The organism is Pseudomonas sp. BF-R-01 (genome assembly GCF_019946615.1).
Taxonomy (GTDB): domain Bacteria; phylum Pseudomonadota; class Gammaproteobacteria; order Pseudomonadales; family Pseudomonadaceae; genus Aquipseudomonas; species Aquipseudomonas migulae.
The window spans coordinates 168,704-225,899 of sequence record NZ_JAGYFX010000001.1 but is presented as its reverse complement, the minus strand read 5'-3'; the positions used below and the strand labels follow the sequence as shown (position 1 = coordinate 225,899).

Here is a 57,196-nt window from a genome sequence, read left to right as displayed (position 1 = left end):
TTCATCCGCCGGGCTGCGGGGCACCCGGCCCTGGCTCGGGCGCATGCCGTACACGTTGCAGAATGCGGCCGGGTTGCGCAACGATCCGCCGAAGTCACTGCCATCGGCCACCGGCAGCATGCGCAGCGCCAGCGCCGTGGCCGCGCCACCGCTGCTGCCGCCGCTGGTTTTCTGCCGGTTGTAGGGGTTGCGAGTGGGGCCGTACACCGGGTTGTACGTCTGGGAACCGAGGCCGAATTCCGGCGTGTTGGTTTTGCCGATCATTAACGCACCCGCCGCCCGTGCCCGGGCGACGTGAATTGAATCTACCTTGGGTTGATTTTTTTGCAGCAACGGCGAGCCAAAGGTGGTGACGATATCCTTGGTCAACGCCAGGTCCTTGGGCGCTTGCGGGATACCATGCAGCCAACCCAGGGACTCACCGGCCTTGAGTTTGGCGTCAAAGGCCGACGCCTCTTTAAGCAGGCTGTCGGGGTCGCGCAGGGCGACGATGGCGTTATAGGTGGGATTGAGCTGCTCGATACGCGCCAGGTAGGCCACCATCACGTCGCGGCAAGACACCTGCCGCCCATGGATGGCCAGGCTCAGTTGAGCTGCACTCCAGTCGACAATCTCTCCCGTCGCTTTCGCCGGTTTTTGGGCGCCGGCCAACGCGGGTTGAGCGGCAGCCGACCAGGCAACCCCGGGAAGGGAGCCGGCGATCACCCCGCCGACAATCCCTTTTAAAACCTGGCGGCGGCCTGCATCGGTACAGGCGGAGTCGAGAAGCGTGTTTACATCGTTTTCGGTAATGGACATCTGTATTCCTGTCAGCGGCAGTTTGAGGGCTTATGGAATTTTTCTTGTTGTGGTTTGCCGGGTTTCGCCGGCAAAAGGCCTAAACGTGTAACGCAAGAAAAAGCTGTCATCTCATTGGTTGGGGAGCGTCCTCGGGTGGGTTGTCCAGGCGTGCCTACAAGCAGGCAACGAACCATTCGTTGGTTTCACGAAACAGGCTTGCGGTTCGCTCGATCACCGCTTTTTCTGAAAGGCCAAGGCATCGCTGTCGGGTTGTTGCGCCTGGAGCAGCTCCAGCATCGGGCGACCACCGCGGTGTGCCAGCCACTCAGGTCTTCCAGGGTGGCCAGGCCACAGAACGGCACGTAGGCCTCCGCATACCACGTTGACCCGGTCCAGGAAGGCGACCACGTACAACACAAACAGCAAGGGAAGAAGGCGCCAGGCAATGCAGCTGTACAGCGCGCAGTCCTGGCCATTGTCGAAGGTGCGACGTGAGATGAGGTGCATGGTAGCTCTCTGTACTTATGCGGCAGGCGACCAAGGCCGCAGCAGAATGTTGTTGGCAGGGAGCGAAAACATACGGCTTTGTGTTTCTCTAATGGAAACATCATTTCTTTTGGTGTTTCGATGTTAGTAAGGCCCTATCCGGAGTGTCAAGCACCGAATTCAGGCTTTAAAACCAGGCTTTTCAAGGACGTGCGCCAGTCCACGGGCGTGGCCCGTGAGTGACGTGAGGGCACGGCCTGTGCGGTAGGCCCCAGGGTTACGAGCGTCGGCTCAAAGAGCGTGACAACAGCAACAGCAGGGTGGCAAACAGCACCATGATGGTGGCCGCGGAAAGCAGGACTGGACTCAATGCTTCTCGGGCCGTCGTGAACATTTCGCGAGGCAGCGTCCGCTGATCGGGGCCGGCGAGAAACAGGGTTACGACCACTTCATCCAGGGAAGTGGCAAAGGCGAAGAGTCCTCCGGACAACAGGCCCGGCGAGATGAGCGGCAATGTCACTTTGCGCAAGGTTGTCCAGGGCGTCGCGCCCATGCTCGCAGCTGCCCATAACAGGCGTTGATTGAGACCACCCAGTGCCGAGCCGACATTGACCACCACGAACGGCACCGCCAAGGTGGTATGCGCCAGAATCAACCCCAGGTAGGTTCGCGTCAGCCCCGCATTGGAAAACACAAAATACATGCCCACGCCGACGATGACCGCCGGCACGATCATGGGTGCGATCAACAGGACTTCGATGAATCGTTTGCCAGGCATGGCCGGGTGCCGAAGTCCTAACGCCGCCAGCCCACCCAGGGTCACGGCAAGCGCGGTGCTCGCCAGGGCCACCGCAAAACTGTTGAACAGCGCACTCAGCCATTGCGAGGAGGAGAAGAAGTCCTCGTACCAGCGCAAAGTAAAGTGTCCCAGTGGCAGTGACATGTAGCGACTGTCACTGAATGAGAGTGGCAGCACGATGAGAATGGGCAACAACAGGAAGGCCAGTACCAGGTAGCCACTCAATGACACGCCGAAATTGCCGAACCAGGCCATCGGCCCACTATTGGGATTACGGATCATCACTTAGCTCCTGTGCTGCGGCGGGCCAGATGCGCCTGAATGAGGTAGAGCAGGGTGGTCGCTACCAGCAACACCAACCCCAATGCCGAAGCCAGGCCCCAGTTCAGGGTGCCGGTAGTGAATTGGGCGATATAGAAACTGATCATTTGATCAGCCGGTCCACCGAGCAATGCGGGCGTGATGTAGAAGCCGAGAGTGACAATGAAGACCATCAAGGCACCGGCCGCCAGTCCAGGAAGTACCTGTGGAAGGTAGACCTGGAAAAACACCCGCGGCGGGCGAGCCCCCATCGAGTAGGCCGCCTGTACCAGCAAGCGATTGCAACTGGACATGGCGGCAAGAAGCGGGAACACCATGAACGGCAGCATCACGTGAACCAATGCCAGAATCACGCCGAAGCGGTTATATAGCAGGTGCAACGGACTGTTGACCCATCCGAGCTTCAACAGCATCGCGTTGACGATGCCCTGGTCCTGTAACAGCACCATCCAGGCGGTCGTGCGAACCAGAATCGATGTCCAGAACGGCAGCAGGATCAGGAGCAACAGCGCGTTGCGGGCCTTGGGCGTTCGGCGGTCCAGAAACACGCACAACGGGAATGCCAACAGTACACAAACCAGCGTTGTGATGGCGGCGATGCCAAAGGTGCGCCCAAGGATCGAGCGATACAGACCGGCTTCATCCTTGGCGACCAGGCCCTGTTGGTAGTCGTGTTTCATGTCCACGGCGGACAGCAGGTGGTAAGTCCCGACAGGGCCAGAGGCCCGTTTGAAAGTTTGCCAGGTGGCATTGTCCAGCCAGCGTGGATCGAGCGTTTGCATGCTCGCGCTGCTGCCGTCGAGATCGCCGGCCTTGCGTTTGGCTGCCATCAGTAAACCACGCAGTTCCGGCGCCTCGTAAGCCAAACGGCGGGCAGCCGCCGCGAGGTCGCGGGACGATACCGCCTTGAGGTCTTGTACCAACGGTTTGAACAAGCGCTCATCCGGGGCGGAAGTGCCGTCCCAGTCCGAGACGGCACGGGCCGTTGCGGGCATCGCTTGGGGCAGTTCGCTGTCAGCGACTGCGCGCCACAGCAATGTGCCGATCGGACCGACGAAGGTCAGGGCAAGAAACACCACCAGAGGCGCCAGCAGGCCGTAGGCGCGCCAGAGGGCGCCGCGATCCTTGCGGGCGACCACCGGTGATGAGGCATTGATTACGATTGCACTCATGTCTTTTAACTCGATTCGGATCACTGGGCCGACCAGGCGGTCCATTTGGCGTTCAGCTCGTCGATACGATCGACCCAGAACTTGTCGTTGAGCACCAGCACGTTGGCGCTGTTCTGAGGTGCGCTCGGGGAGTCGGCGAGCGCTGCCGGGTCGGTTTCGGCGATGCCTTTGACGGAGGTGATCCCGGTCGGCTGCAGGCTTGGCCATTTCTTCTGGTTTTCAGCTTTTCCCATGACATTCAGCAGACCATAGGCTTTGTCGACGTTCGGCGAGTTGGCGAGGATCACCCAGCTGTCCATGGTTTGCAGGGACTGATTCCATACCAGTCCGAAAGGCTTGTGGTCCTGGCGGATAGCGTTGGTCACCCGGCCGTTATAGGACGTGGTCATGTTCACTTCACCCGACGCGAGTAGTTGCATCGGTTGACCACCCGCTTTCCAGAACAGCAGCTGGCTCTTGATCGTGTCGAGTTTCTTGAAGGCGCGTTCTACGCCACCCGCCGAGTTGAGGACTTTGTAGACGTCGGCCGGTGCAACACCGTCGGCCATGAGGGCGATTTCCAGGTTGCCCTTGGGACCTTGGCGCAGTGCGCGTTTGCCGGGGAAGGTTTTGGTGTCGAAAAAGTCGCTCCAGTCTTTTGGAGTACGACTGGCTTTGCTGGTGTCGTAGCTCAGTACGAAGTTGTAGACCGCACTACCCACACCGCATTCGCTGACCGCGCTGGGAATGTAGTTGTCTTTGCCGCCGATACGCTTGAAGTCCATCGCAACGAAAAGCCCTTCACCGCAACCCAATTGCAGGTCTTCGGCCTCGACCTGAACCACATCCCAGCCACTGTCTGCACCTTCAGCGTGAGTTCTCAGCAGGCCGATACCACCATCCCAGCTGTCATCGATGACTTTATTGCCGCTGGCCTGGCTGTAGGGTTCGAAGAAGATTTTGCGTTGCACATCCTGATATGCACCGCCCCATGAGGCCACGGTGAGGTCTCTGGCCTGAGCGGTTCCCTGAAGCAAGGCAAGCCCGCACAAAACGAAGGTGAGACTGCGAACGGAACATGGATTGAACATGATGTGACTCCCAGACTGTTGATTTAGTTGTGGTCGGCAGAAGTGACGTAACAGATCGACGCGTTCTTGTTGTTTTGGGCTTTCAGCGCAAAATCATTGCCTGTGCGGCAGGCAGCGCCAGCCTCACGCTTTCGCCAGGCAGGGGTGGTGCCTGGCCCAGGGTGCCCGGGTTATAAGTCATCGAAAGCTCGCAGCCATCGGTCATCACCAGGCGCAACTTGCAGTGGGCGCCATGAAAGATGCTGTCGACGACGCGGGCCTGAATCGCGGCCTCTCCCGGCGTTGCCAGCCTCAGGTTTTCGGGGCGAATAGCCAGCGCAACCGGGAGACCTGCGACCAGCTCGGGATCAGAGCAAAACGCCTCGTGAACCGTGTCGCCTTCGGTCAGGCGGATTCGTGCGAGATTGCCGCTGACACTGACCAGGACACCTTCCAGCACATTGGTTTCACCCAGAAAATTCGCCACGAAGCGTGTGGCGGGGCGGTTGTAAATGGTTTCCGGTCGGTCGATCTGGGCGATCTTGCCTTCGTTGAACACCGCCACGCGATCCGACATGGTCATGGCTTCGTCTTGATCGTGAGTAACGTAGACAAACGTGATGCCCAGCTGTTTATGGATGGCTTTGAGTTCCAGTTGCATGTGTTCGCGCAAACCCTTGTCGAGGGCACCCAGCGGTTCGTCCATCAGCAGGATGCGTGGGCGATACACCAGCGCCCGGGCTAGCGCGACACGTTGCTGCTGGCCTCCGGACAACTGTGCGGGGTTGCGATCTTCAAACCCTTCCAGACGAGCCAGGGCCAACGCTTCCTTGACGCGAACCTTTGCTTCGGCGGCCGGTATTTTGCGCAAGTTGAGGGGGAAGGCGACGTTCTCGGCCACGCTCATGTGCGGGAACAAGGCGTAACTCTGAAAGACCACGCCCATGTCGCGTTTATAAGCCGGCAGTTTACTGATGTCAGTGCCGTCCATGAGGATACGGCCACGGTCTGGCGCGTCGAAACCGGCAAGCATCATCAGTGTGGTGGTCTTTCCCGATCCGCTGGGGCCCAGCAGGGACAGAAATTCGCCCTGGCGGATGTTCAAGTCCAGGTTGTCTACGACCCAGCTGCGCTCGTCATATGTTTTGTGTACACCTTCGAACCGGACCAGTACCGGACTTTCCGCTACGGATGCTTCGATGTTGTCGGGTAGTGGCATAGGGACCCTGGTCAGCGCGCGACTGGATTGTGCGGTCATGGCCGGATACCCGCGAGGACTTCATCGAGTGCCTGAGCCACAGCCTTGAGAATAGTCTGGATCTGATCGGCATCGACGATCAGCGGCGGCGCCATCACCAGGGTGTCGCCCAGTGCGCGCAGCAGGATGCCGTTGCGTTGCAGGACATCGCTGACCTTGCTGGCCACTTTGAATTCGGCGGGGAAGGGTTCACGGGTCTGTTTGTCAGCGACGAACTCCAGTGCCGCCATCAGACCGATGCCGCGTGCATCGCCCACCAGTGGATGATCGGCAAAGGCTTTGATGCCAGCCTGGAAGGCCGGGGCAACCTCGGCAACGTGTTCGACGATAGCCAACTCGTCGTACATGCGCAGGGTTTCCAGTGCAACGGCTGCGGCCACCGGGTGCCCTCCGTAGGTGTAGCCGTGCCCAAGGCCACCCAGGGTATTGCTCTGATCGGCGATGACCTGATAGACCTGGTCGCTGAGCAGCAAAGCCGAGATCGGCTGAAACGCTGCGGACAAACCTTTGGCACAGGTCAGCATGTCGGGCTGAATGCCCATTGCCTGGCAGCCCCAGTAATAGCCGGTGCGCCCGAAGCCACAGATCACTTCGTCGGCCACCATAAGAATGTCGTACTTGCGCAGTACCGCCTGAACCTTGGCGAAATACCCGGCTGGCGGCAGGATCACGCCACCGGTGCCCATCACAGGCTCAGCGAAGAAGGCGCCAATGGTTTCAGGGCCAGCGTCGAGAATGGTCTGCTCCAACTCTTCGGCGAGGCGGGTGGAGAACGCTTCTTCGGTTTCCCCGGGAAGGCCTTGGCGATAGAGGTGTGGGCAACGCACATGGATGACGTCGGCCAGGGGCTCGCCCCAACCTTTATGCATGTTGGGCAAACCGGTGAGGCTGGCGGCGGCCAGTGTGGTGCCATGGTAACTGCGGTGACGTGCAATCAGGCGTGTCTTGCCCGGTTTTCCCAGCGCAATGTGGTAGTAGCGAACGAATTTGATCGCGGTATCGATCGCTTCCGATCCTGAACTCTGGAACACCACTTTTTCCAGGCCCGCCGGCGCGTGGGCAATCAATTCGGCGGCCAAGTCTGCGGCCGGTCCATGACTGCGGTGCGCGAAGGTCTGCTGATAGGGCAGCTTCAACATTTGCGCATACGCCGCTTCAGCCAGACGCGGTTGGCTGAAGCCCAGCGTTGCACACCACAGGCCTGACATGCCCTCGATGTAGCGCCGGCCTTGGTCATCAAATACATAAATGCCCTCGCCACGCTCGATCAGCAATGGACCCAGTTGTTCGTGCAGTCGCAGATTGGTCTGCGAGTGGAGATGGTGGGCGATGTCTCGCTTGGCCAGGGCCGAATCACGAGCGGTCATGACGTCATCCTCTTAAATCATTAATCAGTCGTATGCGTATGCGGTACGTAGTTTCATTTTTACGACTATTGGCGGTGATCGTCAAATGTTTTGTGTGTCGCTGTAAGCAATAGCGTTTCGATGAAAGAAAAATTCTTCGACGGATTTTTGTAAGGGGAAAGACTTTTGTCGAGAAATCATCCGCTTATGCTGCGGTTGGTGAGATGTCGAGATGAGGAGTTCAGTCAGGCGAAAATGCAGAGTCACAGACTTGTTTATCGGTGATATACAGTTGTATCGTTTCGCCTACGCGAACACGGTGCTTTTAAGATCTACAGCACAAAGCTTGCCAGCTCGACGCGGGCTTCGATGAATCGCATGAACGGGATCAAACATGAGCGACGATGCAGGGAAAGGTGGAGTCAGATCGGTGCAACTGGCCCTCGATGTGCTCGAACGAGTGGCAAGCGCGGGGGATGAGATTGGGGTCAGTGAGTTGGCCGTACAACTGGGGACTACTAAAGGCTCAGTGTTCAGGCACCTGAAGACTCTGGTCGAGCGCGGTTACTTGAGTCAAAACCCGCAGACCTCAAAGTATCGACTGGGCATCCAGGCCTATGTGCTCGGGCAGGTAGCCGCCAGCGGCATCGACCTGCTAAGCGCTTCCGCTGACGCCATTCGAGATCTGCGAGACGAACTGGGATTGACGGTGGTTCTGTCGGTGCTTCAAGCGCGCCGGTTGATAGTGGTCGAAACGCTGCTGGGCAAATCCACGCTTGAAATTGGTGTGCGTATCGGCACTGAACTGCAGCTGCATTGCAACGCTCAGGGCAAGGTCGCGTTGGCCTTTGCCAAGCAGTTGAGCATGGATCAACTCCCAGGCGAGTTGCCCGCCATCACGATGAATACGGTGACCGACCGTGCCGATTTGGTGCGCCAGGTCAGCGAAGCCAGGTCTCAAGGTTGGGCGTCAGCCATCGAGGAAGAAACACTGGGAATTTCTGCTATCGCTGCTCCGATATTAGGCATCAACGAGGAGTTTATCGGCACTGTAGCGCTGGTGGCGACCGTGCAGAATATTTCCCGTGAACTGAATCCTGAACAGGTCAGGGCATTGAAAAAAGCAGCGTTGCGCGCGTCTTGGAACCTTGGGTTCAAAGGAGACTTTTGACGGGGGTGGTCATTACTGGCTAGCCGCATCCAAATCGACATGCTCCATACACGACTTCACGGACGAGCCGGTGCAGGGGTCACCTTGGACGGGTATAGGCCGATCTTCTACTGCTTCCTACTATGGGGTCATGTTCAATGCCCCATTGGGGTAACAGGAAGCCTGAGTCATGGCGATCGACAGTAATGATTATTCACGCCTGAGCCCTGCAGCTCGTGTATTTCTCGAGCACACACACGGTCACTTTATTGATGGGCAGTGGCAGGCGCCCACCGCCAGCATTGCTGTGCTCGACCCCTCCAGTGGTCATCAGATCAGTGCTATCGGGGCAGGCAATGCCGCGGATATCGACGCCGCTGTGCAGGCTGCTCATCGTGCCTTCAATCAGCCATCCTGGCGCGGATTGTCGCCGCTTGATCGTGAACGCCTGATCCTGCGCCTGGCCGATTTGATCGAAGCCAATATGGCACTTCTGGCTCAAGTCGAAAGCGTCGATAACGGCATGCCGTTGGGCTTTGCCGAAATCAACGTGGGCGGCGCCGCTGGCGTTCTGCGCTATATGGCCGGCTGGCCGTCGAAGATCGCCGGCGAGACGGTTGATGTGAAGATGCCGTTTCCCGGTAGTCAGTTTTTTGCCTACACCACCCGTGAAGCGGTGGGCGTGGTCGGGGCAATCGTGCCGTGGAACGTGCCGCTGATGATGGCGATCTGGAAGCTTGCGCCGGCGTTGGCAGCCGGTTGTACGGTCGTGCTGAAACCGGCTGAAGATGCCTCGCTGACGGCCCTGATCCTGGCTGATCTGATTCAGCAGGCCGGTTTTCCGAATGGTGTGGTCAACATCGTGACGGGCTACGGTGCTGAAGCAGGTGAAGCCTTGGTGCGCCATCCCCAGGTGGCGAAGATTTCCTTTACCGGTTCCACTGAGACTGGCAAATACATCAACCGTCTGGCCACTGACCACTTGAAGAAAGTCACCCTCGAGTTGGGCGGAAAATCTCCAACCATCGTGTTTGATGACGCCGATCTGCAGCAGGCCATCAGCGGTGCGGCCAATGCGATTTTCACCAACTCAGGGCAGATCTGCGTCGCCGGTGCGCGTTTGTATGTGCAGCGCCGGGTGTATGAGCAGGTCCTGGAAGGGGTCGCCCGGCAGGCTGACAGTCTGCAGCTCGGGGCCGGGCTCAATGCGGGTAGCCAGATGGGGCCATTGATCAACGCTCGTCAGCTCGAAAGAGTGCAGGGTTATGTGCAACGAGCAGTGCAGGGGGGCGCAAGCCTGGTTACCCAAGGGCGCTCACCTCAAGGCGAGGGCTTCTTTGCAGCGCCGGCAGTCCTGGCCGGCATCAAGCAGGAGGACGAGCTGGTGCAGCAAGAAATTTTCGGCCCGGTCCTCGCCGTCATGCCATTCGATGATCTCGAAGAGGCAGCGATGCTTGCCAATGACACAGTGTACGGTTTGGCGGCCAGTGTCTGGAGTCGTGACTTGAGCCGCGTGCATCAGCTTATTCCTTTGCTCAAGTGCGGCAAAGTTTCGGTTAATACCGAGGGCTTCCCTTATCCGGCGTTGCCAGAAGGTGGTACGAAGCAATCCGGATTCGGCCGTGATCTTGGTCGTGAAGGTTTGGACGGCTATCTGGAAAGCAAAACCGTATTGGTTCGGGTTTCCTGATCGGTCTGAGCTCTGCCTGAGGTCTTCAAATGCCGCATTTCATTGTTGAGTACACCGCCAATCTTGAAAACGAACTGGAGCTGGACACTTTGTTCGCCAAAGTGCATCGGCAACTGATCGCCAAGCAGTTGTTCCCCACTGGTGGCATCCGCAGTCGGGCACGGCGCATTGAGCACTATTGTTTTGCGGATGGCTTGGGCGACTACGCGGGCGTTCATGTCGAGCTCAAGCTCAGTGCCACTCGTCCGCAGACGCTGCGTGAGGAAATAGGGCAAAACATTTTCGCCACTCTTCAGGCGCATTTTGCTGATCTACAGGCACGTCGTTTTCTGGCGTTGTCGATGGAGGTGGGGCTGTTCCATCCGGGTGTGTTCTTCAACTCAAACAATTTGCACGCGCTGTTCGAGCATTCCTGAGGCGAGAGCGCGCCGTTGAGCTCACCCTGCCTCGAACTCATCGGGCAGGGCTGCCCATTTAATGTCTGGAGTTAGAATCATGAAGCTTGCGTCACTGAAATCTGGGCGTGATGGCCAACTGTTAGTGGTCAGTCGCGATCTGAGGCTGGCAGTCAAAGTGGGTGAGCGTGCGCCCTCCTTGCAGTTCGCACTGGACAACTGGGACTCGCTTGAAGCCCCACTGCGCGAGTTGTATGACGCGTTGAATCAGGGTCAGATCGAAGGGGCTTTTGCCCTTGATATGACGGTGCTGGGGTCGCCGCTGCCACGCAGCTATCAGTACCTGGATGGGGCCTGCTACCTCAGCCATATTCAGCGCAATCGTGCTGCGCGGGGCGAAACCTTGCCGACGGATCTACTGGAAAAGCCGCTCGTGTATCAGGGCATCTCCCATGGTTTCATGGCTTGGAATGACCCCATCAGCTTGCCTGACGATGGCATGGGTATCGACTTTGAAGCGGAGATCGCCGCCGTCACCGGTGATGTACCCATGGGGGTCTCGCCAGAGAATGCGACAAGCTACATCCGGTTGTTCGTGCTGCTCAATGATGTTTCGTTGCGCGCGCTGATTCCCGCCGAACTCAAACGCACCTTTGGTTTTGTTACCAGCAAATCGGCTTCCACTCTGGGGCCAATCGCCGTTACTCCCGATGAATTGGGCGATTTGTGGGACGGCAAATTGGTGTCTGGGAAAATGAAGTGCTGGGTTCGCGGAGAACTCTTTGGCGATATAGAAACCGGTATCGATACACCCTTCCACTATGGCCACATGATTGCTCATGTGGCTCAAACCCGAGACTTCGAGCCCGGTAGTTTAGTGGGGCTGGGCACGGTTTCTAATGAGGATGACAGTGTCGGTTGCGGTTGTATCGGCGAGTGGCGTGCACTGGAAACCATCAAGACTGGCCAGGCCTCGACCTCACTGTTGAAGTTCGGCGAGCGGGTCAGGATCGAGCACTTCGACCGACAAGGGCGTTCGGTATTCGGTCCCATCGATCAGGTTGTTGCGCAGCGCAACATCAACTGAACCAGACATCAAACCCAGAACAGGGAGCTCACCATGCTCTGTAAAAGTCTCCACCATGCTGCCTTTCGTTGCAAAGATGCCCGGGAAACGGTCGAGTTCTATACGAATGTTCTCGGCCTGAAATTCATTCACGCGATGGGCGAAGACCATGTCCCGTCAACGGGCGCCTACAGCCCGCACATTCATATTTTTTTTCAGATGGAAGACGGAAGCTGCATTGCCTTCTTTGAACTGCCCAACGATCCAGGCGCTGTTTCAGGGCGGGATCCCGAGACTCCAGGCTGGGTTCAGCACTTTGCTTTTCGGGTCAAGGATGTCGAAACACTGTTGCAAGCCAAGGCCGACTTGGAGTCCAAGGGCGTCAACGTATTGGGGCCGGTCAACCATGATGACTTTCTGCTTTCAATCTACTTTTTCGACCCTTCGGGGCATCGCCTTGAGTTGGGTGTGCACACGGCTACCCCCGAGATGGATGAGAAGTACGAGCGTGAGGCGCAGGCCGTACTAATGCATTGGGATGGGCGGCATAACTGGTCTGAGCGGGAGCTGATTTTCGGCGCGGCTCATGGCTATAAACACTAGCTACAACCCCATGGCGCTTATGTAAAATTGGCATGCCCCTTGAGCCTTGTGCGCAAGGGGCTTTGCTCATTGAGGAGTTGTCTATGTTGATATCTCGCGCCCATGTCAGCACGCCGTTGGCAGCCCGCTGCCTGACCCGTCTTTGCCGCCATTGGAGTCATAAGTTCACCGTCAGTTTCAATGAGACACAGGGAGATATTTTTTTCGACCCGTCCCGTTGCCTGCTTGAAATCAATGAGGGCGGCTTACTCATCAGCCTTCAGGCGCCTGATCTGGCTCAATTGGATGAGCTGGAGCCGGTGGTGGCTGATCACTTGCAGCGCATGGCCGGCGAAGACCTTCTGATCATTCGCTGGCAACGCTGAATCAATTGCTTACAAACTCGACGGGCGCCGCTAAAGGCGCCTTTTTTTTGCGTGTGACTAGCGATTTTGAACCATCCAGTGCGGTTTCACTCAATCGGCCGGCCTGGCCCCCCAGCAAGTCTGAACATCTGAACAATTGAGCGTCACCCTTCAGGGTGACGTTAGTTGATCCGAGCGAGCGTAGCTTACGGTTGTAGCGAGTCGGTGAAAAAAACATTCCGATATATCCGACTGCCTGCACTGAGGGTACGTCCATGAACCATAAATTTTCTTCGAGTATCTGCGGTTTACTGGCTGGGATTGTTCTAGCCAGCAATGCTTCGGCTCAGGTCACCTTGGTGTCTTGGGGGGGCATCTTTCAAGATGCGCAGCGAGAAGTGTTCTTCGATCCCCTGCGAGCCGAAGGGCTGAACATTCATGAAGACAGTTGGGACGGCGGCATCGGTATCTTGCGTTCAAAGATCATGGCCGGTGACTCCGGATGGGATTTGGTACAGGTCGAACCCGAGGAGATGGTGCTGGGTTGTGAGGAGGGATTGTATCAACCGCTGGACTTCTCGCGCATTGGCAAACCCTCGCAATTTATCCCGGGGGCCGCGAGCGAATGCGGGTTGGGTGCGAACGTATACAGCATAGTGATTGCCTATGATGGCAATGTGCTGAAGGCCGGACCTCAATCCTGGGCTGATTTTTGGGACGTAAAGAAATTTCCCGGCAAGCGAGCACTGCGTCAGGGGCCGAAAATGAACCTGGAGTTCGCCTTGATGGCCGATGGTGTTGCGCCTGATCAGGTCTACGCCGTATTGAGTACTCCGCAAGGTGTCGATCGCGCGTTTGCTAAGTTGGAGCAACTCAAGCCGAACATAATCTGGTGGTCGGCCGGCAACCAGCCGATGCAACTGCTTGGCTCTGGCGAAGTTGTTATGACCACCACTTACAACGGCCGTGTATTTGCCGCCAATGAGTCGGACAAGCGCAATTTCAAAGTGGTGTGGAATGGCGGAGTTTTTATGGTCGACTCCTGGGTGCTGCTCAAGGGCAGTAAGAATCAGGACGAGGCTTACCGTTTCCTCAAGTATTTCGGCGATGCTCGCAACCAGGCGCGTTTCCCGCAGAAAATTCGGTATGGGGTGGCGAACAAAGACGCCAATCAGTTGATCCCGGCCGAGATTCAGGCTCAGTTGCCGAGCTCGCCCGAGACCCTGGCCAAATCAGTACCTTTCAATGCAGAGTATTGGCTGGAGAACATTGACTCACTGACTGAGCGATTCTCCGCATGGTCGGCAAAATGAGGGTCGTGAATTCACGAAATGCCGCCGCCGGGGTGATGGCTACCGCCACGGATTCAGGCGTCAAGGCATTCCCACGAAGCTGCCCCCAGTTGCGCCGACGTCAGTGTATGGCACTGCTGCTGATCGCCCCGTTATTCTTGTTCCTGCTTGGCACATTCATCATGCCGTTAAGTGGCATGCTCAAACTTGCAGTTGATGACCGAGAAACCGCCACGCTGTTATCTCGCACAATGTCGGCATTGAAGGGCTGGGACAAGCGGACTTTACCCTCTGACGCAGCGTATGAAGCGTTGGTGGCTGATTTGCGCCAGGCCCAGCAGGATAAAACTCTCGGAACAATAGCGCGGCGTATTAACTACGACACTCCGGGGTTGCGCAGCCTGATCAGTAACAGTGCGCGCAAGTTGGCAACTTCTGAAGCTGGGAATGGGACCTGGCAGCAGCGACTGACCGCGATTGATCCGCAATGGGCAAAACTGGAGCCATGGATCGCCATCGAGCGTGCCCGTGGGCCGGTTACCGATCTCTACTTGCTGACGGCGTTGGACCTTAAGCGCGATGCTCAAGGACAGATTGTTCAGGTTGACGAGGGGCAATCGAACTACCTGGATATTCTCGGGCGTACATTCGGTATTTCGTTGTCCGTGACCCTGATCACTTTGTTGCTGGCGTTTCCGGTGGCGCAATACATGGCCTCTGCGTCACCTCGGCTGGGCGGGATCATCATGTTGCTGGTGCTCCTGCCGTTCTGGACCTCGGTACTGGTAAGGACCATGGCGTGGGTGGTTGTGCTGCAAGGAAATGGTCTGGTCAACAACCTTCTGCAAACGTTGGGTGTAATCGAGGACCCGCTGCACATGCTTTATAACCGCACGGGTGTGCTGGTGGCGCTCAGTCATGTGCTGTTGCCCTACATGATCCTGCCGCTGTATGGCGCGATGCGCGCGGTTCCGGCTGCACAAATGCGTGCAGCGGTGTCGCTCGGCGCGGGACCGGTCATGGCTTATCGCAGGGTGTACTTACCACAGCTGCTGCCGGGTATAGCCGCGGGCTCACTGCTGGTCTTCATTCTTGCTCTTGGCTACTACATCACTCCGGTGCTGATTGGTGGCTCAAATGACCAACTGATCAGTTACTACATTGCCTTTTACACCAGCGGCACAATCAATTGGGGCTTGGCCGCGGGGTTGGGCATGGTCCTACTTATCGCAACGCTGGTGCTTTATCGGGTTTATGTCGGCTTGGTTGGCGTACAGCGCATCGGTCGCTAGGAGAACGTATGCAAAGCACTCTGTTTTGGCGCTATTTCAATCGTTGCGCGGCGTGGATGGTGTTGGTGTTCCTGATGGCCCCTATCCTGGTGATCATCCCATTGTCATTCAACGGTGGAAGTTTTCTCAGCTACCCGTTGGATGGTTGGTCGTTGCGCTGGTATCAGCAGGTGTTCAACTCGCCTCAATGGCTGTTTGCACTCAAGAACAGTTTGACGATCGGTGTCGCCAGCATGGGCTTGGCAACGGTGCTCGGCACACTGGCAGCGCTGGGTCTCAACCTTGCGGATTTCCGCATGAAGCCTCTACTGATGGCGGTATTGTTGTCGCCGATGATCGTTCCGACAGTGATCACAGCCGTCGGTATCTACTTTCTGTTCTCCACGCTCGGGTTGGCCAGCACTTACATCGGCATGGTGCTGGCGCATACGGCACTGGCAACACCTTTTGTGTTGATCGCGGTGAACGCCACGCTGCAAGGGCTTGATCGCGGCTTGCTGCGCGCGGCGGCGAGCCTTGGTGCCGGTCCGATTCGTACGTTTTACAGAATCACCTTGCCGCTGATTCTTCCGGGCGTAGCAAGCGGTGCAGTGTTCGCCTTTGCAACTTCATTCGATGAGGTGGTGGTGTCGCTACTACTGGCGGGACCAGATCAGCGCACCTTGCCCCGAGAGATGTTCTCCGGTGTTCGCGAAAACCTGAGTCCATCCATTACCGCCGTGGCGTTCCTGCTGACGCTGTTGTCGACACTCTTCCTGCTGACCCTTGGCTGGTTGCAACGCTATGCCTCGCGCATGGCTGGGAAAAGTGCCACATCCGGAACGTGATTTCGGTTGCGACAGGTTCGCGGCCACCCTGCAATTCACTCGAGAGCGTGTGACTTCATGTCGAAGAGTAATGATTCCTACGTCAAGTTCGCTGGCGTGAAAAAAAGTTATGACGGCCAGAATTTCGTGGTCAAGAATCTCAATCTGAGTATCCGTGAGGGCGAGTTCATGACGCTACTCGGTCCCTCGGGGTCGGGTAAAACCACCTGCCTGATGATGCTCGCCGGGTTTGAAACCGCCAGCGAAGGGGAGATCTATCTGGATGGCCAACCGATCAGCCGTATAGCCACTCATAAACGTAACATCGGCATGGTGTTCCAGAACTATGCCTTGTTCCCGCATATGACTATCGCCGACAACCTGGCGTTTCCGTTGCAAGTCCAGCGTCTGGACAAGGCGGAAATTCGCAGTCGGGTAGGGCGCGCGTTGGAAATGGTGCACCTGCAGCACCTGGCAACACGAAAGCCCGCGCAACTGTCTGGTGGTCAACAACAAAGGGTGGCCGTGGCGCGCGCATTGATCTTCGAGCCCAAGCTGGTGCTGATGGACGAGCCACTGGGGGCGCTGGACAAACAACTGCGCGAGCAGATGCAATATGAGATCAAACGCTTACACAGCCAACTGGGCATCACCATGGTCTACGTCACCCATGATCAGGGCGAGGCCTTGACCATGTCTGATCGAGTGGCGGTGTTCAACGATGGTGTGATCCAGCAATTGGCCAGTCCGGGCGAGCTTTACGAGCGTCCCGCGAATGCCTTCGTTGCGCAGTTCATCGGCGAGAACAATCAACTCAAAGGTATCGTTCAGAGCGTGCAGGGTGAGCGCTGTGTCATTGGCATGGATACAGGTCAGCAAATCAACGCAATGAGCTCACCAGGCCTTAAGACAGGGCAGCGTTGCTGTCTGGCGTTGCGTCCCGAGCGGGTCAGTTTTCTGGAGCCGGGAATTGAACTGAGCAACAACTTCGAGGCAGACGTTTGTGAAGTGATCTACCACGGTGACCACCTGCGTACCCGCGTCAAGCTATGTGGACATGACGACTTCATCATCAAAATACCCAATGTTCAAGGGCTGGTTCCCTCCTTGCCGGGTAACCGTGTGCGGATTGGCTGGCATTTGCAGGATTGTCACGCGTTGGGCGTCTGAAATATGCCGTTGTGAGGGTGGCGACTCACCCCTTGAGGGTAGAGACGCAAGGGGTGTCAGACCCTAGATTCAGGACCAGGGATCACACATGGCTGTGTGTCCTTTCCCTAATGAATGACCTGGAGTGGCAGTATGAACAGTAACAACAATGCCTGGCTCAAAGAACACAATACGGTGCACTTGATGCACCCGATGCAAGATCCCAAAGCGCTGCATGAACAAAGGCCGTTGATCATCAAGTCCGGCGATGGCGTGCACATTACCGACGTTGACGGGCGTCGTTTTATCGACTGTCAGGGCGGGTTGTGGTGTGTCAATGCGGGTTATGGCCGACGCGAAATCATCGATGCAGTGACCAAGCAGATGGAGGAGCTTGCCTACTATTCGTTGTTCCCGGGCAGCACCAACGCACCGGCCATTGCACTGTCGCAGAAGTTGACGGAAGTGGCGGCCGAAGAGGGTATGGTCAAGGCATCGTTTGGTCTGGGTGGCTCCGATGCGGTGGAAAGTGCGCTGAAGATTGCACGTCAGTACTGGAAACTCGAAGGTCAACCTGACAAGGTCAAATTCGTCTCGCTGTACAACGGTTATCACGGCCTTAATTTTGGTGGCATGTCCGCGTGTGGCGGCAATGCCTGGAAAAGCAGCTATGAACCGTTGATGCCAGGATTTTTTCAGGTTGAATCACCGCACCTGTATCGCAACCCTTTCACCAATGATCCAGAGGAGCTTGCTGAAATCTGCGCTCAGATCCTCGAGCGGCAAATCGAAATGCAGGCGCCAGGCACCATTGCTGCGTTGATCGCTGAGCCGGTCCAGGGCGCCGGTGGAGTCATCGTCCCGCCTGCGTCCTATTGGCCCCGTTTGCGCCAGATCTGCGACAAGTACGACATTCTGCTGATCGCCGATGAGGTCATTACCGGGCTGGGTCGAAGCGGTTCGTTGTTCGGGTCCCGAGGTTGGGGCGTCAAGCCGGATATCATGTGCCTGGCCAAGGGCATCAGTAGCGGTTATGTGCCTTTGAGCGCAACACTGGTCAATTCGCGCGTTGCCCGGGCCTGGGAGCGTGACGCCGGTTTCACCTCGGTATACATGCACGGTTACACCTACTCCGGGCATCCTGTCTCCTGCGCGGCAGCGCTTGCTGCAATCGACATTGTGCTGGATGAGAACCTTGCAGAAAACGCGCGGGTGGTCGGCGACTATTTCCTCGAGAGGCTGCTGTCGCTCAAAGAGAAACACCGGGCGATCGGCGATGTACGCGGCAAAGGACTGATGCTGGCAGTCGAGTTGGTCAAGGACCGTGCGACCAAGGAGCCGTTCGGTCCTGCAGATGCTTATCCGTTGGCGATCTCAGAAGCCTGTGTGAACAATGGAGTGATGATCCGCACCATCGTTAACAAACTGATCATTTCTCCACCGCTGACCTTCAACAAAGAACACGTCGACGAAGTCGTCGAAGTGCTTGATCGCGCGTTCATCGCCAACCCCTGGTAAGCCGCTATCGACCAGCATTCACGGATGCTGGTCATTGTACGTCTACCTTGAGTATGAGTGCCCCCATGAGTTCAACATTGGAAATGGCGAATGATCTTCGCCGACGCTTGTCGAGCCTCGATGATGCAAGTCTCGATCTGCTGTTTCGCGAGGGGCGCAGCCACAATGGTTGGCAAGCGCGCCCTGTCAGCAGGTCGCTCCTCGAGGAGTTATGGGCTTTGGCTCAGTTTGCACCGACTTCGGTTAACTGCATGCCAGCAAGATTGGTGTTTGTCACCAGTGATAAGGGCAAGCAGCGGTTGAAGCCATGTCTGAGTCCAGGCAACGTCGAAAAAGTGTTAAGCGCACCAGTCACGGTGATTATCGGCTTTGACATGAACTTCTGGCGGCAGTTGCCCAGGTTGTTCCCCCATGCCGATGTGAGTGACATGTTCCGCAACGACCCCACGGCGAGCGAGGAGTGCGCCTTGCGCAACAGCTCCCTGCAAGCTGCCTGGTTGATGCTGGCAGCCCGGGCACTAGGACTGGATTGCGGACCGATGTCGGGATTTGATAGTCAGGCACTGGATGAGGCATTTTTTGCCGGCACTACAGTGCGCAGCAATTTTCTCTGCAATCTGGGATATGGCGATGTGAGCAAGTTGCATCAACGCTTGCCACGCTTGTCTTTCGATGAGGTCTGTACGTTTGCCTGATGGTGGATGGAACTGACCACGTGATGGCAGTGCCCGCCGTCGAAGGCGGGCACTGGTTTTGTAATCAGTTCAGGTTCCGCGCGCCACCCATATTGTCGTAATAGCGAGCGAACAGTTCGTTCTGGCAGGAAATGCCAAGCTTGGCATAGGCCCGTTTACGATGGGTCGCCACGGTATTGATCGAGATCCCAAGATTCAGACTGATTCCCAAGGTGGTATATCCCAGAGCGATGGACGCGCAAATCTGCGCTTCGCGTTGGGTTAACCCCCCGGTTGCCTTGAGCAATGTGTTGCGTAAGTCTTCATACATCTTTTCCCTGCGTTCCAGACTCAGTGTCGCCGGTTTTATCTCTGGCGTGTCCTCGCGATGCCTGAGCTCAAGCATTTGCGTATGCTTGCTCAACGTCTGTGCGAGGAACCCTCCCAGATACTGAAGCCTGAGCGTGTCCTCATGGACAAAGTCTCTTTGCTCGTCGCTGCGGTAAAAACTGCAGTAGAGGGTACGGTCGTCGATGGACGTTACCAAGGCTAGTTCCTGACGTACCAGCGCGTCATGATAAAAGCGCCGACGGTATCCCTGATCGCGGATATGCGCGGGAGAAACGCAACGTACCAGCATCGGGTGATTCGGGGTCAGGGCGGCTTGCCCAAAAATGATGTTTGGATCACGACGGAAGGCTCCATCGGTATATTCCTGAGCGAGGGTGCGTGTCACATTGCGGGCCTGGCTGTGCTGAGCCTCGGCAACCAGGCATTCAGGATTACCATGGTGATCGAAGCTGAACACGGTGCACTGGTCCACATTCAATTGATCTTGGCAAAAACTGAAGAAATTCTGCGAAAAATGGTTGTCGCCAATTCCGCCGACCAAATTTGCCATTTCATTCATGCCAGGGATCATGCTGGGTTCTCCTCACGCAAATTTTTTTGTTCTGTTTGGTTGCGGCTGGGTTCTTATCGCTGATTCAAGTGTGTAATCGCAATGCACGCATTCTTGAAATGTACGCATAAACCAGGCCATGGATACCGGCGTGGGGTTTCTCGTGGAACTTCAGGTAATACTTGCTGCTTGTGGCGACAGCTTCAGGGAAAACCTCTGATCAGGCTTTGGCACCCGCCAATGGCGGGCGAAAGCTGTCATGGGAACAGCAAGCCCTGGGTTTGATTGCACCCAATCAGGGCATTTCATCGCGAGCGATCCAGGGTTGCCTGCTACTGCCCGTGATTTTCTTTACCGATGGACCAGACCAGTAACATCGCAGCTGTTCGATAGGTAACACTTTTGTAGTAAATGCCCAGACTTTATCCCTCAGGCGAGTCCGAGTTGGCGTATGGCAAAGTCGCGCAACCGGTTTTTCTGGATCTTGCTCGAGCCGGTCATTCCGATGCTTTCGAAGTCTTCGACAATGCACAGATAACGCGGCACCTTGAAATTGGCGCAACGTGCCTTGCAAAACGCGATCAAGTCTTCGCTACTGGTGTTGGCTCCCTGCTTAAGGGTGACATAGGCCGCAGGAACTTCCCCCAGACGTGGGTCTGGCACGCCGATCACTTGTGCCAATTCGATCGCAGGGTGTTTGAGCAACACCTGTTCGACTTCCAGCGGCGAGACATTCTCGCCACCGACACGGAACATATCCTTGAGTCGACCGATGAACTGCAGGCGTCCGTCCGCGGACAGTGTCCCAAGGTCTCCGGTATGCAGCCAACCATCGCGCAAGGTGGCGGCTGTCTGATCGGGCAGTTTGTAGTAGCCCTTCATCAGGCTCCAGCCGCGAGCGCAGATTTCACCCGGTTGGTCCGGCGGCAGTGGCTGACCGCTGACGGGGTCGCGAACCTGAATGTCCAGTCCAGTGTGTGTTGTCATGGAGCCATTGAGACGCAAGTCCAGAGCTTCACGGTAATCGGAAAAGACCAGGTTCGGTGATGCTTCCGAGAGACCGTAGGCGTTGCAAATGTCCTTCGCGCCCATCTTCTCGACGACGTCATGAAGGATCTGCGGACTGGCTGCCGCCCAGCCTCCGCGCAGGCACAATCGATGAGAATCGAAGCCAGGTTCAGCGAGCATCATCAGAAACATAGTGTCGTTGCCCGAGGTCAAGGTGCACCGCTCACGCTCCATGATCGACAGCGCCTGAGCCGGATCGAAAGTTGTGGCGGTGACCAAGGTGGCGCCATGAACCATTGCGACCAGCAAAGACATGGTACTGCCGGCCACATGGTAAAACGGCCGCGGACTGAAGTAGCGATCCTCGGAGTGCACGCCCATGCGAACAGCCACACACTTGGCAATCCCGAGCATCGAGGCATGGCTGAGCATTACCCCTTTCGGAAAAGCGGTGGTCCCCGAGGTGAACTGGATCAACAACGTATCGTCGGGTTCGACTCTCCCGCGTGCTGCCGCCAATTCGGTAGGCTGGATATCGGCGCCAAGTTGAAGGAAGTCGGCCTCGCTCAGGCCAGCCCCCAGTACTCGTTGACCAAAAACAACCAGGTGCTGCAAGAGCGGCAGATTTTTTCCCGGCAGAGTGGTGTTTATCGCCGGTTCGATGTCCTTGAGCATGCCGACAAAATCGATCTTGTCGAGAAAGGTATCGACACAGAACAGTGCCCGCACATCTTCGTGGGCCAGGCCATAACCGAGCTCTTCGCCACGGAAGCGGGTGTTGAACGGTACGCAGACCAGACCGAGCGAAGCCGCTGCGTACCAGAGCACCGCCCATTGCACGGAGTTGCCCATCAGCAGGCCGATATGCTCCCCCGGTTGCAGGCCCAGCCCGAGCATGGCTCGAGCCGTGCTGTCGACCTGTTCGAGCAACTGGCGATAACTCAGGCGGCCGTCTTCGGCAATCAAGGCGTCGTTGTCGGGGGAGTGGCGGGCGATGTCATTGAGTACCGTCCACAGCGGACCGGGTAGCGGGGAAGTCGATACAGTCATGGGGTACTCCTCAGACGAAAGATGTCATGCCGGCACGCCAGGTGCCTTCGGTCAGGTTGTCCTCGATGGCGAGGATCTCGTGGGCCAGGGCGCCAAAACGACTGTCATCGGCGCCTTTGTCGATAGTACGTTTGGCGCTGCGGATGGCATGGGACGGCGCTGCGGCGATCTCTTGGGCCAATGTCTCGACGTAGAGGTCGAACTCACTGTGCGGCAGCACTTGATTGACCAGACCGATGGCTTTGGCTTCTTGAGCACTGACTTCACGGCCGGTGAACATCAGCTCTTTGGCGATTCGCCTGCCGACAATACGTGGCAGCCGTTGCGTGGCGCCGACCGTGCCCCAGCGTGCCTCCGGGTATCGAAAGGTGGCCTGGTCGCTGGCGACGATGAAATCGCAGGCGCTGGCTATTTCGCAGCCAGAGCCCACCGCCGGCCCCTGGATAACCGCGATCACTGGTATCGCCAATTCTTCCAGTGCGGCATACAGGGCGAAGGCCTTGATGCGTCGAGCGCGGATCTGGTCTTCATCCATCCCCTTGCGTTCTTTGAGATCGGCACCGGCACAGAACACCGGCCCGTTGGCACGTACTAGCAGCACATGGATATCGCTACGTTTGCTGACTTCACGGACGGCAAGGTGGAGTTCCAGGCACAACTGTGTATTCAAGGCATTGCGTGCCTGCGGGCGATTCAGGGTGAGTGTGGCGATATTTCCCGCCACTGTGACGCTGATAACACTGGGCAAATCGGGCTGAGTCATGGTTATACCGCTCCTGCGCGGTGCAAGGCGTCGATGTCTTGCGCGTTGTAGCCAAGGTCGTGCAACACCAAGTCAGTGTGCTCGCCCAACAGCGGCGGGCGGTTGGCCGTAGGGTTGTCGTAACCGCTGAACTGAAATGGCAACTGGATGGCCGGGAAGCGACCACTTTGCGGGTGCTCGAAATCGGCAAAGACGCCGCGGGCGCGCAAGTGTGGATCGATCACTACCTCATCCAGGGTTTTCAGCGGTCCTGCCGGTACGCCCGCGGCGTCGCAGGCAGCGCAAAGTTGATCCCGGGTCAGTAAGGCAATGGCGTCCGTCAAGGTCGCCATCACCTCATCGCGGTGCAGCACACGACCACTATTGTGTTGCAGGCGTGGGTCTGCTCCCAGCGACTCAAGGCCGAGCAGGGCGCAGAGCGGATGCCAGTGCTGATCGGCGCCGGTGATGTGCACGTAACCGCCGTCGGCACAGCGGAAACTGGCTGACGGAACACGGCCGGGATGTTCGGTGCCCAGGCGTTCGGGCACTTCATCCAAGGCAAAGTAGCGGGCGGCTGCCAAGGCCAGCAGGCTGATTTGTCCGTCCAGCATGGAGAAGTCAAGGTATGCACCCACGCCTTCCTTTTGTCTGCCCTGGAGCATGGAAACGATACCCAGCGCGATCCATAATCCCGAGCTCAGGTCCGAGACCGGTATTCCCGGTTTAACAGGGCCGCCATCTTTCTCGCCGGTGAGGCTCATGATGCCGCTCATGGCTTGGAATACGGTGTCGTACCCCTTGCGGCTGGCATAGGGCCCGGTCTGGCCAAAGCCAGTGCAGGAGACATAGAGCAGGCGCGGATTGAGTTCCTTGAGCATTGGCCAGTCCAGTCCGTAGCGCTTGAGCGTGCCCACCGGAAAATTCTCCAGTATCACGTCGGCTTCGCAGGCCAACTTCCGTACGATTTCCTGGCCTTCAGTCGTACGCAGATTGACGGTGATCGATTCCTTGCTTCGATTGAAGGCATAGAAATAGGCGCTGCGCTCACGGCCCAGTGCTTCGGCCTGGGCATCCTCGTCGAGGTGGTCGACGTTCTCGTCAGCCTGACGCACAAAAGGCTCATAGCCACGGGTCTCATCCCCATCACCCGGCTGCTCGACCTTGATCACGCGTGCGCCCAGTTCAGCGAGAATCATGCCGGCAAAGGGACACGCCAAGACACGAGCCAGCTCCACAACCGTTACACCTTCCAGAGGTTTCATGCTGGCGACTCCGTTTGGCGAAAGGCTCGCATCTGGGCATTCAACTGCTGACCGATCTTCAGGCCTTCGCTAAAGGGCAATTCGGTGACCCGGTGGAAAATGCCCTTGGTGGCTTGCATCGCCTGCACCGGATGCACGGCGATCTGTTGTGCCAGCGAATGGGCCTCGTGAAGCAAATCGGCGTCGGCCACGACCCGGTTGACCATGCCCAGTCGCTGAGCCTCATGGGCATCCAGGGTGCGCCCGGTGGCGACCAGATCGAAGGCGGCTTTGCGTCCGACATGCTCGACCAGTCCGGCCATGACAATCGCGGCGACGATGCCGTGCTTGACCTCTGGATAGCCGAAGCGCGCGCTTTCGCCGGCCAGCGCCAGATCGCAGGACAGCGCCAGGCCGCTCCCGCCGCCCATTGCGTAGCCATTCACGGCCGCGATCACAGGCTTACTCATCTGCTTGACCAGCCCCTGCAACTCGGTGGTCAGGGCGGCGCGGCGCTCCACCAGCGGTTGATTGTCCGGTGTCAGTACCGTGAACTCGCGGGTGTCGGCACCTGCGCAGAACCCACGACCGGCACCGGTGACGATAACGACCCGCACGAACGGATCGGCATCGGCCTCCTTCAAGGCCTGGACCAGCCCCTCGGTGAGTGCGAAGTTCAAGGCATTGAGTTTGTCCGGGCGGTTGAGCGTCAGCGTCTGTACGCCATCCCGGGTTTCGCGCAGAACGACCATGTGATCGGCCATAGAGAGTGCTCCTGTCAGGGTTGCATGGCGCGCAGGCGTGCAAAGGCCTGTTCGAGTTCTTCAATGAGTGATTGCATGATGGCCGCGGCGGGCAGAATTTGATGGATCAACCCGGCACTTTGCCCGGCTTCCACTTTGCCGTTGTTGACGTCGCCATCGAATGAAGCCTGTTTCAGGCTGGCCGAAGCCAGCAGTGCCGCGTAGTCGTCGGGAGCCACCCGGGGCATGCCGTCGCGTTCGGCCAGGGCAACGCGGTCGGTAAAAGCGTTACGCACACTGCGCACCGGTAACGATCCACGCCCGACCAGGACGGTATCGGCAATATCGGCGTCGAGGACCTTCTGCTTGTAGGCCGGGTGAAGGTTCGCTTCCTCGGACAACATGAAGCGCGTACCCAATTGCACGGCCTCGGCACCGAGTGCCAGCAGGGCGGCAATGCCGTAACCGTCGGCGACTCCACCGCCAGCTACGAGCGGGCAGTCGACCTCCTGCAACACGCGCCGTACGTTGACCAGCGTGCTCACTTCATTGGCCGGCGGATGACCGCCTGCTTCGCTGCCGACCACGACCAACCCGTCAACCCCTGCTGCGGCTGCCTTGCGTGCGTGCTCGACGAACGCGACCACGTGGAGCCATGTCGCGCCGTAATCCTTGAAACGTTGCAAGTGCGCCTTTGGCGAGCCTTGGCTGGCAATGATCACCGGGATCTGTTCGGCCACCAGCAAGTCCAGGACTTCCTCTGCGCCTTTGCGGTACAGCGGGATATTCACCGCAAACGGTTTGTCGGTCAGCTCGCGCACCTGGCGCAGTGTGCTCGCCAGGTCGGCCAGGCGCATCGGCCCTGCAGCGATAACGCCCAGACCACCGGCATTGGACACGGCGGCGGGCAGGGCTGCGCAACTCGAAGCCCAACTCATGCCCGCCTGAATGATCGGATAGCGGATGCCGAGTAAATGGGTCAGGCGGGTGTTGATCGACATGCTTCATTCCTCATCGTCATTCTCCGGACTCAGGTTGTACGGATTGTTTTTCTTGAGTTCGCCGTAGTACGCGAGGCTGTTGTTGTAGACGCGCTGCATCAACTCACGCAGTTGCGTGAGCTCGTTGGCCGATAAGCCGCTGAGCATGCGTTCGTTTCGTTCGAGGGAGTCATCGAGGATCCGGTGGACCATCTCTTTGCCTTCCGCACTCAGGCAGAGCAGTGCGCTACGCCCGTCCTCAGGGTTGGGTTGACGCTCGATCAACTCTCGTTTGGTCAGGTTGGTGACGATCCTGCTCATCTGGCTTTTCAAAACGCTGGCATGCTTGGCGACCTGAACCAGCGGCGCCTGTCCGAGGTAATCGAGAATCGCCAGGGTTCGCCACTCAAGCACCGTAATGGCGAAATGCTGAGGGATGGTCATGGCGGCGATACGACTCGACAGGCCAGCTAGACGTTGCAGCTGGACAGAGAACAGATCGCGCATGTCCGTGGTGACTTCAGGTTCTCGAGCGGTGGCTGTGGTTTTTTTCATGTGGCACCAAAGGCTATTTAGGGAAAGGAATTAGCCTCTCATTGTTTGGGAGTGCAGAGCTGAGCTCAACCGTTGAAACGTGATTGCTCGCGCAATAGCGCCAGACTTGCGTCCAGCCCTATGGCGAAGGCTTCAAGCACCAGATCGACTTCGGCGTCGGTGATGATCAACGGTGGCGCGAACACCACGCTGTCGTTCAGCGAGCGGGCAGTCACCCCATTGGCTTCGGTTTGCTGGGACACGCTCAAGCCGACTTTCCACTCTTTCGGGAACGCAGCCTTGCTGGCTTTGTCGGCCACCACCTCGACGCCCCACATCAGGCCTGCGCCGCGCACCTCGCCCACCAGAGGATGGTCGGCCAGCTTGCGCAAGCCGGCACCCAGACGTGCGCCGACCTGCTGGGCGTGAGACGGAAGCTGGCGCTCTTCATAGATGTTCAGACATTCCAGTGCGACGGCCGCCGGGACCGGATGGCCGCCGTAGGTAAAGCCGTGACCGAAGATGCCGATTTTTTCGCTTTGGCTTTTCATCGCCTGATACACCGGCTCTGAAATCATCAGCGCGGAAATAGGCAGGTAGGACGCCGAGAGTGCCTTGGCGCACGTGATCATGTCGGGTTGCAGGCCGAAGGTTTGCGAGCCCCACCAGTTGCCGGTACGACCGAAGCCACAAATGACTTCGTCTGCCACCAGCAAGATGTCGTAGCGCTTGAGCACCTGTTGGATTTTTTCGAAATAGCCTGTCGGTGGCGTGATTACGCCTCCTGTGCCCATCAGCGGCTCGGCAAAAAACGCACCAATAGTGTCGGCACCTTCGCGCTCGATCAACGTCTCCAGTTCCGCAGCCAGGCGGGTGGAGAAGGCTTCTTCGCTCTCGCCCGGCAATCCTTCGCGGTAGTAGTGCGGGCAAGTGACATGCAGGAAGCCAGGCAGCGGCAGGCCGAAATCCTGGTGCAAGTGCGCCAGCCCGGTGAGGCTGGCACTGGCGATGGTTGTACCGTGATAAGCGCGATTGCGGCTGATGATCTTGCGGCGTTGTGGCTGGCCAATGGCGCTCCAGTAGTACCAGACCAGCTTGATAGCGGTGTCGTTGGCTTCGGAGCCCGAGCAAGCGAACAACACTTTGGACATTGGCACCGGCGCCAGCGAAATCAAGCGTTCTGCCAATTGGATCGCCGGTTCGGTCGAGCGGTGCGCAAAGTTCTGGTGATAGGGCAATTGCTTCATTTGTCGCAGCGCGACTTCTTCCAAACGTGTCTCGCTATAGCCCAGCGCGGCACTCCACATGCCAGACATGGCGTCCAGATACTTTTTGCCTTTGTCATCCCAGGTGTAGATGCCCTCGCCACGGACCATCACGGTCGGACCGACTTTTTCATGGTTGGCCAGGTTGGTCTGGCTGTGGATGTGAAAAGCGATGTCGCTGGCGTGTAATGAGCGTGACATGGCGGTACTCCGTTCGGGTAGTGCGACTTGCGTCGTGGGTGCAATTGTTGTCGATGGGGTGATTTCAATATGGTTGACAATGTGAATCATGTGGTTCATGTTGTCAACCATCTTCTGGCGCTTCATGCTGATGAAGAAAAACGACCGGAGACACGGTCGAGCTGATGGAAAGCTGCGTTAAGGTTTGATCTTTATCTCTGCCTAATAACAAGTCCGCGCTCATCGGGCGCTAGAAACAGGAGATGGAAAATGTTCGACACCCTGAAGTTTTCAGCAGTAAAGCGTCATATGTTGGCGGTCGCGGGCGCAGCGTTGATCGCGCCGCAGGTGTGGGCGGCCGATCCGTCTACGGTGACCGTCGCGGGCTACGGTGGCGGCCTGCAAGATGCGTTGATCGCCACATTGTGGAAGCCGGCGGTAGAGAAGGCTGGATTGAAGCTTCTTACCGAGTCTCATGACGGACAACCCGCTGTGCGCCTGCAAGTGCAATCCGGCAAGCCCGCCTGGGATGCCATTCATATCGGCGCCAATGACTGCGCAGCACTGGCCAAGCAGGGAATGCTCGAACCCTTGGACTATTCCGTAATCGATGCCAAAGGTGTACCGAGCCTGGCGCGGGACAAAAACTGGATCGCGACTAACAGCTATTCGGTGGTCATGGGCTGGCGAACCGACAAATTCAAGGATGGCCCGAAGAGTTGGAAAGAGTTCTGGGACGTGAAGAAGTTTCCGGGACGCCGTGCGCTTTCAGTCGCGCCAGATGAAATGCTCGAGGTCGCCTTGCTGGCCGATGGCGTGCCACGGGATCAGCTCTACCCGCTGGATATCAAACGTGGCCTCGCCTCGCTGGAAAAGATCAAACCTTACGTCGCTGTCTGGTGGACCTCCGGTGCTCAATCCGCGCAACTCATCAAGGATGGCGAAGTCGATCTGATCGCAATCTGGAGCAGCCGTGTCGACTCCGTGGTGAAAGACAAAGCGCCGGTGGCCTATACCTATGAAGACGGTCTACTTGGTTATGGCTGCATGGCGATCCTCAAAGGCGCGGGTAATGTGCCAGGCGCTCAGAAGTTGATCGCCAATTCCGTATCGGCGCCCATTCAAGCGCGGATTCCGACCATGATGGGCTACTACGGCCCGACCAATAACCTGGCGTTCGAACAGCCCGGTGTTCCGGCCGATGCGCTGAGCAGCTCAAACATGTCACCGGCCAACAGGGCCAAACAAACCTTGATGGACGCGCGCTGGTGGGGCGAACACGTCACCGACGTTCAGGAAGACTACAAAGAACTCATTGCACGGTAATTGTCGTTTTTGTGGAGGTCGGTGTTATGCAAGGCAATATTGCGATTCGGGATGTCTACAAAGGTTACGGATCATTTACCGCAATTGATCATGTTTCCCTGGACGTCCATCCTGGTGAGTTTCTGACACTGCTCGGCCCTTCGGGGTCGGGGAAAACGACCTTGCTTAATGTGTTGGCGGGCTTCATTCGCCCGGACTCGGGAAGCATCAAGGTCGATGGCGTGGAGTTCCTCACGTGTCCGCCACACAAGCGCGATATCGGTATGGTATTTCAGAACTATGCGTTGTTCCCGCATATGACGGTTGCAGAAAACGTCGCTTATCCCTTGCGCTTGCGCAAGGTCAGCGGCGCGGAGCGAACCCGCAGGGTCAAGGCCAGTCTGGAAATGGTGCAGATGGACCACCTCGGTGAGCGCGGTATCCACCAGCTTTCAGGTGGTCAGCGTCAGCGCGTCGCGCTCGCCAGGGCAATGGTGTTCGAGCCAAAGATCATGCTGATGGATGAACCGCTTTCAGCGCTCGATAAAAATCTGCGCGAGCACATGCAACTTGAACTCAAACGCCTGCATGCCCGATTGGGCATGACCACTATTTATGTCACTCACGATCAGAAGGAAGCACTGACGCTCTCCCACCGCATTGCGGTATTGAACAAGGGCAAATTGGCGCAGCTGGATACACCGGATGCGCTTTATGAGCGACCGAAGGACCGCTTTGTCGCGGGTTTCATTGGCGAAAGCTGTTTTTTCCCCGTGGAGGAGGTTGGCGACGCCGTGTTGTTCCAGGGGCGGGCACTGAAGCTGCCATTGGGAACGGCGCTCAAGCATTCACAGCGACGCGTGCTGATGGTGCGACCTGAGCGCCTGCAATGGCAGGCGCCGGCCGATGTCGGCGCGATGAACCGGATCGACGCGGTGGCGCGCGATGTGGTCTATCAGGGTGACAGCTATCACGTCGGTCTGGTGTTGGCCGACGGGAGCGAGCTCACCGCTCGTCATCAAAAGGGTTTTCGCGATGTAGCGGTCCCGACACCCGGTGCAACGGTCCAGCTATGGCTGCATGCCGAAGACACCTTGCTGGTGACGGAGGGCGCATGAATGCCGATCTTCCCCCTCGTCCAAAGCCTCGGAGGGTTACGACCATGAAAGAAGTCAGTCTCACCGGCCGCACCGGCAACGGTGCCAGAGGCGCCGAAGATCCCATGGTCAGCCGCTTGGCGATGGCCGAACTCAAGGAGCGCTGGGCGCTTCTCTCCTTGACACTACCCGGTTTCATCCTGGTGTTCGTGGTGTTGGCGGTGCCCTTGGGTTGGTTGTTCTGGTTGTCGGCCTTCGATAGCAGCGGAGCGCTGACACTGGACAATTATTTGCGCTTACTACGGCCGGTGTACCTGAGCAGCTTCCTCATTACCTTCCAGATGGCGTTCTGCGTCACGCTTGTTTGCGTGCTGCTGGGGTATCCGCTGGCGTACCTGCTTTCGCAGTTGCCCGACCGTGCCAGCCAGATTTGCATGGCCTTCGTATTGTTGCCGTTCTGGACCTCGATACTGGTGCGGACCTACGCCTGGCTCGTGTTGTTGCAGCGTCAAGGCGTCATCAACAACTGGTTGCTCGATCTGGGCCTGATCCATGAACCACTGGCACTGGTGAACAACTTCTTCGGAACCGTCGTCGGCATGGTGCATGTCATGCTGCCGTTCATGGTGCTGCCGCTTTACGACAAGATGAAAAACATCGACCCGCTGTTGATGTCGGCGGCCGCCAATTGTGGCGCAACGCCGTCCCAGGCGTTCCGTCAGGTCTTCCTGCGGTTGTCGCTGCCTGGCCTGGCTTCGGGCATCACCCTGGTTTTCGTAATTTGTCTGGGCTTTTACCTGACGCCGGCTTTGTTGGGTGGAGGCAGAGTGTCGATGTGGTCAATGAAAATCAGCGACACCATTGCCCTGTACGGTAATTGGGGGGCGGCGAGTGCGCTGGGCGTTGCCTTGCTGGTCGCCACGGTGTTGATCCTTTGTGGGATGCGCAAGTTGTTCGGGCTCAACGATCAAGGGAGAAACAGCTGATGCTCAAGCTCAATCAAACGGTGACGCCGACGCAGATCACTCATGCGCATCGGCTCTGGTTATACGCGCTCGTCGGGTTGATCCTGCTCTTCCTGATCATTCCGTGCCTGATTGTCATCCCTATGTCGTTCTCCGCCTCGCAGTACCTAGAATTTCCGCCGCGGGAATGGAGCCTGCGTTGGTACGAGGCTTATCTGGGATCGCCGGAATGGATGAGGGCGACCTGGGTCACGGTAAAAGTGGCGGTTATGTCGACCTGTATCGCCACGGTGTTGGGCACGCTGGCCGCCTACGGGCTGTCGCAAGTACGCGGTGGTATGGTAAAGCTGGTCAACAGCCTGATGATGCTGCCCATGCTGGTTCCGATCATTCTGGTCGCGGTGGGTGTGTTTTTCGTCTACTCGCGTACCGGACTGAACAACTCCATCACGGGCCTTGTGCTGGCGCATAGCGTGCTGGCGATCCCCTTCGTGCTGATCGCCGTGGGCAATGGTCTCCAGGGATTCGACATGAATCAGGAAATGGCGGCACGCAGCCTGGGTGCGTCACGTCCCTGGGCCTTTCTGACGGTGACGTTGCCGCAGTTGCGGCTATCGATCTGTTCTGGAGCGTTGTTTGCCTTCATCGCCTCATTCGATGAGGTGGTGATTGCGCTGTTCATTGTAGGGGGCGAGAGCTCGACGCTGCCCCGACGCATGTTCGCCAACATCCGCGATCAGATCGATCCAACTGTGGCAGCGGTTTCCACTTTGATGATTGTCCTGTCGATCCTGCTCCTGGTGGCGATGCAGTACATCAAGCGCCTGGAGCGTCGTCAGCAACATTAATTTGATTTCTTTAGTGCTTGATGAGGCGTGAGCTGCCTATGTCCCTTTGGAGACATAGGCAGCATGCGCGGTGCATTCGAAGATGGCAGTCGGGGAATTTGCCCTGAACGAGTCATTGGAGGATCACCGCGTGGACAGACCGACAACATCAGCGCCGACGGCGGCGGCAGTTACCCCCTCAGGGATCAGCTATCAACATGTGGAAAGCGGTTACTTTGAACAACGTCGCCTGCAGCGTCATGCAGGCTTTTTCACCCTGCTGACTCTCGGCGTTGGTGCGGTGGTGGCGGGTCAGTATTCCGGCTGGAACCTGGGCTTGGCTCAGGGCTTCGGCGGCATGTTTTTAGCCTTGCTGATCATTGCCGTCATGTACCTGTTTCTCTGCTCGTCAATCGGCGAAATGGCAGCTGCACTGCCGCATACCGGCGGTGCCTATTCTTTTGCGCGTACCACAATGGGCCCTTGGGGTGGTTTCAGTACAGGTCTTGCCGAGAACATCGAATTCATTCTGGCCCCCGCCGGCAACATGTTTTTCATGGGGGCCTACCTGACCGCCATTTTCGGCACCGGACCAGAATGGCAACCTGTCTGGTGGGTGGCCGGGTATGCCTGCATGTTGCTGCTTTCGAACCGGGGGTTGGGGGTGTCGATGCGCGCGGTCGTGCTCATTACCCTGGCGGCGGTAGCGGTGTTGGTGGTGTTCTTTGTTGCGGCTTACCCGCACATGGATTTCACCGGCAAAGCCCTGAATCTTGCGGTTGATGCTGCAGGCAAGCCTGTCGAGGTGGCTGGTGGCAATGGACCATGGCTGCCGTTCGGAATGACTGGCGTCATGCTTGCGTTGCCGTTCGCCGTGTACATGTTCCTGGCCATCGAGCAATTGCCGTTGACGGCCGAGGAGTCGCACAACCCGACCCGCCATTTGCCGCTGGCATTGGTCTGGGGTACCGTGATTCTTGCGGTACTTGCGCTGGGTGTGTTGTTTTTCAGTGCATCAATCGGGGGCGGCAGCTTTTTCATGAGCACTTCGTCGGAGCCGCTGCTCGATGGCTTCAGAGAGATTTTCGGGCACACCGCGAGCAAGCTGTTGTCAGCGGTGGCGGTGCTTGGTCTGGCGGCGTCGTTCCTGGCGGGCAGCTTTGCCGCAGGGCGCAATATCTATTCACTGTCGCGTGCCGGCTACCTGCCGACCGGGCTGTCGGTTACGCACCCGACCCGCAATACGCCAAACATTGCGTTGGCTACCGGGGCCTTGGCGGCGTTGGGTATCCTGATGTTGTGCTGGTTCACGTTCGGCAAGGATAACAACCCGCTGATGGGCGGCATCCTGGTTAGCATGATCGTCTTCGCGGGAATGATTTCCTACATCTTGCAAAGCGTCGCCTATATTCGTTTGAAACGCTCCTTTGCGAATTTGCACCGGCCTTATCGCAGCCCTTACGGGATATTCGGAGCGGTTGCGGTGATCATGATTGCGTTGGCAACACTGACTTACCAGTTTCTTGATCCACTGTACAAATGGGCTGCACTCGCCGCGGCCTGCTGGTACCTGATCGGGATTGCCTATTTTGCATTCTATCGTCGCCATCGTCTGGTGTTGTCGCCTGAAGAAGCATTCGCCGTGAGTGGCGGTCGTAAAGGAAATCCGCAATGAGTAAAGTCGAGCTATCCAAAGGTAATGGCCGTCTGGCCGGTAAAGTGGCCATTATCACCGGCGGTGCTGGTGGTTGCGGTGCTGCCGCAAGCCGGTTGTTCGCGGCGGAAGGGGCCAAGGTGGTCATTATTGATTTGAATGGTGATGCTGCCGTCAATCTGGCGTCGCAGATTATTGCTGATGGCGGTCAGGCGCTGGGGTTGGGCGCCGATGTCTCGCAAGTGGTTCAGGTTCTCGAAGCTGTCGCTCGGGGGCTGGCTGAATTCGGCCCGGCAGATGTGCTTTTCAACCATGCAGGCACGCTGATCGTGAAACCTTTTCTGGACGTGCAGGAGCATGAGTGGGACTGGCTTATGGCGGTTAACGTCAAGAGCATGTACCTGGTCACTCAGGCGGTGCTTCCACAAATGATTGCCAAGGGCTCGGGCAGTATTGTGTGCACCTCGTCGATCTCCGCGCAGTACGCGACCCCGGGTGAGGTTGTGTACAACGCCAGTAAGGGCGCCTGCCAGATGTTCGCGCGAGCCATTGCCGTCGAGTTTCGCGATAGAGGTATTCGGTGCAACGCGGTGGCACCAGGATTTATCCGTACCCCTCATGGGGAGCGGGAAATGCGGGATTTGCAGGCCATGGGCGTGGATGCCAGTGAGGGGGCGATCAGTCAGCAGCAGGGGCGTCTGTGCGAGCCCGAAGAGGTAGCGCGGGCAGCACTGTTTTTAGCCAGCGATGACGCGTCGTTTGTGAGTGGTACCCAGCTGTTCGTGGATAACTGTTTTTCCGCGGTATAAGTCATTCGTGGCAGGATATGTGCTCGTTTTTATCGCGAGATTTAGAGTGCGCTTATGCAGCGTGGCGCACTGGATAAAGACAAGGGGATGGCATGACAACTTCAGTTCCGGAGCACAGGCGTAGCATGGATGCCGCGCCCGTCCTCAGTGCATGGCACACGGCGACGCCCGGTTTGGTCGCACAATTGCAGAGTGATGGCTTTGCCCGACAGTTGGACGAGGCACTACGGGCACTCGTTGATTTCGACCAAAGCTGTGTGCTGTTTTACCCATCGGGCGGCTCGCCACTGTTACTGCATGACAACTTACAAGGCATTTCCGAGCCAGGTGCGATGCACAGCTATCTCAGCGGTACCTACTTGTTGGACCCGGTCTACACGGCCTGTGCGCATGGCCAGGCTACAGGCCTTTACCGCATGAGCGAATTGGCCCCTGACGCCTTCTTCGAGGGTGATTATTTCAATTCGCCGGACGTGCACCCCTGTATCTCCATGCAATCGGGCACGTTGGCCGAAGAAATCGTATTCATCTGTGCTTTGCCAGGCATTGGCCATCTGGCCTATTCATTGATGCGACTGAATGCTTCACCGGTGTTTTCAGCTGCGCAGTTTGAAGGTTTCCAGTGCAGTCAGGCGATGGTCAACGTTTTACTGCGTCGTCACTATCAGGACGTATGTACCCATGTCGATAGCAGTGGGGTGGCGTTAAGAGAGCATTTGAACAGCGCTTTTTCCCGCTTCGCCGCTGATCAGCTAACCCCTCGTGAACAGTTGATCGTCAGCATGATTCTGCGTGGGCACTCCAGCCTGTCGATCTCGCTGCACCTTGGCATTGCAGAGGGCACGGTGAAAAACCACCGCAAGCACCTGTATTGCAAGCTTGGCATTTCCAGTCAATCCGAGTTGTTTCATCTCTTTGTGAATTTTGTCCTCAGCCATACTGCGAGTGTCCCGACCAACGCAGGTGGCGCGATAAAGTTCCACGAAGCTTTTGCCAATTAGTTAGCAATTGCTTTCACCTTTTGGGCAACGCCATGAGGGGGCAGGAAAATGGCTGAACAGATAGGGGCCAACTGCAGCGAGGAGGCTGTTGCTGGCCCTTGATTGTCACTGTTCAATCGCCTTATCAGGGCATACAGGATGCTGTAGCTTGAAAGGTTTGCTCGCACAAGGAACTCAAGCTTCGCCAGCGGCAGCAGTGATGATGATTTCCACAAGAATGTCAGGGCTGGTCATCTCGACTTGGCCGGTTGCCCTTGCCGGGGCAGCACCCTTGGGAATCCATTGTTCCCAGGTTTCGTTCATGGCTGAAAAATCTCGCGTCACGTCCTTCAGCCAGATCTGTGCGCTGAGGATACGGGACTTGTCGCTGCCGATTTTAGCCAGTGATGTTTCAATGTCCTCGAGGGTTTCGCGGACCTGGCTATGGATATCGCCGCTGAGGTTCTTCGCGATTGCGCCAGCAAAATAAGCGACGTCGCGGTGGACAACGATGTGGGACATGCGGGCAGTGGTGTCGATGCGCTTGATCGAGGATGGCATGGATAGCTCCGTTTACGTATGTTTAGGCTGATACAAGTTGTTGATACACAAGCCTGGCAGCAGCAAGATCTTCCAGTGCGCTACCTACAGCCTTGAACAAGGTCCGTTCACTGTTGGTAGTTCGGGCTGAACATTCAGCACGACAGAGCTGGGCCAGATTGCCGCGCAGGTCTGTTTTTTGCAGACTGCCATCTGCAAAAGCATTGAGCAGATCACCCGATTTTGTGGGTGCCTCTTCGGTATCCACCCAGACACTGGCGTTCGCGAAGCACGCTGGCTCCGCCTCTGTCATCTGCGGTGTGAAGCTGCCAATCAAGTCAAGATGGCTGCCGGGTGCGAGCCAGTCGGCAAGGATCAGTGGTGTCGTGGCAAGGGTGGCGCAACTGACGATATCTGCACTGCGAACACTCTCTTCAAGGTTCGATACCGCCATTGCAGGCAAACCTTGTTGACGCAGTGCCAGGGCGCAACGCTGGGCGCTCTCCACATCGATATCCCATATGGCAATGCTCTCCAGTTGACGCACCGCGGCCATGGCCGGAGCGACCAGGCTGCCGACACGACCCGCGCCGACTACCAGCAACGAATGCGCGTCACGACGTGCCAGATAATCCGCGCCCAGTGCGGCGGCGGCCGCAGTCCTGCGTGAGGTGATTTCGTTGCCGTCGAATAGAGCGAGGGGTACACCTGTGCGCGCGTCATACAGGATGTAGGTCGAATGCAAGCCGGGTATTCCTTTATCCTGATTACCCGGGTAGATGTTGACCACTTTGACACCGTAGTAGCCAACATTGTCCCAAGCCGGCATCAGCAGGGAGATTCCCGCGTCCACGCCATGCCCAATAGTGTGAGTATGGCGCAGTGGAACCTCGGCACCTTCGATGAAGGCTTCTCGCAAAGCATTGATGAGCAGGGGGAAGGGCAGTAGTTGCTTGAGCACCGAAGCATCGGGTTGCAGCATGGGAGCACTCGCGGTTGAGGGTTGAAAGGGTTGGCGTGTATTTTTTACGCCCGCTTTTGGAGACCCAGATCTTAACCGCGGTGTTTTTTATTCAGGCATCGTCATTCGCGATGTGTCATTCGCGAACAGGCACTATCTGCTGCAAGTCTGAGGATCGCATGATGGGTACAACTACCCCATTGTTGTGCCGCCCGAAATGCAAACGAATCCATCAACACATGCACCACTGTCACTGTTCGAGAAAATCTGGCGAAGTCACACAGTTCTGGAGCAGCAAAGCGGTCAGACGCTGCTATACATTGATCGCCACTATTTGAGTGATGATCTGCCGCCCGAGTCATTTCACACGCTGACACGTCGCAATATACCTATTCATCGCCCCGACGCCACGGTGGCGATGCCGGATCATTACGTCTCCACACGCAGCTCATTGCTGGATGATGTCGTGGACGAAGAACGTCGTGACATGATCATCGGCCTTCAAGCCCAGGCTGCACGCAATGGGATTATTCATTTTGGTCTGGGGGATGAACGCCAAGGCATCATCCATGTAGTCGGGCCCGAACAGGGGCTTAGCCTCCCAGGAATGACCGTGGTCTGTGGTGATAGCCACACTTCTACTCACGGCGCGCTCGGTGCGTTCGGGTTTGGTATTGGTGCCACTGAAGTCAGTCATGTTCTGGCGACACAAACGCTCTGGCAAGTAAAGCCGTTGTCGATGCAGGTCAACTTCATGGGTGACTTGGTGTCAGGCGTGACGGCCAAAGACCTTGCATTGGCGTTTGTTCGACAGGTCGGCGTGGCGGGCGCTACAGGTCACGTCATCGAGTACTGCGGTGCGGCTATCGAGAATTTATCCATCGAAGGACGAATGACGCTATGCAATCTTTCGATCGAAGCGGGGGCTCGGGCTGGCATGGTTGCGCCAGACGCCAAAACGCTGAAGTACCTGAAGTCTCGCCCCTTCGCGCCGTCCGGCAACGATTGGGACGTGCGCAGCGCAGCCTGGCTTGAGTTGCGCAGTGACCCGCAATCAGCCTTTGATCGTGTCGTTCAGATCCGAGCGGACGCTGTTCAACCCATGGTCAGTTGGGGCATAGACCCGTCCCAGTGCTGCGCAATCAACGAGTGTATTCCAGCGCTTGAAAGTGCAAAGGATGACCGCCACAGGCACTCGATTGAAAAAGCGCTGGCCTACATGGGGCTGGAACCAGGCCAAGCGATGAGTGGTTTACCAATCGACAGGGTTTTCATCGGTTCGTGCACCAATGGCCGAATCGAAGATTTGCGACTTGCCGCGAGCGTCATCAGGGGACGTAAGGTCAAGGTGCCAACGTTAGTCGTTCCAGGCTCCGGTTTGGTCAGGTCACAGGCAGAAGCCGAGGGGCTCGACCAGATTTTTCTGGAGGCCGGTGTCGATTGGGGCACTCCAGGGTGCTCGATGTGCCTGGCGGTCAATGGCGATCAAGGACGAGCAGGGGAACGCTGCGTTTCGACCTCCAACCGGAATTTCGTCGGACGTCAAGGAGCAGGTGTGCGTACGCATCTGGTCAACCCGGGCACAGCTGCTGCGGCAGCGATCACTGGTTGTCTGATCGATTATCGGGAGGTGCTCGTCAATGACTCCCTTTGAACGGGTTCAAGCGATCGCGGTTCCCATGCCCGACGCTGATATCAACACCGATCAAATCGTCCCCGGGCGTTTTATGCATAAGCCAAGGGATGACTACGGGCGCTACTGTTTCCACGACTTGCGCTTCGATCCTCAAGGTGTCCCCATCGTTGACTTCGTTCTCAATCGTCGAGAGTTCGCCAGTGGTTCGATCCTTGTTGCAGGACCGAATTTCGGCTGTGGCTCGTCACGGGAACACGCGGTATTTACCTTGGTGGATTACGGTATCAGAGCCATTCTCGCACCGAGCTTTGGCGATATTTTCTTTATTAACTGCTTCAAGAACGGTTTGCTGCCGGTAGTTCTGCCGGAGGCATTTATCTTCGGTTTGTTGGCAGACATCCAGCAGTCGCCCGGTTGTGAAGTCACTGTCGACTTGCCTTCCCAACAGGTGACGACGGCAAACGGACATATCGCACGGTTCCAGATCAACAACTTCTACAAGGAATGCTTGCTAAAGGGCCTGGATGAGGTGGAGTTCACTTTGACCTTGCGCAGTGCAATCGAGCGTTTCGAGCGTACCCATCAACTTCCATCCATCGTTGAAAGTGAGACTCCCAATTGAAAATTGCAGTCATGGGCGGAGACGGTATCGGCCCTGAAGTGACCCGTCAGGCGGTTAAGGTGCTACGAGCGCTGGAGAAAAAAGGGTTGAAACTCGAGCTTTCCGAACACCTTGTCGGGGGAGCCGCCTACGATCAATTGGGGCATCCATTACCGGAGCAGACGCTTGAAGCCGCGCGCACGGCTGATGCAATTTTGTTCGGTGCCGAGGGAGGCTTTCAGTATGAGACGCTTCCTCGGGGTTTGCGTCCGGGCGATGCCTTGCTCAGCTTACGCAAGGAGCTTGATCTGTTCGCCAACTACCGCCCCGTCATCACCTTCAAGGAACTGGCTGGAGCCTCATCCTTCAAGGCGCACATTATCGACAACCTGGATCTGCTGCTTATCCGTGAGCTGACCTCGGACCTCTATTTCGGCGAGCCGCGTGGGGTTCACATCGAGCAGGGCATGCGGGTCGGTATCAACACGATGCGCTACACCGAGTTTGAAATTGCACGGATTGTTCGGGCAGGGTTTGAGGCCGCACGGATGCGAAACCGTCGACTTTGCTCGGTTGACAAGGCCAACGTCCTGGAAAGTATGGAACTGTGGCGGACTGTCGCCGAGGAGGTTGGTCAAGAATACCCTGACGTTGAGCTCAGTCATCTGTATATCGATGCCGCAGCGATGGCTTTGGCTCGCAATCCAAAGCAATTCGATGTGATCGTTACGGGCAACCTGTTCGGAGACATTCTGTCTGACGAGGCGTCCATGCTCACAGGCTCCATTGGCATGCTGCCCTCGTCATCGCTGAATGCCAAAGGCAAAGGGCTGTATGAACCCGTGCACGGTTGTGCCCCGGACATTGCAGGTCAGGACATTGCCAACCCACTGGGCTCTATTTTGTCGGTTGCCTTGCTTTTGCGTCAGGGAGCCCATTTGCCAACAGCCGCGATCAGTGTCGAGAACGCAGTACGCAGGGTACTGGCGGACGGTTTACGGACAGCTGACATTTTCGAGCCTGGCTGTATTCGTGTCGGTACCGAGGATATGGGAGATGCGGTTGTAAACGCTCTTCTCGGTTAATCAATGCTTCATGTGCAACCAAGAGGCGAATACGTTCGCTAAAACAAGAAATGCCATTAGCTTCGACTGCCAGCCTTAAACCTAACGAAGGGGATGACCGATGAATTTTTCAAACTCTGGTGCAACGGGTAAACGTTGGGCCGCGCGCTTTCTTACCAGCGCCTGCGCTGTATTCACTGCAGTCATGGCGAGTACCGCGATGGCTGGGGAGAAAACGACACTGACGGTTTATACGACGCTTGAGAAAGAGCAATTGATGCCCTATCAGCAAGCATTCGAGAGTACCCATCCGGACATCAGGATCGCTTGGTTACGTGACAGCCCTGGCATCATCCTGGCGCGGCTTATTGCCGAGAAAGATTCGCCCAAGGCCGATCTCTTATGGGGGGTGCCAGCCATGCACATTCTGGCGCTCAACAATATGGGCATGATTGAACCTTACGAGCCCAAGGGCTATGAGAACCTCAAATTGCGTTTCCGTGACACTGTCAACAAACCACCGGTGTACACCGGCAATGAGGCGTGGATGACGGTGATATGTTTCAACACGGTCGAGGCCGCCAAGCGCAATTTGCCTGTACCAACGTCATGGAGTGATCTGGCGAATCCTGTCTACAAAGGCCAGATCACGATGCCAAATCCGGTCTCTAGTCAAACGGGCTACCTTGGGGTGAATCATTGGGTGCAAAGCATGGGCGAGGACAAGGCCTGGACCTTTATGGACAACTTGCACTCGAACATCGCGCAGTACACCCATAGCGGCTCCAAGCCCTGCAAAATGGCAGCTACAGGGGAGTTTGCCATCGGTATCTCCACTGATATCACCGCGCCTCAACTCAAGAGCAAGGGCGCTCCCATCGACATCATAGTGCCAACGGACAAGCTGGGCTGGGACCTTGAATCCACCGCTATCATGAAAGGTACATCCAAGCTCGAAGCCGCCAAGCAAGTCGCTGACTGGATGACCACCAAAGAGGCAAACGAGCAGTTCAACAAATTTACGGCAGTGGTCTCGCACCCGGCAGTCAATAATGTACCGAAGAATTATCCGGCCAACGCTGAAGCAATGATGGCCGAGGACGATGTGTCGGTGGCTGTAGCCAATCAGGCCAGAATCACTCAGGAGTGGATCAAGCGTTACGACGGAAAGTCCGAGCCGAAATCCAACTGAGTGCTTTGCGACGACGGGCTTCAGGTCCGTCGATTGCCTGCGTCGATACGCGTTGCAGCGGATCGTTCCGACCACTTTTGAAAATGAATTCTGATATGACTATTACTCAAACAGGTCAGTTGCTGGCGCTCTCGGGCATTTCCAAGTCTTATGGAAAAATCACGGTGTTGCGTGACATTGATCTGTCGATCGCCGATGGTGAATTTGTTTGTTTCCTTGGCCCTTCCGGCTGCGGCAAGTCAACATTGCTGCGCATCATCGCCGGGTTGGAAACACAGACCTCCGGGCGGTTGAACAAGAAAGGCCAGGACATCACCCATATGCCGGCCGCATTGCGCGACGTAGGCATCCTGTTTCAGTCATACGCGTTGTTTCCAAACTTGAGTGTGCATGACAACGTCGCTTATGGACTGGTCAATCGACGTATGAAAAGGGCGGATATCAACGTTCGAGTCGATGAGTTGCTAGCACTGGTCGGCTTGCCAGGTACAGGCGCAAAACTGCCCGGGCAACTTTCCGGTGGGCAGCAACAACGCATCGCGTTGGCTCGCGCGCTGGCTCCCTCACCCAGGGTGTTATTGCTCGACGAGCCATTGTCTGCGTTGGATGCCAAGGTCCGCGTTCATTTGCGTCAGCAAATCAAGGAACTGCAAACCGAGCTTAAGCTGACCACGATTATGGTGACTCATGATCAGGAAGAAGCGCTGACGATGGCCGACCGAATTGTGGTCATGAATCATGGGGTCATCGAGCAAATCGGCACGCCGACACAGATCTACCATCAACCGTCTTCACAATTCGTAGCCGACTTTGTCGGCAAGATGAACTTCTTCGAAGCCCGTAGTGTTGGTCAGCAAAGGGTTCAAGTCGGCAGCAGCATCCTTGCGATCAAAGCTCCGGAGCTGGTTTCGGGAGCAAGCGTGACCGTGGGAATTCGACCCGAGGACGTCTGTTTCCGCTCCGTGGCCGAAGGTGACGAGAATTCAATCAGGGGGCAGGTTGAGGAGGTCGAGTTTCTCGGCTCTCTATGGCGAGCAGTATTGAACTGTCCGGAGTTTGGCGACCAACTGATCACGATTGATTTTCCCAGTGATGAGGTGCGCCGTCTCGGCCTGACGACGGGACAGGAAATACTCATCGCTCTCAAAGCCGAACATTTGCACCTCTTCCCAGGAAAACCGATCGGGGGTGGCCTGTGAACGCGCGAGTTCCGGTAACAATGCTAGGCGGCAACGGCGGGGCAGGTGAACCCAGGGTGCTCTATTTGTCGGAGCGCTTGGTCGGGTTCTGTCTGATGGCAGCACTATCGCTGGTGGCACTGATCCTGATCGGCTTACCGATTTACTCCGTTCTTTCAAAGAGCCTCCAAAACGCCGCCGGACAATTCGTTGGTCTGGCCAACTTCATCGAATACATAAACAACCCGGGGTTGCGTCAATCCTTTAGCAACACGCTGATCGTGTCAGGGTTGACCACTTCAATCACCTTGCCGTTGGCATTTCTCTACTCGTTGGCATTGGTACGCAGTCGATTGCCGTACAAATCCCTGTTCAAAGGCATTGCGTTAATGCCGTTGCTGGCACCATCGCTTCTGCCGGCAATTGCGTTGACTTACATGTTCGGTAATCAAGGCTACATCCGGTCTTGGCTGGGTGATGAGTCCGTCTATGGAGTGATCGGCATTGTCATGGCGCAGGTTTTCTACTGCTTCCCTCATGCCGTACTGATTCTCTCGACAGCGCTAGGCCTGTCCGATGCCCGCGTTTACGAAGTCGCTCACACGTTGAACACTCGCCCACTGAGAGCGTTCTTTACCATTACGTTGCCGTCCGCGCGTTATGGTCTTATCAGTGCAGCCTTCGTCATCGTCACGTTATCAATGACCGACTTCGGTATCGCCAAGGTAATTGGTGGCCAGTTCAATGTTTTGGCGATCGATATTTACAAACAGATCATCGGCCAGCAGAACTTCCAGATGGGGGCGGTCGTTGGTGTGGTTCTCCTGATTCCGGCACTGCTGTCGTTTATGATCGACAGGATGGTGCGGCGTGGGCAGAAATCCTTGCTCACCGCGCGTTCAGTGCTGTACCAACCTGAGATACGCCCGATATTCGATGCGGCGATGCTCGTACTGACCGTGCTCGTGGCAGCGGCGATCCTGGTTGTCGTCGGCACGGCGATCTTCGCTTCGGTGATCAAATTCTGGCCCTACGACATGAGTCTTTCTCTGGGAAGTTACAACTTCGCACAGTACGACACTCTGGGTTGGGGGTCTTACCGAAACAGCTTATTGGTCGCCACTTGGGTTGCTGTGATCGGTACTTCCCTCGTATTTACCGGTGCATATCTAGTTGAAAAACTGAAAGGCGTCGATGCAATGCGACAGGTCCTGCATTTTCTTTCGATGCTACCTTTGGCGGTGCCGGGGCTGGTGCTGGGTCTTGGTTATGTATTCTTTTTCAACAATCCCGGTAATCCGCTTTCGGCCATCTCCAGCAGTCTGGTGCTTATGATTTTGTGCTGTGTAGCCCATTACTACACAGTGCCGCACCTGACGGCACTAACCGCACTGCAGCAAATGGACAGTGAGTTTGAAGCAGCCTCTTCGTCACTGGGTGTGCCGTTCTGGACTACGTTCAGACGGGTTACTGTGCCTATCTGCCTACCTGCAATTCTTGACATCACGACTTATTTTTTCGTGAACGCGATGACCACCGTGGCTGCAGTTATCTTTTTGTATGAGCCATTAAGTATGGTTTCTTCGGTAGCAGTGGTTGCAATGGATGACACCGGTGACACAGCGGCGGCCTGTGCAATGGCAGTGATGGTATTGGTTACCTCAGCGGGGATTAAGATACTTCAGTCGATACTGGCGACAATACTCACTCGCAAGACACAAGCGTGGCGAAACGTTCGCGAGGACTGATTGGCGAAATTACCGTCGGCCAGTGAGGTGCTGGAACATCAACCGAGTTGCAACCGGTTGCTGTTCCAGGTCGCGAACGCAGATCTTGTAATAGCGGTCGACCCAGCTCTCCAGCAGGCTGATGCTTTTTACCCCCCCGTCGGCAGACAACCGTGCGGCATAGCTGTGCGGCACGATTCCAACACCCAGCCCAGCCTCCACCATGCGGCACACGGCATCGTAACCGGCCACGCGCATATGAGTCCGTGGGGCCAGCCCCAGCTGTGCGGCTTGGCGCAGCAACAACGATTGAATCGAACTGGTCGCTTCCTGCTCGATCATTTCGTAGTCCAGCACATCGCAATAACGTACTGATTCACACGACGCCAAGGCATGACCTGCGCCCACCACCGCGACCAGTCGGTCTGAGTAACATGGGATCACCTTCAGCTGCCCCGTAGGAATGTCATCCCAGAAAATTCCGATATCGGTGGACCCTTCCATCACGGATTGCACTGTAGTCTGGCTGGTCGCCGCTGCCAGATCGACACGGATGTCCGGATACAGGGTGGAAAAGCTCTTCAGTTGATCTGGAAAGTAACCGAACAATGCCGATTCACTGGCAAGTAGCCTGACAGTGCCGCGCACGCCGTCGGCATAATCGAATATATCCGCTTCCAGTTCCGCCAGATTGCGCAGGATGGTGCGCGCGTGGCTCAGCATCGCCAGCCCGGCCGGAGTCGGTTCAACTCCCTTGCGATGACGGTTGAGCAATTGTGTCTGAGTGGCATGTTCAAGATCAGCGATACGTTTACTAACAGCTGATGCGGCAATGAACTCCCTCTCGGCCGCCTTGTTGATGCTCTGTTCCTCGACAATAGCCACGAACAGTTTGAGTGTGACGAGGTCCAGTCGAGACATTAGGTTGCCGTGCAGCCGCGCGCGCGACAGCGGCAGTTTCTGTTGCTCGAGCGATGTCTTGTTTGAGGGAGTACCCGGTGTATCGGACATAGTAAGCCTTCACCGTATGCATCTGTTTTATGGGTTTTTCAAAGTATCAAATCCCTCACCACATGCGTAGCCTGATTGCTGTTTCGTGAAAAAGGAGCAGGCGGCGCTGGGTTTTGGGTAATCAGCAGGAGTGACGACTTCGCCATGTCGAGGCTGGGCTCAGAACAAAAACGCATGGACTCAGGTCTATGCGTTTTTTTGGTTTCTGTGCTGACGCAGAAGTGTCACTCGAAGTAGATGGTCTTGGCCGAATCGTACGCCGGTGCATCGAAGCTGATGAACAATGCAGATTGCTTGCCTTCGACGTAATACTTGTGGGGGACATTCTGCGGGATGGAAACGTAATCGCCTGTCTTGAGGATGCGATCTTCAGTCGGGGTCACGACCCGTGCACTGCCACTGAGAAGAATCAGCGAGTGATCTGCGTCAGGGTGACTGTGGTTTTTCAACTCGGAGAACATCTCCACAAGATTGACACGCTTTTCCGGCGTCTTGATCAGGGTCCAGCCTCGGTCACTGGGTTCATTCCAGCCGGGTGGACTAGCCATTACCGCTTGTTGCTTCTTGACGACGGGCGTGGGGCCATTGGTTGGCGCGGATAAATCGACGACAGAGGCCTTCGCCATGTCAATGGTGGGCACATCAAAACTTAAGAGCAGGACTTTCTCTTTATCCAGCGGCGTCATCTGATAGGCCTGTCCCGCAGGTATGGCCACGTAGTCGCCGGCTGCCAGGGCCACTTCCCGATCCGCGAAGTGAAACTGAACGTTGCCTTGCAGCACGATCAGCGTGCGCTCGCCCACATCATGCTTGACCACCGGCGTTTGTCGATCGAGTTGTACCAGGGTCGTGCGCGACAGAGCGGTTTTGTGCATTTCCCAGATGTGCTGGCCCAGCAGCGTTTCGTTCGCCGGGCCGCTGATCAAGTCATCACGTTCAACCAGCAGCAATTTATCGCTGGCGAACACTGGCGATGAAAGCAATAACACTCCGCAGAACAACCGTAACTGTCGGGCAACCGGATTGAGACTGAGCATTTTTATACCTCTTCTTCGAATGATGTCGCTTTGGGGGAGTTGGTGTTCAGCAGTGGATTCAGCCCGCTACGCAGCACCCGGCTGTGCAGTTCGCGACCGAGAGCAGCTTCACATTCGGCTGCCACGTCGAGCAGGCGGTCCAGGTCGATACCGGTGCGCACGCCCATTGACTCCAGCAGGTTGATCCAGTCTTCGGTGCTGACGTTGCCGGTGTGTCCGCCGCCATACTTGACCTTGGCCGGATGACCGCCGACACCCCCGAAGGCGCAGTCGTAATGGGTGACCCCGGCTTCCAGCGCCGCGACGTAATTCACCAGGCCGGTAGCGCGGGTGTCATGGAAATGAGCGATCGGAGTGATCTCGGGAAAGTTCGCCAGCACCGCACTGAACAGGCGTCTGGTGCTCTGTGGCGTCGCAACTCCGGTGGTATCGCCCAGGGTGACGAACTTCACCCCGCGCCTGGCAAACTGTTCAACATCCGCCAGTACAGCGGCCTCACTGACGTGCCCTTCGAACGGACAGCCGAATGCCACGGAAATCGTGCCGATCAGGCGGAACCGATTGAGAGCCTTTTTGGCCATCTGCTCTATGTTCAACCATTGATCTTCGCGGCTGCGCTTGAGGTTTTTCAGCGAGTGCGACTCAGAGGCGGATACCAGCAGGCTGATTTCATTGGCGCCGTGGCCGGCGGCGAAGTCGCTGACCGCTCGCTCCACTGCCCGCACGTTGGCGCAGGTCGCTTTATAGAAAATCCCGGCACGCCGCTGCAGCGTCGCCAGCAGCGCGCTGGCGTCGGAAAATTGCGGAATCACCGCAGGATTGGAGTAGGAGGTTGCTTCGATCCTTTGAAAGCCGATTTGGGCGAATCGCTCCACCAATTGGCGTTTTATCGGCGTCGGCAGAAAGTCCGGTTCGTGCTGCAGACCGTCGCGGGCGAAACATTCACACAGGATGACGTCTCTCATTGGGGCCTCAGAGGTGATCATGAAACATGGTTGACATGGTGAACTAAATTTACGAGTATATGGTTGATAGTGTCAACCTGTTGCTGTGTTTTTCAGTGCCGCTGATGCAGGGTCGATACCTGTGCCATCGCCTGCGTCCAATGACCTTTTCCGAGGAGTGATCCATGTACACCGACCTGTTGTTTTACATCGACGGCCAATGGACTGCCGGCAGCTCCGGCAACACGGCGGTTGTTCTCAATCCGTCGACGGGGGAGACGCTTGGGCAATTGCCATTGGCTTCGAGTGAAGATCTCGATACCGCATTGGCCGCCGCGGCCAGCGGGTTCGCAACATGGTCAGCGATGTCTGCTTTCGACCGCTCGGGCATCTTGCGCCGCGTAGCCGCGCTGGTACGTGACCGCCATGCACTGATGGCCGAGTGCATGACGCTGGATCAGGGCAAGCCGCTGGCAGAATCGACCATGGAAGCCAAAAGCGCGGCGGACCACATTGAGTGGTATGCCGAGGAGGGGCGGCGGGCCTATGGTCGTATCGTGCCTTCACGTAACGCAGCCGTACGCCAATTGGTGGTGCGCGAGCCGGTAGGTCCGGTAGCGGCTTTCACCCCGTGGAATTTCCCGATCAATCAGGCGGTGCGCAAGATTGCAGGAGCGCTGGCGGCGGGTTGCAGCATCATCATCAAAGGGCCTGAGGAGGCACCCGGCGCCGTGATCGAGCTGGTGCGCTGTTTTCACGATGCCGGTGTGCCCAAGGGCGTGTTGAACCTGGTATTCGGTAATCCGGCGCACGTCTCCGACTACCTGATTCGGTCACCGGTCATCCGCAAGGTATCGTTCACCGGCTCGACGGCCGTGGGCCGGCAGCTCGGAGCCCTGGCGGCGACGCATTTGAAACTGACGACGATGGAGTTGGGCGGCCACGCGCCGTTTATCGTCTGCGCGGATGCCGATGTGGAAGCCGCCGCTGCGTTGGCCTGCACCCTCAAGTTCCGCAATGCCGGACAAGTGTGCGCTTCGCCCTCGCGCTTCTATGTGCATGACGACGTGTTCGATCTGTTCTCCCGGCGATTTACCGAACTGGCAGTGCAGTTGAAGGTGGGCGACGGTTTCGACCCCAGCAGTCAGATGGGGCCGTTGGCGAATGCCCGGCGCTTGATGATGGTTCAAGAGTTGATCGCCGATGCTCGGGATCTGGGCGCCACGGTGCTGACCGGCGGAAATCGCATCGGTGGCATCGGGCATTTTTTTGAACCGACGTTATTGACCGACGTGCCTGAACAGGCTCGACTGCTCAACGAAGAGCCGTTTGGTCCAGTGGCGCCGTTGTTGCGTTTCAATGATCTGGACAGCGTGATCGCGCAAGCCAACAGTCTGGAGTACGGGCTGGCTGCGTTTGCATTCACCCGCTCATTGAAAACGGCCACCGAGTTGGGCAATCGCCTGCAAGCGGGGATGGTCTCGATCAATCACTTTGGTTTGGCCCTGCCGGAAACGCCATTCGGCGGCATCAAGGCCAGTGGTCACGGCAGTGAGGGTGGGACTGAAGGGTTGGATGCCTATCTGACGACCAAGTTCATCAGTCAGGCGGGTGTCTGAAATAGATCAAAATGACCCCAGGGACGGGGTGCATGGCGCAATGGGGAGTCGCTTGATCCCCGGCCTTACAGCGTTGTCGCAAGGCAACCCCGAGGCCGCCCGGCCCACGAATACCGGGCGGTCCTGGGTTTGTTGGCGTTATCAGTAGCGAATCATCACCGACTTGAGTTCGGTGTAGTCATCGATGAACGCGCTGCCAAACTCGCGACCGACCCCCGAAGATTTATTGCCGCCGAATGGCACCGCAGGATCGAGCAGGGTGTGCATGTTCACCCAAACCGTTCCGGCGTTGATGGCAGGTACCATGCGCAGCGCCTTGCCCAGGTCGTTCGTCCAGAGGCTGGCACTCAAGCCGTAAGGCGTGTTGTTCATCAATTCCAGTAGCTCTTCTTCGCTGTCGTAAGGGAAGAACGTCGCAATCGGACCGAAAGTTTCTTCGTTGAGCAGCGTGTCGTTGACCGTGTTAGCGAGGATCACCGTAGGTTCGACGTAGCAGCCTGGGCGGTCGATAAGATTGCCACCGTGAATGATGGTGTTGTTTTCTGCTCGAGCTTTGGCGAAAAACTCGCCGAGTTTAAGTTGATGCTGGCGATTGGTGACCGGGCCGAATTCGGTGCGCTCATCCAGTGGCGAACCGATGTTCAGCGCGCTCAGGCGTTGGGCCAGTTTGTCCATGACCGGATCGATCTGCGAACGATGGACGAAGAAGCGCTCGGCGGCGGCACAGATTTGCCCTGAATGCAGGAAACCAGCTTCGATGATGCCGTTGACCGCCTTGTCCAAATCTACGTCGCGCAGGAAACCCGCGGAGTTTTTCCCGCCAAGTTCCAGTGTGGCGCGGGTCAGCCCCGCAGCCATGGCGCTCTGGCCGACGGCAATACCTGTCGGCACCGAGCCGGTGAACGAAACCTTGTCAGTGCCTGGATGTTCGATCAGGCCTTTACCCACCAGACCGCCACCGGTCAATACGTTCAGGGCACCGGCAGGCAGGCCGGCTTCGATGGCCAGTTCGGCGATCCGCAGAATGGTCAGCGGGGTGAATTCGCTGGGTTTGATGATGATGCTGCAGCCGGTCACCAGCGCCGAGGCGAGTTTCCAGATGGCGATCATGGTCGAGAAATTCCACGGCACGATACCGACGACCACGCCGACGGGTTCGCGAAGGGTGAAGGCGGTATAGCGTTCGCCAGCGAAGGAGGGCAGTGACGGGGTGATGGTCTGACCGTTGATCTTGGTCGCCCAGCCAGCGTAGTAACGCAGAAAGTGTGCGGCCTGGTCGACTTCGAAGGCCCGGGAAATCTGGATGATCTTGCCCGATTGGCAGGTTTCGATCTGTGCCAGTTCTTCGCGGTTTTGCTCCAGCAGATCGGCCAGTTTCATCAGCACGTTTGCGCGAGTCGCCGGTGCGACCTGGGACCAATGCTTGAAGCCGCGGTTGGCCGACGCCACTGCCGCATCGATATCGACTGAATCTGCGTCGGCTACTCGGGCAATGACCTGGCCGGTGGCGGGATTGATCACCTCCAGCGTCTGGCTGGAATGACCCTGAACGTAGCCACCGTCGATGAACAGCGCATGGCTTCGACTGAGGAAGGCTTCAACTTGGGGCAGCAGTGGAATATCGCTCATGGGGTTTTCCTGGTCGCGAATAAAGAAAAGCCCGAGGTTAATCCATGGGCTCCAGGCTGGCTTGACTGTGGCTGCCGGAGCCTATGTCTGTGGCTGCCAGAGCCTGTAAGGATGTGTTCGGCAGGCTGGGTCCATCGTCTTTGAAAAGTACAATCTTGGCTCTGGAAGGTGCATTTTCTACCCGGATGGGTGTCTCCATACTGGCTCTGCATCCAGCGCCATTCGGCGATTTTTCGAGGCGCCTGGACATCCAATAATAAGCAGGGCCATCTATGAAAAAGCCAAACCCGCTCCTTGAAGACCTGAAGTCCATCCTGCCGACCATCGCTGCAAACGCCTTCCAGGCGGAGCAGGATCGCAAGGTCCCCGATGAGAATATTGCGCTGCTCAAAAGCATCGGTTTGCACCGTGCGTTCCAGCCGAAAGCCTTCGGTGGCATGGAGTTATCGCTGCCCCAGTTTGCCGATTGCATCGCCTTGCTCGCGGGGGCCTGTGCCAGTACTGCCTGGGCCATGAGCCTGCTCTGCACCCACAGTCATCAATTGGCGCTGTTCTCGGCCGAGTTGCAGCAGGAGGTCTGGGCCGATGATCCGAATGCCACCGCGAGTAGCAGCATCGCGCCTTTTGGCCGCACCGAAGAAATCGAAGGCGGTGTGCTGTTCAGTGGTGAAATGGGTTGGAGCAGCGGCAGCGACCACGCCGAGTGGGCTATTGTCGGTTTCCGGCGCAAGAACGCTGCGGGCACTCAGGACTACTGCTTCGCAGTTCTGCCGCGCAGTGATTATCAGATTCGTGACGACTGGTTCGCCGCCGGCATGAAAGGCAGCGGAACCAAGACGTTGATCATCGACAATGTGCGGGTGCCGGAACACCGAATCCAGAAAGCCAAGGACATGATGGAGGGCAAGTCCGCAGGCTTCGGTCTGTACCCGGACAGCAAAATTTTCTACTCGCCGTACCGTCCTTACTTCGCCAGCGGCTTCTCCACCGTGAGCCTGGGTGTGGCCGAGCGAATGCTTGAAGTGTTCCGCGAAAAGACCAAGACCCGCGTGCGTGCTTACACCGGTGCGGCAGTCGGTGCCGCGACCCCTGCGCTGATGCGTCTGGCCGAGTCGACTCACCAGGTCGCCGCAGCCCGAGCCTTTCTCGAGAAGACCTGGCAGGAACACGCCGACCACAGTGAACAGCAGCGGTATCCAAGTCGCGAAACCCTGGCGTTCTGGCGCACGAATCAGGCCTATGCCACCAAAATGTGCATCCAGGCCGTGGATCGGCTGTTCGAGGCCGCCGGTGGCAATGCCTGGTTCGAACATAACGAGATGCAGCGCCTGTTCCGCGATTCGCACATGACAGGTGCCCATGCCTACACCGACTACGACGTCTGTGCACAGATTCTCGGCCGCGAACTGATGGGTCTCGAGCCCGATCCGAGCATGATCTGAACCCGCCTTCATAACAACAATCAGGACTGCTCATGGAAGCAGTCCGGGAGTCTTGCATGACTGATAACAGCATTCCCGCAGCCACTGAAACCACCTTCGACCCGCGGGCGTTTCGCCGGGCACTAGGCAACTTCGCTACCGGGGTGACCGTGGTGACGGCCGCCACCGCCTCCGGGCGCAAAGTCGGGGTGACCGCCAACAGCTTCAACTCGGTGTCCCTCGATCCGCCTCTGGTGCTGTGGAGTATCGATAAACGCTCCAACAGTCACGAAGTGTTTGAGCAGGCCAGCCATTTTGCGGTCAACGTACTGGCGGCGGACCAGATCGATCTCTCCAACAACTTCGCCCGCCCCAAGGAAGATCGCTTCGCCGAGATCGAGTACGAATCCGGGGAGGGCGGCTCTCCGGTATTCGCCGATTGCTCGGCGCGTTTTCACTGCGAGAAGTACCAGCAGGTGGACGGTGGCGACCACTGGATCATGATCGGTAAAGTGGTGGCCTTCGACGATTTCGGTCGCTCGCCATTGCTGTATCACCAGGGCGCGTACTCCATGGTCTTGCCTCATACCCGCATGACCAAGCGCGATGAAAGCCAGTCGCCGAGCAGTCATTTCCAGGGACGCCTTAGCCACAACTTGTACTACCTGATGACGCAGGCAGTGCGGGCTTACCAGTCGAGCTATCAGCCCCGGCAGTTGTCCACCGGTCTGCGTACCAGCGAGGCGCGGATGTTGATGGTACTGGAAAACGACGCCAGGCTGAGTCCCGGCGACCTGTTGCGCGAGGTGGCGATGCCGGTCCGGGAAATCGATGAAGCGATAGCCAATCTAAAACGCAAGGGGCTGGTCAACGATGATGACAGTCGCGTCAGGTTGACCGCTGCGGGTATCGAGCAGACAGACGATTTATGGGCCATCGCACGGGAGCAGCAGGACAAGGTATTCGGCGATTTCAGCGACGAACAGATCGAAGCCTTCAAGTCGGTATTGAAGACGCTTGTCAGCCGCCGTTGATCCTTCAACCATTTCTGCGGCGCTCGAGGGCGCCGTTTGCATTCATGGCAGGCAGGAGCAAACAGCGCTGCAGCGTCGTACAAGCAATTCTTTTCAGCTTCCTATCAGATCCAGTGCTTAGACTCGATGAACAAAGGACGGGCTGATGTTTTTCAAGAAACATAGACAGATGCTTGAACTCGCTGAGGCTTTGCGCTGCCTGCTGGCCGACGAGGCTTTTGAGGTTAAGGGGCTTGGGGCTTGCCCGCAGTTGCAGACGTGCCTGGATGAGTTAGTCAGGCAAAGAGCTGAGGTTGCGCATCGACGGCTGACCGCCGAGTTGCAGACCCGGGACCTGAGCCTGCAACTGGAACGCAGTGAACAGTCGCTTGCCGAGCTTTGTCAGCAACTGGAGCAGACACGGTCTCGTGAGCAATCACTCGAAGTCGAATTGAGCCGTCACGTTCTGGATTCCCGTCAACACGAGCAGGATGCGAAAATCTGGGATCTGTTGCAGTCAACGCTCACAGAAGGTTGCTGGGACATCAGTGTGGTCAACGGTGATGTCCAGGACCCTGCCAGTTGCATGCGCTTTTCCAGGCAGTTCCGCCTTCTCATGGGCTACGGCCCTCAAGAGTTGCCCGACGGCTGGGATGCACAAGTCGGGATCACTCATCCTGATGACTTGCCAAAAATCATGGCGATCTTTGATCGTGAGATTCTCAGTCCGCGGGGCCGTGGCGAGTATGTCTTTGAGTACCGGATGCGCCATAGGACCCGCGACTATATCTGGTGTCGCGAGCGCGGTCGTGCGGCCCGTGACGAACAGGGACGTTTGACCCGGGTCATCGGTGCAGTACGCGACATCAGTGATGAGCGTTCAGCCAGGGAAACCCACCGTCAGATGCTTGAGCAGAATCAGGCGACCTACGGGCAAATCGCAACCGTCGTGAGTGTCATCAAAGGCATTGCGGACCAGACGAACCTGCTGTCGCTGAACGCCGCGATCGAGGCTGCAAGGGCAGGAGAAATCGGGCGAGGGTTCTCGGTGGTGGCCGACGAAGTCCGAAAGCTGGCGGAAAGTACCCGCCAGGCCACGCATCGGATTCAGACCATGTTGCTTGAACACAAACAGTAGTTTGGTTCAGGAGCTGCGCAATGCAGCTCCTGAAGGTCATCAGAACGGTACGGCCAGGGTTAGCTGGCTGTAAACGTTGGTGCCATTGCCGCCCACCTGATTTCCACCGTTGCTTTCATCTTTGTTCGGCTTGTACAGGCCCAGCAGTGGAGTGACGATCAGGTGCTCGCTCACAGCCCATTCGGCGTACAGATCCAGCTCGCGACCATCAAGGTTCAGTGCGTCGCTCTTGTGCAGTGTCTTGTAGTCGAAGAACAGCGCTCCGACCGTCACCACGTCGACCGGTTTGACCTTCAATGCGACATGTTGGACCGAGGTGTTGCTATTGAAGGGGCCGGAATAGTTGGACGCCACTTCACCCTGGAACCAGGTGCCGTAGCCGCGGTTGAAGCCGTTGAACATCGAGTCCCAGTTTTTCGAGTAACGGCTATAGCGGTAAGTCAGGTCGGGCGACCAGGGCAAATCAGCAAAGGTGTAGCCGGCTTCGGTGTACCAGGCTTTTTCGTCGCCGGCGTCCTTGTCCTGCCAGGCATATTCGAAAGCAAAGTGGGCGTTTTCTATCCCGGCATTGCCCGTGCCGCGAAGGCTATAGATGTTCATACCCTCGCGTTGCTTCTGGAAGTCGCTGGCGTAGCGATCGTCAACGTCTATGCCGTGGATGTAGGTCAAGCCCAGGGTACCCGGTTGAGCTGTGTATTCCAGCGTGCCTGCGGCCATTTCGGTGTTGGCTTGTGAGCGATTGTTGGACTTCATCCACATCATGCTGCCGTGTACGCCGTCTTTGCCCCCCAGGCGAACGACGGCAGTCTCGTCGAAAGCATGCCGAGCGGCCAGGTAGTACGCTCCTCCTCGATTGAGCTTACCGTCGGCAGGCCCCTTGCCAAAATTCAGGCCATCATCGTTGATGATGAAACCGTCGCCGAGGGTGATGATCTGGCGGCCGAACGAGAGGTCTACGCCGTCCTTGCCCAGGACTGGAAAGAGTTCGCCTGAACGCCATCCTGCAAACGCTTCGTCGAATTTCGTGGTGCGCTCGGTGCCATCCGTAATGCCAGCAGCATCACCGTCTCCCCATGTGCCCGAACTGACTAGATTGGCCGTGCCATACAAGCTTCCTGCATTGCCGAGAGTTTGATCGATACTCAGTCCATACTTGATAAAACCTTCGCGCCAACTGGAGCCACCGGTGGTGCCGTCATAGTTTTTCCGGCTGTTAAACATCCCGTAGACAGCCAGGAAGTTGCCTGTGACTTTAGTGTCTTCATCGGCGTAAAGCTCGTAGGCGTAGGCGGACGAGTTGGCGGTCAACAGCGCGACGCCCAGGCCAATGGCCTTGGAAAGCGATCGTGTTTTCAGCGTTTGCTCCATTATTACGTTCCCCAGCATTATTGGTCGAGGGCGCATTAAGATGACTGGGAGCGCGGGAAGTCTTTGATCTGCGTGCCACAGAATTGACTCTGCCGGCCAGGACGTGCTCCTTGGCAGACAGCAACAAAACCGACGGCAGACATGGGCAAGACGATCAGGGCGGGAGGGGCGCAAAGTGATCCTGAACACGAGGCCGTTTCGATCAGGGACTGGCTGGGGAGGGCTTTATCGCCGGCTCCTTGAACGGCTCGATACATCCACTAAGAAATCCGCTTTTGAGGATCCGCACCATGTCGATCAATGACAGGCTCACACAGCATCTGAAACGAGGTAGCGTTGGTTTTCCGACCGCGTTAGCCAGCACCATTGGCCTGATCATGGCCAGCCCGGTGATTCTCACCGCAACCATGGGTTTCGGCATCGGCGGCAGCGCCTTCGCGGTGGCCATGCTGATCGCGGTGGTCATGATGTTGGCCCAGGCGACCACCTTCGCTGAAGCCGCGTCGATCCTGCCGACCACCGGCTCGGTCTACGATTACATCAACTGCGGTATGGGCCGTTTCTTCGCGATCACTGGCACGTTGTCGGCGTACCTGATCGTGCATGTGTTTGCCGGCACCGCTGAGACCATTCTTTCCGGGGTCATGGCGCTGGTGAACTTCGAGCACCTCAACACCTTGGCGGAGTCTGCCGGTGGTTCCTGGTTGCTTGGTGTAGGGTTCGTCGTTGTGTTCGGGATTCTCAATGCCTTCGGCGTCAGCGCCTTCGGCAGGGCTGAGATCATTCTGACCTTCGGCATGTGGACCACGTTGATGGTGTTTGGCGTGCTGGGTTTGATCGCGGCACCGGCGGTGCAACTGGATGGCTGGTTCGGCGTGTCGCTGGTAGGCACTGACCTGATCACGATTCTTTCGCTGGTAGGCATGGCCATGTTCATGTTCGTCGGTTGCGAGTTCGTCACGCCGTTGGCGCCGGACCTGCGCAACTCGGCCAAGGTCATGCCCAAGGCAATGATTTTAGGTTTATTGAGTGTCGCCACCTGCATGTTTATCTATGGTGCAGCGATGAAGCGTCAGGTTGAAAACGTGTTGCTGGATGCCGCCACTGGCGTGCACCTGCTCGACACCCCGATGGCTATTCCAAAGTTCGCCGAGCAGGTCATGGGGCATGTCGGCCCGATGTGGCTGGGGATCGGCTTCCTGTTTGCAGGCGCGGCGACCATCAACACGCTGATGGCGGGGGTGCCGCGTATCCTTTACGGCATGGCGGTGGACGGGGCGCTGCCTAAGGTGTTCACCTACTTGCACCCGCGTTTCAAAACACCGCTGCTGTGCATCCTGGTGGCGATGCTGATTCCGTGTCTGTACGCCCTGTGGTTGGGTGGCAACACCGATAACATCATGCACTTGGTGCTGGCCGCCGTCTGTGCGTGGAGTTTTGCCTATCTGTTGGTGACGCTGTCGGTGGTGATCTTGCGGATTCGACGTCCCGATTTACCACGCGCTTACCGCTCGCCATTCTTCCCGTTGCCCCAGATTCTCTCCAGTGTCGGCATCTTGCTGGGCATGTGGTTCATTACCCCGCCGGGAATGAACCCTGCTGATATTTATGTACCTTTCGGGGTGATGCTCGGGATAACGGCG

At 57.2% G+C, this 57,196-nt stretch carries 51 protein-coding genes and 1 pseudogene (2 of these 52 cut by a window edge); 30 read left to right on the top strand and 22 right to left on the bottom strand.

The genetic code is table 11. The features are described from left to right. From KGB27_RS01120 to KGB27_RS01090, 7 genes and pseudogenes are all read right to left on the bottom strand, one after another. A protein-coding gene (locus tag KGB27_RS01120; protein ID WP_223552556.1) for an amidase crosses the window boundary here: on the bottom strand, window positions 1–798 show its start. It extends 834 nt beyond the left edge of the window; 798 of the gene's 1,632 nt are visible here — the first part of the coding sequence; its start codon is at window positions 796–798; its stop codon lies off the left edge, out of view. A 213-nt stretch (window positions 799–1,011) separates the two neighbouring features. After that, a pseudogene (locus tag KGB27_RS01115) lies at window positions 1,012–1,157 on the bottom strand (class II histone deacetylase); the annotation flags it as partial. 386 nt (window positions 1,158–1,543) lie between these two features. After that, window positions 1,544–2,347, bottom strand: coding sequence for an ABC transporter permease (locus KGB27_RS01110; protein ID WP_223552555.1), 804 nt, complete (start codon window positions 2,345–2,347; stop codon window positions 1,544–1,546). Beyond that, on the bottom strand, window positions 2,347–3,558 hold the full coding sequence (locus tag KGB27_RS01105) for an ABC transporter permease (protein ID WP_223552554.1): 1,212 nt from the start codon (window positions 3,556–3,558) through the stop codon (window positions 2,347–2,349). The genes KGB27_RS01110 and KGB27_RS01105 overlap by 1 nt, the downstream gene beginning before the upstream one ends. Window positions 3,559–3,578: 20 nt before the next feature. Then, window positions 3,579–4,628 (bottom strand): ABC transporter substrate-binding protein, encoded by a 1,050-nt coding sequence (locus KGB27_RS01100; protein ID WP_223552553.1) that lies wholly within the window; start codon window positions 4,626–4,628, stop codon window positions 3,579–3,581. An 82-nt stretch (window positions 4,629–4,710) separates the two neighbouring features. Further along, on the bottom strand, window positions 4,711–5,865 hold the full coding sequence (locus tag KGB27_RS01095) for an ABC transporter ATP-binding protein (RefSeq protein ID WP_223552552.1): 1,155 nt from the start codon (window positions 5,863–5,865) through the stop codon (window positions 4,711–4,713). After that, on the bottom strand, window positions 5,862–7,232 hold the full coding sequence (locus KGB27_RS01090) for an aminotransferase (protein ID WP_223510811.1): 1,371 nt from the start codon (window positions 7,230–7,232) through the stop codon (window positions 5,862–5,864). The genes KGB27_RS01095 and KGB27_RS01090 overlap by 4 nt, the downstream gene beginning before the upstream one ends. Before the next feature lie 373 nt (window positions 7,233–7,605). On the opposite strand from KGB27_RS01090, the gene KGB27_RS01085 reads away from it, so the two are divergent. The 12 genes from KGB27_RS01085 to KGB27_RS01030 all read left to right on the top strand — a co-directional run bounded on the left by KGB27_RS01085 (window position 7,606) and on the right by KGB27_RS01030 (window position 19,211). Continuing rightward, entirely contained in the window at window positions 7,606–8,382 is a 777-nt protein-coding gene (locus KGB27_RS01085; protein ID WP_223552551.1) for an IclR family transcriptional regulator, read from the top strand. A gap of 169 nt (window positions 8,383–8,551) precedes the next feature. Further along, a complete protein-coding gene (locus tag KGB27_RS01080; protein ID WP_223552550.1) occupies window positions 8,552–10,051 on the top strand; it encodes an aldehyde dehydrogenase family protein in 1,500 nt (499 codons plus the stop codon). A 29-nt stretch (window positions 10,052–10,080) separates the two neighbouring features. Beyond that, window positions 10,081–10,467 carry a 5-carboxymethyl-2-hydroxymuconate Delta-isomerase gene (locus KGB27_RS01075; protein WP_223552549.1) on the top strand — a complete coding sequence of 129 codons (387 nt, stop codon included), beginning with the start codon at window positions 10,081–10,083 and terminating at the stop codon, window positions 10,465–10,467. 79 nt (window positions 10,468–10,546) lie between these two features. Continuing rightward, the gene (locus KGB27_RS01070) at window positions 10,547–11,533 is read left to right on the top strand and encodes a fumarylacetoacetate hydrolase family protein (protein ID WP_223552548.1); all 987 of its coding nucleotides are present in this window, start codon (window positions 10,547–10,549) and stop codon (window positions 11,531–11,533) included. 33 nt (window positions 11,534–11,566) lie between these two features. Then, window positions 11,567–12,115: a VOC family protein gene (locus KGB27_RS01065; RefSeq protein ID WP_223552547.1), complete on the top strand. Its 549-nt coding sequence runs from the start codon at window positions 11,567–11,569 to the stop codon at window positions 12,113–12,115. An 83-nt stretch (window positions 12,116–12,198) separates the two neighbouring features. Beyond that, on the top strand, window positions 12,199–12,480 hold the full coding sequence (locus KGB27_RS01060; RefSeq protein WP_223552546.1) for a DUF2218 domain-containing protein: 282 nt from the start codon (window positions 12,199–12,201) through the stop codon (window positions 12,478–12,480). A 254-nt stretch (window positions 12,481–12,734) separates the two neighbouring features. Beyond that, window positions 12,735–13,772: an ABC transporter substrate-binding protein gene (locus KGB27_RS01055; RefSeq protein WP_223552545.1), complete on the top strand. Its 1,038-nt coding sequence runs from the start codon at window positions 12,735–12,737 to the stop codon at window positions 13,770–13,772. Between the two features lie 107 nt (window positions 13,773–13,879). After that, window positions 13,880–15,043: an ABC transporter permease gene (locus KGB27_RS01050; protein WP_223510819.1), complete on the top strand. Its 1,164-nt coding sequence runs from the start codon at window positions 13,880–13,882 to the stop codon at window positions 15,041–15,043. 8 nt (window positions 15,044–15,051) lie between these two features. Further along, the gene (locus KGB27_RS01045; RefSeq protein WP_223543008.1) at window positions 15,052–15,870 is read left to right on the top strand and encodes an ABC transporter permease; all 819 of its coding nucleotides are present in this window, start codon (window positions 15,052–15,054) and stop codon (window positions 15,868–15,870) included. Between the two features lie 57 nt (window positions 15,871–15,927). Further along, window positions 15,928–17,019 (top strand): ABC transporter ATP-binding protein, encoded by a 1,092-nt coding sequence (locus KGB27_RS01040; RefSeq protein ID WP_223510820.1) that lies wholly within the window; start codon window positions 15,928–15,930, stop codon window positions 17,017–17,019. A gap of 132 nt (window positions 17,020–17,151) precedes the next feature. Next, window positions 17,152–18,516, top strand: coding sequence for an aminotransferase class III-fold pyridoxal phosphate-dependent enzyme (locus KGB27_RS01035; RefSeq protein ID WP_223552544.1), 1,365 nt, complete (start codon window positions 17,152–17,154; stop codon window positions 18,514–18,516). Window positions 18,517–18,581: 65 nt separating this feature from the next. Next, on the top strand, window positions 18,582–19,211 hold the full coding sequence (locus KGB27_RS01030; protein WP_263289117.1) for a malonic semialdehyde reductase: 630 nt from the start codon (window positions 18,582–18,584) through the stop codon (window positions 19,209–19,211). Window positions 19,212–19,275: 64 nt separating this feature from the next. On the opposite strand, the gene KGB27_RS01025 is transcribed toward KGB27_RS01030, so the two are convergent. The 8 genes from KGB27_RS01025 to KGB27_RS00990 form a co-directional block, all read right to left on the bottom strand. Beyond that, a complete protein-coding gene (locus tag KGB27_RS01025; protein WP_223552543.1) occupies window positions 19,276–20,112 on the bottom strand; it encodes a helix-turn-helix transcriptional regulator in 837 nt (278 codons plus the stop codon). 408 nt (window positions 20,113–20,520) lie between these two features. Next, the gene (locus tag KGB27_RS01020; protein ID WP_223552542.1) at window positions 20,521–22,149 is read right to left on the bottom strand and encodes an AMP-binding protein; all 1,629 of its coding nucleotides are present in this window, start codon (window positions 22,147–22,149) and stop codon (window positions 20,521–20,523) included. A gap of 10 nt (window positions 22,150–22,159) precedes the next feature. Beyond that, window positions 22,160–22,912, bottom strand: a complete 753-nt coding sequence (locus tag KGB27_RS01015; RefSeq protein WP_223552541.1) for an enoyl-CoA hydratase/isomerase family protein — start codon at window positions 22,910–22,912, stop codon at window positions 22,160–22,162. A gap of 2 nt (window positions 22,913–22,914) precedes the next feature. Continuing rightward, window positions 22,915–24,156, bottom strand: a complete 1,242-nt coding sequence (locus KGB27_RS01010; RefSeq protein WP_223552540.1) for a CaiB/BaiF CoA transferase family protein — start codon at window positions 24,154–24,156, stop codon at window positions 22,915–22,917. Continuing rightward, window positions 24,153–24,899, bottom strand: a complete 747-nt coding sequence (locus KGB27_RS01005; RefSeq protein ID WP_223552539.1) for an enoyl-CoA hydratase/isomerase family protein — start codon at window positions 24,897–24,899, stop codon at window positions 24,153–24,155. Before KGB27_RS01005 ends, KGB27_RS01010 begins: the two co-directional genes overlap by 4 nt. Before the next feature lie 14 nt (window positions 24,900–24,913). Beyond that, window positions 24,914–25,879: an NAD(P)H-dependent flavin oxidoreductase gene (locus tag KGB27_RS01000; protein WP_223552538.1), complete on the bottom strand. Its 966-nt coding sequence runs from the start codon at window positions 25,877–25,879 to the stop codon at window positions 24,914–24,916. A gap of 3 nt (window positions 25,880–25,882) precedes the next feature. After that, complete coding sequence (locus tag KGB27_RS00995) at window positions 25,883–26,413, bottom strand: MarR family winged helix-turn-helix transcriptional regulator (protein ID WP_223552537.1); 531 nt, start codon at window positions 26,411–26,413, stop codon at window positions 25,883–25,885. 65 nt (window positions 26,414–26,478) lie between these two features. Further along, entirely contained in the window at window positions 26,479–27,858 is a 1,380-nt protein-coding gene (locus tag KGB27_RS00990; RefSeq protein ID WP_223552536.1) for an aspartate aminotransferase family protein, read from the bottom strand. Window positions 27,859–28,107: 249 nt separating this feature from the next. On the opposite strand from KGB27_RS00990, the gene KGB27_RS00985 reads away from it, so the two are divergent. From KGB27_RS00985 to KGB27_RS00955, 7 genes are all read left to right on the top strand, one after another. Beyond that, entirely contained in the window at window positions 28,108–29,163 is a 1,056-nt protein-coding gene (locus tag KGB27_RS00985) for an ABC transporter substrate-binding protein (RefSeq protein ID WP_223552535.1), read from the top strand. Further along, window positions 29,106–30,260 (top strand): ABC transporter ATP-binding protein, encoded by a 1,155-nt coding sequence (locus KGB27_RS00980; RefSeq protein WP_223552534.1) that lies wholly within the window; start codon window positions 29,106–29,108, stop codon window positions 30,258–30,260. Before KGB27_RS00985 ends, KGB27_RS00980 begins: the two co-directional genes overlap by 58 nt. A 44-nt stretch (window positions 30,261–30,304) precedes the next feature. Then, entirely contained in the window at window positions 30,305–31,225 is a 921-nt protein-coding gene (locus KGB27_RS00975; RefSeq protein ID WP_223552533.1) for an ABC transporter permease, read from the top strand. After that, the gene (locus tag KGB27_RS00970) at window positions 31,225–32,052 is read left to right on the top strand and encodes an ABC transporter permease (protein ID WP_223552532.1); all 828 of its coding nucleotides are present in this window, start codon (window positions 31,225–31,227) and stop codon (window positions 32,050–32,052) included. Before KGB27_RS00975 ends, KGB27_RS00970 begins: the two co-directional genes overlap by 1 nt. Window positions 32,053–32,122: 70 nt before the next feature. Further along, a complete protein-coding gene (locus KGB27_RS00965; RefSeq protein ID WP_223552531.1) occupies window positions 32,123–33,706 on the top strand; it encodes an amino acid permease in 1,584 nt (527 codons plus the stop codon). Beyond that, window positions 33,703–34,494: an SDR family NAD(P)-dependent oxidoreductase gene (locus tag KGB27_RS00960; RefSeq protein WP_223552530.1), complete on the top strand. Its 792-nt coding sequence runs from the start codon at window positions 33,703–33,705 to the stop codon at window positions 34,492–34,494. Before KGB27_RS00965 ends, KGB27_RS00960 begins: the two co-directional genes overlap by 4 nt. A 92-nt stretch (window positions 34,495–34,586) precedes the next feature. After that, window positions 34,587–35,495 carry a helix-turn-helix domain-containing protein gene (locus KGB27_RS00955; protein WP_223552529.1) on the top strand — a complete coding sequence of 303 codons (909 nt, stop codon included), beginning with the start codon at window positions 34,587–34,589 and terminating at the stop codon, window positions 35,493–35,495. A 174-nt stretch (window positions 35,496–35,669) separates the two neighbouring features. On the opposite strand, the gene KGB27_RS00950 is transcribed toward KGB27_RS00955, so the two are convergent. Together KGB27_RS00950 and KGB27_RS00945 are read right to left on the bottom strand one after the other, a co-directional pair. Then, a complete protein-coding gene (locus KGB27_RS00950) occupies window positions 35,670–36,035 on the bottom strand; it encodes a RidA family protein (protein ID WP_223552528.1) in 366 nt (121 codons plus the stop codon). 22 nt (window positions 36,036–36,057) lie between these two features. Then, window positions 36,058–36,996: an ornithine cyclodeaminase family protein gene (locus tag KGB27_RS00945; RefSeq protein ID WP_223552527.1), complete on the bottom strand. Its 939-nt coding sequence runs from the start codon at window positions 36,994–36,996 to the stop codon at window positions 36,058–36,060. Window positions 36,997–37,192: 196 nt separating this feature from the next. On the opposite strand from KGB27_RS00945, the gene leuC reads away from it, so the two are divergent. The 6 genes from leuC to KGB27_RS00915 all read left to right on the top strand — a co-directional run bounded on the left by leuC (window position 37,193) and on the right by KGB27_RS00915 (window position 44,394). Beyond that, window positions 37,193–38,629, top strand: a complete 1,437-nt coding sequence (leuC, locus tag KGB27_RS00940; RefSeq protein WP_223552526.1) for a 3-isopropylmalate dehydratase large subunit — start codon at window positions 37,193–37,195, stop codon at window positions 38,627–38,629. Continuing rightward, on the top strand, window positions 38,616–39,233 hold the full coding sequence (leuD, locus tag KGB27_RS00935; protein ID WP_223552525.1) for a 3-isopropylmalate dehydratase small subunit: 618 nt from the start codon (window positions 38,616–38,618) through the stop codon (window positions 39,231–39,233). The genes leuC and leuD overlap by 14 nt, the downstream gene beginning before the upstream one ends. Before the next feature lie 11 nt (window positions 39,234–39,244). After that, the gene (leuB, locus tag KGB27_RS00930; protein WP_223552780.1) at window positions 39,245–40,297 is read left to right on the top strand and encodes a 3-isopropylmalate dehydrogenase; all 1,053 of its coding nucleotides are present in this window, start codon (window positions 39,245–39,247) and stop codon (window positions 40,295–40,297) included. 100 nt (window positions 40,298–40,397) lie between these two features. Further along, window positions 40,398–41,468, top strand: a complete 1,071-nt coding sequence (locus tag KGB27_RS00925) for a putative 2-aminoethylphosphonate ABC transporter substrate-binding protein (RefSeq protein WP_223552524.1) — start codon at window positions 40,398–40,400, stop codon at window positions 41,466–41,468. Window positions 41,469–41,563: 95 nt separating this feature from the next. Beyond that, entirely contained in the window at window positions 41,564–42,667 is a 1,104-nt protein-coding gene (locus KGB27_RS00920) for a putative 2-aminoethylphosphonate ABC transporter ATP-binding protein (RefSeq protein ID WP_223552523.1), read from the top strand. Window positions 42,668–42,762: 95 nt separating this feature from the next. Continuing rightward, complete coding sequence (locus KGB27_RS00915) at window positions 42,763–44,394, top strand: putative 2-aminoethylphosphonate ABC transporter permease subunit (RefSeq protein ID WP_263290010.1); 1,632 nt, start codon at window positions 42,763–42,765, stop codon at window positions 44,392–44,394. Window positions 44,395–44,403: 9 nt separating this feature from the next. On the opposite strand, the gene KGB27_RS00910 is transcribed toward KGB27_RS00915, so the two are convergent. The 3 genes from KGB27_RS00910 to KGB27_RS00900 all read right to left on the bottom strand — a co-directional run bounded on the left by KGB27_RS00910 (window position 44,404) and on the right by KGB27_RS00900 (window position 47,386). After that, entirely contained in the window at window positions 44,404–45,384 is a 981-nt protein-coding gene (locus KGB27_RS00910) for a LysR family transcriptional regulator (protein WP_223552522.1), read from the bottom strand. Between the two features lie 224 nt (window positions 45,385–45,608). Further along, window positions 45,609–46,421, bottom strand: coding sequence for a cupin domain-containing protein (locus tag KGB27_RS00905; RefSeq protein ID WP_223552521.1), 813 nt, complete (start codon window positions 46,419–46,421; stop codon window positions 45,609–45,611). A 2-nt stretch (window positions 46,422–46,423) separates the two neighbouring features. Next, entirely contained in the window at window positions 46,424–47,386 is a 963-nt protein-coding gene (locus KGB27_RS00900) for a hydroxymethylglutaryl-CoA lyase (RefSeq protein WP_223552520.1), read from the bottom strand. Between the two features lie 164 nt (window positions 47,387–47,550). Between KGB27_RS00900 and KGB27_RS00895 the strand changes: the two genes are divergently transcribed. Continuing rightward, a complete protein-coding gene (locus tag KGB27_RS00895) occupies window positions 47,551–48,984 on the top strand; it encodes an NAD-dependent succinate-semialdehyde dehydrogenase (RefSeq protein WP_223543012.1) in 1,434 nt (477 codons plus the stop codon). A gap of 141 nt (window positions 48,985–49,125) precedes the next feature. Here KGB27_RS00895 and KGB27_RS00890 read toward each other — a convergent pair whose 3' ends face one another. After that, window positions 49,126–50,613, bottom strand: a complete 1,488-nt coding sequence (locus tag KGB27_RS00890; protein ID WP_223552519.1) for an aldehyde dehydrogenase family protein — start codon at window positions 50,611–50,613, stop codon at window positions 49,126–49,128. 272 nt (window positions 50,614–50,885) lie between these two features. Between KGB27_RS00890 and KGB27_RS00885 the strand changes: the two genes are divergently transcribed. The 3 genes from KGB27_RS00885 to KGB27_RS31430 all read left to right on the top strand — a co-directional run bounded on the left by KGB27_RS00885 (window position 50,886) and on the right by KGB27_RS31430 (window position 54,185). Continuing rightward, window positions 50,886–52,055: a p-hydroxyphenylacetate 3-hydroxylase oxygenase component gene (locus KGB27_RS00885; protein WP_223552518.1), complete on the top strand. Its 1,170-nt coding sequence runs from the start codon at window positions 50,886–50,888 to the stop codon at window positions 52,053–52,055. A gap of 56 nt (window positions 52,056–52,111) precedes the next feature. Beyond that, window positions 52,112–53,068 (top strand): p-hydroxyphenylacetate 3-hydroxylase reductase component, encoded by a 957-nt coding sequence (locus KGB27_RS00880; protein WP_223552517.1) that lies wholly within the window; start codon window positions 52,112–52,114, stop codon window positions 53,066–53,068. Window positions 53,069–53,237: 169 nt separating this feature from the next. Continuing rightward, window positions 53,238–54,185, top strand: a complete 948-nt coding sequence (locus KGB27_RS31430) for a methyl-accepting chemotaxis protein (RefSeq protein ID WP_411736688.1) — start codon at window positions 53,238–53,240, stop codon at window positions 54,183–54,185. Window positions 54,186–54,224: 39 nt separating this feature from the next. Here the strand turns inward: KGB27_RS31430 and KGB27_RS00870 are convergent, their stop codons facing one another. Further along, window positions 54,225–55,553: an alginate export family protein gene (locus KGB27_RS00870; protein WP_223552516.1), complete on the bottom strand. Its 1,329-nt coding sequence runs from the start codon at window positions 55,551–55,553 to the stop codon at window positions 54,225–54,227. A 290-nt stretch (window positions 55,554–55,843) separates the two neighbouring features. Here KGB27_RS00870 and KGB27_RS00865 point away from each other — a divergent pair, with 290 nt between their 5' ends. After that, window positions 55,844–57,196: the 5' portion of an APC family permease gene (locus KGB27_RS00865; protein WP_223552515.1), read on the top strand. Its footprint extends 147 nt past the window's final position; only the first 1,353 of its 1,500 coding nucleotides appear in the window; it begins with the start codon at window positions 55,844–55,846; its stop codon lies beyond the right edge, outside the window.

What these genes read in the sequence shown, in the direction of transcription:
- KGB27_RS01110 (WP_223552555.1), bottom strand. Translation starts at nt 2,347, where the DNA reads ATGATCCGTAATCCCAATAGTGGGCCGATGGCCTGGTTCGGCAATTTC.
- KGB27_RS01105 (WP_223552554.1), bottom strand. Translation starts at nt 3,558, where the DNA reads ATGAGTGCAATCGTAATCAATGCCTCATCACCGGTGGTCGCCCGCAAG.
- KGB27_RS01100 (WP_223552553.1), bottom strand. Translation starts at nt 4,628, where the DNA reads ATGTTCAATCCATGTTCCGTTCGCAGTCTCACCTTCGTTTTGTGCGGG.
- KGB27_RS01095 (WP_223552552.1), bottom strand. Translation starts at nt 5,865, where the DNA reads ATGACCGCACAATCCAGTCGCGCGCTGACCAGGGTCCCTATGCCACTA.
- KGB27_RS01090 (WP_223510811.1), bottom strand. Translation starts at nt 7,232, where the DNA reads ATGACCGCTCGTGATTCGGCCCTGGCCAAGCGAGACATCGCCCACCAT.
- KGB27_RS01085 (WP_223552551.1), top strand. Translation starts at nt 7,606, where the DNA reads ATGAGCGACGATGCAGGGAAAGGTGGAGTCAGATCGGTGCAACTGGCC.
- KGB27_RS01080 (WP_223552550.1), top strand. Translation starts at nt 8,552, where the DNA reads ATGGCGATCGACAGTAATGATTATTCACGCCTGAGCCCTGCAGCTCGT.
- KGB27_RS01075 (WP_223552549.1), top strand. Translation starts at nt 10,081, where the DNA reads ATGCCGCATTTCATTGTTGAGTACACCGCCAATCTTGAAAACGAACTG.
- KGB27_RS01070 (WP_223552548.1), top strand. Translation starts at nt 10,547, where the DNA reads ATGAAGCTTGCGTCACTGAAATCTGGGCGTGATGGCCAACTGTTAGTG.
- KGB27_RS01065 (WP_223552547.1), top strand. Translation starts at nt 11,567, where the DNA reads ATGCTCTGTAAAAGTCTCCACCATGCTGCCTTTCGTTGCAAAGATGCC.
- KGB27_RS01060 (WP_223552546.1), top strand. Translation starts at nt 12,199, where the DNA reads ATGTTGATATCTCGCGCCCATGTCAGCACGCCGTTGGCAGCCCGCTGC.
- KGB27_RS01055 (WP_223552545.1), top strand. Translation starts at nt 12,735, where the DNA reads ATGAACCATAAATTTTCTTCGAGTATCTGCGGTTTACTGGCTGGGATT.
- KGB27_RS01050 (WP_223510819.1), top strand. Translation starts at nt 13,880, where the DNA reads ATGGCACTGCTGCTGATCGCCCCGTTATTCTTGTTCCTGCTTGGCACA.
- KGB27_RS01045 (WP_223543008.1), top strand. Translation starts at nt 15,052, where the DNA reads ATGCAAAGCACTCTGTTTTGGCGCTATTTCAATCGTTGCGCGGCGTGG.
- KGB27_RS01040 (WP_223510820.1), top strand. Translation starts at nt 15,928, where the DNA reads ATGTCGAAGAGTAATGATTCCTACGTCAAGTTCGCTGGCGTGAAAAAA.
- KGB27_RS01035 (WP_223552544.1), top strand. Translation starts at nt 17,152, where the DNA reads ATGAACAGTAACAACAATGCCTGGCTCAAAGAACACAATACGGTGCAC.
- KGB27_RS01030 (WP_263289117.1), top strand. Translation starts at nt 18,582, where the DNA reads ATGAGTTCAACATTGGAAATGGCGAATGATCTTCGCCGACGCTTGTCG.
- KGB27_RS01025 (WP_223552543.1), bottom strand. Translation starts at nt 20,112, where the DNA reads ATGATCCCTGGCATGAATGAAATGGCAAATTTGGTCGGCGGAATTGGC.
- KGB27_RS01020 (WP_223552542.1), bottom strand. Translation starts at nt 22,149, where the DNA reads ATGACTGTATCGACTTCCCCGCTACCCGGTCCGCTGTGGACGGTACTC.
- KGB27_RS01015 (WP_223552541.1), bottom strand. Translation starts at nt 22,912, where the DNA reads ATGACTCAGCCCGATTTGCCCAGTGTTATCAGCGTCACAGTGGCGGGA.
- KGB27_RS01010 (WP_223552540.1), bottom strand. Translation starts at nt 24,156, where the DNA reads ATGAAACCTCTGGAAGGTGTAACGGTTGTGGAGCTGGCTCGTGTCTTG.
- KGB27_RS01005 (WP_223552539.1), bottom strand. Translation starts at nt 24,899, where the DNA reads ATGGCCGATCACATGGTCGTTCTGCGCGAAACCCGGGATGGCGTACAG.
- KGB27_RS01000 (WP_223552538.1), bottom strand. Translation starts at nt 25,879, where the DNA reads ATGTCGATCAACACCCGCCTGACCCATTTACTCGGCATCCGCTATCCG.
- KGB27_RS00995 (WP_223552537.1), bottom strand. Translation starts at nt 26,413, where the DNA reads ATGAAAAAAACCACAGCCACCGCTCGAGAACCTGAAGTCACCACGGAC.
- KGB27_RS00990 (WP_223552536.1), bottom strand. Translation starts at nt 27,858, where the DNA reads ATGTCACGCTCATTACACGCCAGCGACATCGCTTTTCACATCCACAGC.
- KGB27_RS00985 (WP_223552535.1), top strand. Translation starts at nt 28,108, where the DNA reads ATGTTCGACACCCTGAAGTTTTCAGCAGTAAAGCGTCATATGTTGGCG.
- KGB27_RS00975 (WP_223552533.1), top strand. Translation starts at nt 30,305, where the DNA reads ATGAAAGAAGTCAGTCTCACCGGCCGCACCGGCAACGGTGCCAGAGGC.
- KGB27_RS00970 (WP_223552532.1), top strand. Translation starts at nt 31,225, where the DNA reads ATGCTCAAGCTCAATCAAACGGTGACGCCGACGCAGATCACTCATGCG.
- KGB27_RS00960 (WP_223552530.1), top strand. Translation starts at nt 33,703, where the DNA reads ATGAGTAAAGTCGAGCTATCCAAAGGTAATGGCCGTCTGGCCGGTAAA.
- KGB27_RS00955 (WP_223552529.1), top strand. Translation starts at nt 34,587, where the DNA reads ATGACAACTTCAGTTCCGGAGCACAGGCGTAGCATGGATGCCGCGCCC.
- KGB27_RS00950 (WP_223552528.1), bottom strand. Translation starts at nt 36,035, where the DNA reads ATGCCATCCTCGATCAAGCGCATCGACACCACTGCCCGCATGTCCCAC.
- KGB27_RS00945 (WP_223552527.1), bottom strand. Translation starts at nt 36,996, where the DNA reads ATGCTGCAACCCGATGCTTCGGTGCTCAAGCAACTACTGCCCTTCCCC.
- leuC (WP_223552526.1), top strand. Translation starts at nt 37,193, where the DNA reads ATGCAAACGAATCCATCAACACATGCACCACTGTCACTGTTCGAGAAA.
- leuD (WP_223552525.1), top strand. Translation starts at nt 38,616, where the DNA reads ATGACTCCCTTTGAACGGGTTCAAGCGATCGCGGTTCCCATGCCCGAC.
- leuB (WP_223552780.1), top strand. Translation starts at nt 39,245, where the DNA reads ATGGGCGGAGACGGTATCGGCCCTGAAGTGACCCGTCAGGCGGTTAAG.
- KGB27_RS00925 (WP_223552524.1), top strand. Translation starts at nt 40,398, where the DNA reads ATGAATTTTTCAAACTCTGGTGCAACGGGTAAACGTTGGGCCGCGCGC.
- KGB27_RS00920 (WP_223552523.1), top strand. Translation starts at nt 41,564, where the DNA reads ATGACTATTACTCAAACAGGTCAGTTGCTGGCGCTCTCGGGCATTTCC.
- KGB27_RS00915 (WP_263290010.1), top strand. Translation starts at nt 42,763, where the DNA reads ATGGCAGCACTATCGCTGGTGGCACTGATCCTGATCGGCTTACCGATT.
- KGB27_RS00910 (WP_223552522.1), bottom strand. Translation starts at nt 45,384, where the DNA reads ATGTCCGATACACCGGGTACTCCCTCAAACAAGACATCGCTCGAGCAA.
- KGB27_RS00905 (WP_223552521.1), bottom strand. Translation starts at nt 46,421, where the DNA reads ATGCTCAGTCTCAATCCGGTTGCCCGACAGTTACGGTTGTTCTGCGGA.
- KGB27_RS00900 (WP_223552520.1), bottom strand. Translation starts at nt 47,386, where the DNA reads ATGAGAGACGTCATCCTGTGTGAATGTTTCGCCCGCGACGGTCTGCAG.
- KGB27_RS00895 (WP_223543012.1), top strand. Translation starts at nt 47,551, where the DNA reads ATGTACACCGACCTGTTGTTTTACATCGACGGCCAATGGACTGCCGGC.
- KGB27_RS00890 (WP_223552519.1), bottom strand. Translation starts at nt 50,613, where the DNA reads ATGAGCGATATTCCACTGCTGCCCCAAGTTGAAGCCTTCCTCAGTCGA.
- KGB27_RS00885 (WP_223552518.1), top strand. Translation starts at nt 50,886, where the DNA reads ATGAAAAAGCCAAACCCGCTCCTTGAAGACCTGAAGTCCATCCTGCCG.
- KGB27_RS00880 (WP_223552517.1), top strand. Translation starts at nt 52,112, where the DNA reads ATGACTGATAACAGCATTCCCGCAGCCACTGAAACCACCTTCGACCCG.
- KGB27_RS31430 (WP_411736688.1), top strand. Translation starts at nt 53,238, where the DNA reads ATGCTTGAACTCGCTGAGGCTTTGCGCTGCCTGCTGGCCGACGAGGCT.
- KGB27_RS00870 (WP_223552516.1), bottom strand. Translation starts at nt 55,553, where the DNA reads ATGGAGCAAACGCTGAAAACACGATCGCTTTCCAAGGCCATTGGCCTG.